Consider the following 55,971-nt stretch of genomic DNA (forward strand, 5'->3'; position numbering starts at 1 on the left):
GCCGCAATCGCGGCCGGCGTCCTCGTGAACACGGCCGGCTTCCTCCAAGCGACCGCGGAGGACGCTGGTCAAGAGAGCGTCGACAAGGTCACGAACCGTGTCGAAGTCATTAACCAACACGGCACGGTCGGACTGAACGATACGATCTCCAATATGACGCTGACGGTGCGGCTCGCCGCTGGATCGAGCGCTGTCGATATGGATCAAACCTCGATCAAATACCTCAGCGACGATCAGGTCACGACGCTGACCAACAGCTCAAGTAGTATGGAGTACGCTGCTGGGAATGCGTCGACATTCAACCTAACGGCAGTCGAAGGAACCGACAGCGACAATTCCTTCGGCGTGCTCAACAGCGGGGCCGACCGCTACGAGGTGACGATCAACGCCTCCGCGATCGAAGGGGGCGACCAGTACAATGGACTCGACACCGGTGACAAGATCCAACTCGACATCACGAGTCAGACTGGCGGCACCACGCAGGTCATCCTGACGATGCCCCAGCAGCTTGCAGGGAAGGACTCGGGCGAACCGGTCAAGCTCTAATCCGGTTCCACTTCCGCACCGACGCGATCCGCGATTCATTTTCTCTTGCTGCTACCTAGGTAGCGATAAGAACGCTGGCACAGTCAGATATCGTAATCGCGTCTGCTAACCATCTAACTATTCGCCGGGCTACAGATATCTCAGATAAGAGATGCCGATCGACGAATGGATCATCTCGGGAAGAGCGTCAGCTACTCCAGTCCGCCTGCGCCGCCGCCCTCGCCTTCGCTGAACATCGGCGGCGATTCGCCGACCATCGAGAACCCGGCGGCCTGTTCGTACACTTTGAGACCACCATCATCGATCTCGAGGGGAAACATCGAGTTCTTGATCGCCTGCTTCCGCATCTTCGCGACCCAAACGTAGCGGTTCGACGTCGAACCTGCGGGCGATTGGATCAGGTAGATGTTCCCGTCGGTCAGGAAGTTCTCAAGGCCGATCTCGGTCTCGGGGAAGACCGCCGACTGCTCCATCGTCAGGATCGACGTGAGGCCGCTGTCCTTCAGGATGTCGATGAACTTCAGCAGGTACTGCCGCTGTTCTTTCTCGTCCTCGAAAAAGAGCTGGAACATCGTCAGCGGATCGAGGACTAAGCGATCGTACTTCGTATCCTGTAGGTCCTCCAAGATCGTATCGAGTGTCTCCGAGAAGTCGCCACTCTTCAGCAGCGTGCGTTTGTCGTAGATTTTGATGCGGCCCTCCTCGACAAAGTCGTCCCACTTCTCGAAGCCGATGGACTGTGCGGCCTGGCTGATGTCGTCTTTGGACTCTTCGAAGGTGAGATAGATTCCCCCTTCGTCGAACATATCGACGCCGTTGTAGAGATACTGCAGCCCTAGCAGGCTCTTGCCGGTCCCGGGGTTGCCGCTTACGAGCACTGCTGCGTTCTCGACGATGCCGCCGTTGAGAATCGAATCGAGGCCCTCGATCCCTGTTTTGACAAATTCTGGCATACGTGTTGTCACTCCCTCGCGGAGGTTGGGTGGGTGGTCCGTCCCGCATCCGGATAATTCTTCGCACGGAGACAGGCCGCAAGAGAAACCATCTGCGAATCGACAGACCAATACGTGGCCGATCTGCGTATCTGGTTCTATCACGAGCGATAATTTGGAGCGAACCTTCTTGTACCGATACTGGGATAAATTAGCTAATGCTACCTGTTCCATCGAGACCGGGCGACCCAGTCGGCGGACCCGCCCCGTCGGCACGGACGCCAGAGGGAGACAGGCCTCAGCAGCGGTTGCGCCGAAAGGCGGCTGAGCGTCGTCGGGGGGGATTGGGATGGGCGTGATGAACTGGATCGACGGCGACAGCGACGACGAGGAGTCCGATACGCTCGCTACCGACGGGCTCGGGTTCGACGAGGACCTCGACGACCTCGACGGTGAGATGGGCGATCTCGACGGCGGAGGTGACGACAATCTCGGCGGCGGAATGGACGATTTCGACGACGGGATGGGTGACTTCGACGGCGAGATGGACGAGATGGGCGACCTCGACGGCGGTGGCGGCGACGACTTCGGGGGCGGTGGCGGCGACTTCGGTGGCGCGGAGGTCGATCCCGATACCATCGCGGAGATGGAGGACCGCATCTCCGAACTCGAGAACCAGGTCAGTTCGACCACGTCAGAGATGAACACGGTCCGCGAGGAGAACAAACAGATCGGCGAGACCGTCGAGGAGCTCGACGAGACCGTCCGAAAGCTGCTCGACATCTACGAGATGGTGACGCGTGGGATCAACCCCTTCGTCGACGACGCCCGGGAGATGGGCGGCCTCGAAGGCGACGGCGCGTTCGGCCTCTTCGAGATGGAAGAAGAGACCGAAGAGAGCCTCGATTCGGAAGTGGCGAGCGCCGACGCCGAATCGTTCTTCGACGAGGACTTCGGCGACCTCGACGCCGCGGAAGACGAAGCCGAACTCGCCGCCGAAGACGAACTCGCCGACGAAGAGCGGGTCGACCCCGCCGAAGCGCTCGACGAAGATGACGACGACGCGGCGGACGGCGACACCGGCGGCGGGGCCAGCTTCGACGATCTGAAGTCCGAATACGAGGAGAACGAAGGCTGGGACGAGATGGAAGAGGCCGACGCGGCGGCCGAGTCGGCGGACGAAGAGGCGGAGTTCGACGAGATGCAGGACCACGTCGGCGGTGACCTCGAGGGCGACGACGCTGACGCGGACGAGACGGAGGACGAGGAAATGACGGCCGAAGAGAAAATCGACGACGCGCTCGACGGGATGGACGCCGCCGAAGAGATCGAGGCCGACGAGTCGCTCTTCGAGGCCGAAGACATCGACGAGACCGAGGACGCGGTCGAGGACGCCGGAACGGAAGCCACGAACGGGACCGCCGAGTCCACGCACGCTCACTCCGCAGCGGACGCGGGCGACTCGGCAGCCGAACCCGGAAGCGCGTCGCGACAGGAGGCGCCGGCCGACACCGACGCGTACCTGACGGAACTGCCGGCCAGGTACACGGCGGAGTCGGTCGCCCTGGAGTGGACGCGGTTCCTCGTCGACGTCGGCGGCGCGATCGGCGCGGCTCGCGCTCTGCGCCAGTATCGCTCGCTCGGGTGGATCACTCGTAACGTCGAGCGAACGATGTGTGAGCACGTCCGCAACGCCGCTACGGCCGGCGAGACCGAACGGCCGGAGGATCTTCGGGCCGAACACCACAGAGAGAGCCTGACGTACATCAGTCGGCTTGCTGGCGACGTCAGCGAGGCGCGGCTCCTCGATGAGTTGTCAGCGCTCGGAGGTGGTGCTCGTGGGATTCGGCGTTAGCGGTTCGACGGCCGTCATCTTCCTGGGCGTCCTGATCGCGTCGGGAACGTTCTACACGGCTGCAGCCGGGAGCGCAGAGCAGATCACCGACGCGCACGACGGGGAGTCCGAGGATCTGCTTGACCGTCGGAACACCGCGATCGACGTGACGAGCGTGCTCTACAACGAGTCGAGTAGCAATCTCTCGATCGAGGTCAGCAACACCGGCACGACGGCGCTCTCAGTCGAGGATACCACCCTCCTCGTCAACAACTCCCACGTGGTCCCCGATACTACGTCGGTCGGCGGGGACTTCGAGACCGATGTCTGGGCGGCGGGACAGACGCTGACGCTGAACGTCACCAACACGTCCCCGCCCGAGGACGTCAAAGTCGTCGCGGAGAACGGTATCGCCGCCAGCAACGCAACGGTCGAGGTGGTGAACTAGATGGCCGACGTCTCCGTCCCGAGTCTGATCCTGTTCATCGCAAGCATCGTCGTCGCTGCGGGCGTCTCCGGTGTCCTGATCGACACGGTCACCGGCATCAGCGGCGCGCTCGACGATCAGGGTGCGGACGTGGCGGAGAACATCAGGACCGACATCGAAGTCATCAGCAGCTCGGACGGGAACGTCTACGATGGGGCCAACATCACGCTGTACGTCAAGAACACGGGGAGGCGAACGATCCCAGCGACGGCGGAAACGTTCGACGTCATCGTGGATGCACAGTACCGGACGAACGTCACAGTCACGACCGTCGACGGTAGCGATCCGGACTCGTGGGCACCGCACGACGTCGTGCGAATCGATATCGGCGACTCGGATCTCAACAGCGGTGACCACCAGGTCACACTGACCGTCGACGGCGACGAAGAGACCTTCCGATTCAATGTCTAATCTATGGGAACGAATCAATACTCGCTCGGACTGAAAGACCACGATCGCCTCGAAAAAGAACTCGGCGGCGGCATCCCCAAGGGATCGATCGTCCTCATCGAGGGCGATTACGGGGCCGGCAAGAGCGTGCTCTCGCAACGCTTCACCTACGGGATGACCCAGGAAGGCGTCGTCACCACGCTCGTCTCGACGGAACTCGGCGTCCGCGGCTTCCTGGATCAGATGCACTCGCTGACCTACGACGTGGTCAAGCCGCTGCTCGACGAGCAGATCCTCTTCATTCCGGCAGAGATCGACGCGTCGGGGGCCCTGACCGGCGGCGACGAGGACGACGAGCGCAAGCAACTCCTCCGGCGGATGATGGAGGCCGAGACGATGTGGGAGGGCGATGTCATCATCGTCGATACGTTCGACGCCATCCTCCGGAACGATCCCAAGTTCGAGGCGCTCGTCAGGCAGAACGAGGAGCGGCAGGCCGCACTCGAGATCATCTCGTTCTTCCGCGAACTCACCACGAAGGGGAAGACGATCGTCCTGACGGTCGACCCCTCGACGGTCGACGACGAGGCGATCGGCCCCTTCAGATCGATCGCTGACGTCTATCTCGAACTCGAGATGGTCGAGGTCGGCAACGACGTCCGTCGGAATATCTTCGTGAAGCGCTTTGCCGGGATGGGCCAGCAAGTCGGTGACCGCGTCGGCTTCTCCGTCCGTTCTGGCATCGGAATCGTCATCGAGTCCAGGAGTGTCGCCTGATGGCAACCGAACACGGCTCTGCGAGCATCGACAACGAACTGAAGCGCCACGCGCAGAAGTGGGGGCACCTCCGGGAGCACCTCAAGCGGTTTCGGCAGATCACCGGGGAGTTTCCGATGCTCGTCGACGAACCGGACGGCTACGAATCGCGGCGGCCGAACATCATCTACCACCTGGGCGGGCCGGTCTACTGCCAAGTGTACGGGAACTTCGGCGAGACGACGAAGTACTACACGATCGAGCCGGAACTCGACGACGAGGAACGCAACCTCTTCGGCCAAGTCAAAGACAAACTCCTCGAGCGGTCCGTCGAAAAGCCAGCCCCTGCTGAGGACACCGAGTACGAAGAGCGGATCAAAGAACTCCTCGAAGAGATCGTCACGCTCGAAGAGGCGAACACCGGCCGACTCAACGAACTGATCCAGCGGCTCGAACTCGGTCCACTCGAAGTGACCGAAGAGACCTACGAGAAGGTACAGTACCGGCTCGTCCGCGACATCGTCGGCCTCGGCCCGCTGGAACCGATTATGCGCGATCCGGCGAACGAGGACATTCACGTCATCGGGCCCCGTCAGGTCGACGTCGACCACGGGGAGTTCGGGCTCTTAGAGACCACCGTCGAGTTCGACTCCGCCGACCAGTTCGACAACTGGCTCCGGAATATGGGCGAACGGATCGGCGACCCCGTCTCTGACGCGCATCCGATCGTCGACTCGACGCTGCCGGACGGGTCGCGTATCAACATCATCTACTCAGACGACGTGTCGCTGAAGGGCTCCTCGCTCACGATCCGTCAGGGCGACGACGTGCCGCTCTCGGTCTTCCAGATCGCGAAGTGGGGAACGCTCTCGCCGGAGTTGGCGGCGTACCTCTGGATCGCCCTCGAAAACGAGCGGACGGTGTTCGTCGTCGGAGAGACCGCCTCGGGGAAGACCACGACGCTGAACGCGATCACGTCGTTCATTCCGCGGGACTCGAAGATCTACACCGCAGAGGACACCGCCGAGGTGCTGCCGCCGCACGACACCTGGCAGCAACTCCTGACCCGCGAGGGTCGCGGCGCGGACTCGTCGGTCGACATGTTCGACCTGGTCGCGGCAGCACTGCGGTCACGCCCCGACTACATCATCGTGGGGGAGGTCCGTGGCGAGGAGGGACGGATGGCCTTCCAGGCGGCCCAGACGGGTCACCCCGTGATGCTGACGTTCCACGCCTCGGACATCGTCTCGATGATCCAGCGGTTCACCGGTGACCCGATCAACGTCCCGGAGACGTTCATGTCGAACTGTGACATCGCGCTGTTCCAGAATCGGGTGAAGCGCGGCAACGAGACGCTCCGGCGGGTGACCTCCGTCCAGGAGATCGAGGGGTACTCGAAGGAGATGGGCGGGGTCGTCACCCGGGAGGCGTTCTACTGGGATCCCGTCGAGGACGAGGTCGTCTTCCAGGGCCGGAACAACTCCTTCATTATGGAGGAGAAGATCGCCACGCTGCTCGGGTACGACGACACCCGAAAGATCTACGAGGACATCGAATTCCGGACGGAGATCATTCGGCGGGCGATCCAAGAGAACATCGTCGGCTACCACGAGGTCAACGAACTCATCCAGGACTTCCAGCGCGACGGCACGGAAGGACTCCCGTTCGACATGACGAGGATCGAAGGATGACCCACCGCGAGCAGTCACGGCCGATGGAGGTGAGCCAATGAGCGAGACCAACGACTCCGCGCAGGGCCCCGAATCGAACGTCGGGATCGGCGCGCAGCGAGAGCAACTCAGGAACTTCGTCTCGTCGGTGCTCGACTCCTACGAGCGGATGCCGATGGAGAACCGAAAGTACGCGATCGTCGTACTCTTTCCGACGCTGTTCCTGTTCGTGCTCAGCGTCGTCGGGGCAATCGCGCTTCCGCTTCCGGTGTTGGTCCGGATCCCGATCTTCCTGCTCGGGCTCTTGATGCTACTCGCCGGATTGCTCTACCCGCGACTGCTCGTCGAACAACAGCGCCGTGGCCTCGAGAACCAACTGCACCTCGTGATCACCCACCTGACGGTGTTGTCGACGACGAACATCGATCGGGTCGCCGTGTTCAGACAACTCGGCCGCGAGGAGGAGTACGGCGAACTCGCCGTCGAGATACGGCGGATCACCGAACTCGTCGACACGTGGAACCAGTCGCTCGACGACGCCCTCCGTCGCCGGGCCCGGCTCGTTCCATCGAAGGAACTCGGTGACTTCCTCGATCGGCTGGCGTACTCGCTGAACGCCGGGCAGAGCCTCGACGACTTCCTCCTCGGCGAACAGGAGACGATGATCGACAAGTACGTCACCGTCTACGAGGGGGCGCTCGGCAACCTCGAGGTGATGAAGGACCTCTATCTCTCGATGATTCTGTCGATGACGTTCGCCATCATCAACGCGATCGTCCTACCGATCCTGACGGGGACCGACGCGACGATGACGATCGCGGCCGTCATCGTGCTCTTCATCTTCGTCCAGTTGGGGTTCTACTTCGTCATCCGGACGATGTCGCCGTACGACCCGCTGTGGTATCAGCAGGACGACTACCGGACGAAGAAAGACCGGCAGATCGACATCGCTCTCTACGGGGCGGTGGCGCTGAGTATGACCTTCATCGGCGTGCTGGGCCTCGGGACGATGGGCTGGACGCCGATCGGCCAGTCGGTCCAGCAGGTGATGCTCGATACGCCGATCCCACTGTTGATCGCCATTCCGGTGACGCCGCTCGCGGTGCCCGGACTGGTCGCCAGACACCACGAGAACGGCGTCAAAGAGCGCGACGAGGAGTACCCGGGGTTCATCCGTGCACTCGGGGCCTCCGAGAGCGCGAAGCAAGCCACGACGCGAGCCGTCTTGGAGACGCTCCGTGAGAAGGACTTCGGGGCGCTCTCCCGGGAGATCGACCGGCTGTACGTCCGACTTAATATGCGGGTGGCTCCCGACCGGTCGTGGTACTTTTTCAGTGCCGAGACCAGTTCTTACCTCATCCAGAAGTTCTCTGAGATGTATCTGGTCGGCCGGCAGATGGGGGGGACGCCGAAGCAACTCGGCGAACTCATTTCCAGCAATATGAACGAGGTCATCAAACTCCGTCGGCAGCGTCAGCAGGCGACGGTGACGCTGATCGGCGTCCTCTACGGCATCACCGCCTCGTCGGCGTTCGCCTTCTTCATCGGCCTCGAGGTCGTCGAGATCCTCGCAACGTTCTCGACGAACCTCAACCTCGAACAGCTCGAGTTCGGGAAGCTCATCTACGCCGGCGTCTACGACATCCCGCTCATCGAGTACCTCCTGACGCTCATTATCCTGTTCAACGGCGTGCTGTCGTCGCTGATGATCCGGATGGTCGACGGCGGTCACAAGACGAACGCGTACCTGCACTTCGTCGTGCTGGTCTGGATCGGCTGTGGCAGCGCGGTCCTGACCTCGTCGCTCGCCGGGGGGCTGATCAGCGTATGACGGCCGCTGGCTCCGGCGGCGAGAACGGCGGGGAGGAACGGCCCGACAGCGGCACCGAGCACGGAGACGTGGCCGAGCAGCGATCGGAACTGCTCGAAGCCTACCGGAAGCAGAACAGCAAGGACGGGCAGTCCGACGCCGGATCGGCGAAGGGTTCCGGGGGCTCGAAGTCGCGCTCGAACGGGAAGTCAAAGTCGAAGCAGCGCCCGAAGGCCGACGACGGCGAGTCGATCATCGTCGACTTCATCGCGAACTTCGTCGCCGGCGGCGATGCGGCGTTCGATCCGGTGAAGGGCCGGGTGCTGATGAGCGAGCGGCGCCTCGTGCTCGCGACCTCGGAGACGAGGACGACCGTCCCGATCGCGTCGATCTTCGACATCGCGGTCGGGCAGGTGCCCCCCGAAGTCGAGGAGTTCTTCGACTACACGGTGATGGTGGGATACATCGACGGCGACTACCGTCGGACGACCGTCATCGGCGGCGATCGGGAGCTGATCGAGAAGTTCTCCCTGTTGCTCTTCCGCGCCACTCTCAACGGATCGACCGCGCTCGTCACCCACCCCGCGAAGGTGGGCGGCCGGGTGATGGACACGCCAACGCGGAAGACCGGACTTCACCTCGATTACGAGTCGGTGACGTTCACCGGCGGCAACATCAAAACCGAGCAGGAAGAGCCGTTCTCGATCGACCTCGCGTCGGTCATCTTCTTCGAGGTGATGGAGCGGAGTACTGACGACGGCGAGACGCTGCTCGTGCTCTCGGTACAGCACGTCGAGAACGGCCAGACCGTCACCTCGGAGATCTCGATGACGTCGCGGCGGAAGATGAACATCCTGGGACGATACCTCCGCTTGATCTACCACTGGATCAAGAGCGACGTTCGCGACGTGGAGGTCGAAGAGCACGAACTGGAGGTCCTCGTCGGGCTGTATTCGACGGCCGAAGACATCGACCTCGCGTCGCTGCTCGACATCGACACCGCCGAACTCGAAGCGCGGTTAGAATCGCTTCACGAGGACGACCTCATCACCGACGAGGAGACGCCGGTCGACCTCACGCCGCAGGGGCGGTTCATCGTCAATGAGGAGTTCGAAGACATCAACGTCTGAGAGCGACCCGAGCACCCATCCGGGGTGAGCAGTTTTCCCGATCGCTATCGCAGCTCGTCGAGTGGGACGAAGGCGTCGGCGTCCGCTGCGAGCCACGCCTCGATTCGCTCACAGCAGCTCTCCCGACGAGGGTAAACCGTACACCGATCGGGCTGGTGCTCGTAGCGGACGACGACGCTCCGGAGGTCGAACCGACGGTCGGCCGCTCGGGCGTCGCGTTCCGTACTCGATCGCGAAGCGCGGTTTCCCGGATTGCTGAAGGTGTCGGACATCTCAGTCCACAGTGCAACCGACGTCGTCGACGATATTAAACGGCTCCTGTTGGGCCGACTGGGACTGCCCGGGGGGTGTTGCCGTCGGGTCGGCATCGACGCACCACGGCCGTTCGACAGTCTCAAGTGTGCCGGCGCGCCAACGACTCGGAGAGATGGTTGACCCGACTTCGGACCTTGGTGAAGACGTCGACGAAGCCGACGCCCCCGAGTGTGAGCACTGCGGAGCGAAGATCGTCCAGTCGCCGACGCACCGCGTCGTCACCTGGGTCGAAGGCGGAGCCGTCGAATCCACGCACTTCTGTTCTGCGGAGTGTCGCGACGCGTACGATCAATAACGGCCGCTACGCCGAATCGACGGTCGACCAGAACTGTTCGACGCCGTAGCCGAGCAGATCCGAACTGACCGGGTCGAACTCCTCGCGCTCGGTCTCCGGGAGGTACTCGCGGACGCTGTCCCACGAGGCGCGGGCGTACCGGGCGTCGACGAGCGCGCGGATCCCCACCTCGTCGGGGCCGCGGATGACGCGCCCGATGGCCTGCCGGGCTTTCCGGACTGCGGGCACCGTGAGCGCGGTTTCGAATCCGCTGCGGCCCGACTGTCCCTCGGAGCCGAACCGCCGATCGTAGGCCGTCCGCAGGGCTCTGGTCCGCGGACTGGACGTGTCGATGAGCGGGACTCCGCAGACGGCAGCCGCGGCGAGGCGATCGCCCCGGTAGTCGACGCCCTCCGTGAGGGTGCCCCGGAGGCTCGTCACCAGCACCTTGGGCTCGCCGCCGAAGAACTCGGCTTTGAGCGCTTCCGTCTCGTCGTCGCCTGAGGATTCGTCCAACAGGACCGGGCGATCGAGTTCGTCACGGAGCCCCTCGGCCATCCACGCCGCCTCCGCGTAGTTCGGCATCCCCACGAGGACGTTCCCCGGCGAGCGCGCGATCGCGACGACGGCGTCGACGTGCGCCTGGCGCGTCGGGTTCGACTCCCCGCGCCCGCCCCGGTTCTCGTGTGTGAACTTCGGGACGTCGACCGCGAACGACGCCCGATTCGTCTCCGGGAACGAGAGTCCGTACGTTCGCTCTTCGACCGGCCTTCCAGCGTCCGCGAGCGCGTCGAGGCCCGTCACTTCGCGGAAGACGTCCATCGGTTCCAGCGTCGCCGACATCAACACGCCGCCACCGAACTCCCCGAGTCGGTCGGCGATCGCTTCGCCGGGAACGCAGTTGTGCAGCGCCAGTCGGGCGTTGTACGCGCGCCGCCAGGCGTTTTCGCGCTCGGTCTCGTCCCAGGTGCGCGACAGTTCGATCTCGCGGAAGTACGACACGTGGTCGGTGCGGGCCCAGTTCGCCAGCGTGCGTCCGGCGGCAGGGGCAGCGCGGCGGACGTCCTCGTCTTCGGCCTCGTTCAGGATCCGGGCGACGACCGCGCCGACGGCTTCCGCACGTACCCAGGTCCCCTCGTCGTAGCCGGCATCTGCGGCCCACTCGGTCAGTTCGTCGACCGCGGGCTCCTCGGGGTCACGGAGCGGGAGTTCGTCGTCGTCCAGTCGCGTGAGATCCGCCCGCCAGTCCGGGAGCGTCCGGTCCAGGTGCGCCTTCACGCGCCGGTCGATCTCCGAGCGGAGGTCCGAGACGAACTCCCTGACCTCGCGGAGTTCCGAGAGCGTCACGTCCGCGTCGCCGAGTTCGCCCCGGATCAACGCCGCGTCGGCGTTCTCGGTCTGTGTCGACTCCGACCCCGACTCCTCGAATGCGACGGGTTGGATCACGCGCGTCAGTTCCTGTTCGGCGTCCCGAAGCGTCTCCATACCGACGCCATCGCTCACCAGATCGCGGACGCGCGGTTCGAGCATATGGGCCTCGTCGCAGACGACGAACGTCTCCTCGTCGACGAGCGCGCCGGTGAACGACCCGACCGTCTGGGGGTCGAAGGCGTGGTAGTAGTTTCCGAGGACGACTTCGACGTGCGGGAGGACTGCCCCCATCACCGAGTGGGGACAGGTGCCGTAGCCGGCGCTCAGTTGGACGAGTTCCTCCGTGTCGATGTGTCCGCGGTCGGTCAGGTCGAAGGGGACGGCCTCGATCGGCTCTCCGTCCTCGGGCAGATCGTCGAGGAAAGTGGCGTAAAACGGGCAGTACTCGGTGTCTTCGTAGTCGGCAGTCTCGGGCAGATAGGGCGTCGGTTCGCCGGCCGCAGAGAGGTACGCCGGGCCGTCGGTCGCCCCCGAATCGAGGAGGCCCGTCTGTGTGCTGCGGGCCTCAGAGACGAGAGCGCCGGCCGAGGTAGCGCCGTCCTCGCCGACGAGGTTCCGGGTTCGGTCGCGGAGCCCCTCACAGCGATCGTACACGGTTTCGTCGTCGATGCCGGCGACGTTCGCGCGACTGTAGGGACAGACGTCTGCCTTGCCCACGAGGGTCAGGCCCGAAACGGGCCGCCAGTCTTCGGGGAGGTTGCCGTTGATCGTCTGGAGATCAGCCTCGAACTGCCGGAGTTGCTGTTTGACGCTCGTCAGAACGACCACGCGCTCGTACGTCGAGTCGGGATCCCGAACGCGGTCGATTCCGGCGGTGAGCGCGAGCATCGTCTTGCCGGTGCCGCACGCGCCCTCGACGACCAGGAAGCCGTCGTCGGCGGCGGCTTCGATCGCGGCGTCGATGCCGTCGGCTTGTTCGGGGTACGGCTCGTCGTGGCCGAAGACCGCCTGCCAACTCACGTCATCGAGTCGCTGCGCCGCGTTCATATCGGTGTCGGTGAGTGGTCCCGCCTTCGGATATGAAGCTTCGGCTGTGAGAGATCGAACGCTCCCAGTGGCGGGCGGTGCCCAATACGGGAGAAGGCCGGCGGGTCAGCGGTCGTCCGGGCGGCCATCGGTCGTCGACGGGTCGCCCACACAGACGACGAGGGACTCCCGCGTGGGCGCGTACACGTTCATCTCCCGGCCCTTCACCGAGTAGCGTGTGCCGACCACGCGGACCAGGTCGGCGTCGCGGAGGTTCTGGAGGTGGTGTCGGACATTCTGCAGCGATGTGCCGACGGCGTCAGCGAGTTCCGAGGCGGTCGATGCGTCGTCGTGGAGGGCCGAGAGCGTCGAGCGGGCCGTGTCGGAGGAGAGACAGTTGAGCAGGCGCGCGGCCTCCTCGTCCTCGATCGGGAGGACCCGGACGTCGTCGACGTCCTCGGCGCCGTCGCGCTGTGTCTCGGACGGCAGTAACCCCGACATAGCCCTTCGTACCGGGTTCTCCGACCTAAACGTTTCGCATTTCTTACACACGTCCGATCACGCGTGATCGGACCGATCACGCCGCAGTGGCCGCCGGGTACCCGTCGCTTTTTAGGCCGTTTCGCTCCGACCTTTCGTCGATGATCACGAGCGAACGGATGGCCGCAGTGGATCGCAACGCCGAGGCGCTCGGCGTGCCCCGCAAGCAGTTGATGGAGTCGAGCGGGAACGCCGTGGCGCGGGCGATTCACCGACTGGCCGACCCAGAGGCGTCCGTCGCCGTCGTCGCGGGTCGCGGCAACAACGGCGGTGACGCGCTCGTCGCGGCCCGGTTCTTAGCCGAGTACGACGTGACCGTGCACCTGCTCGGGCGACCCGAAACGATCGCGACCGATATCGCTCGCGAGAACTGGGCCGCGCTCGAGGCCGCCGAGTACGACACAGAGACCGTGACCGACTCGGCTGATCTGGCCCTGGGCGACCCCGACGTTGTCGTCGACGCGATGCTCGGTACCGGTGTCACCGGCGCGCTCAGAGAACCCGAGGCGACCGCGGCGACTGCCATCAACCGCACCGACGCGACCGTCGTCGCGGTCGACGTCCCCTCGGGCGTCGACGCCGATACGGGCGACAGCACCGGCGTCGCAGTCGACGCCGACTCCGTCGTGACGTTTCACGACGACAAGCCCGGGCTGGCGTCCGTCGACGCCGACGTGACCGTCGCGGAGATCGGAATCCCCGAGGCCGCCGAACGGTTCACTGGCCCCGGCGACCTCCTCGCGCTCGGGCGGCCCGAGCAGAGCCACAAGGGCGACTTCGGGGAGGTACTCGTGGTTGGCGGCGGTCCCTACACGGGCGCGCCGGCACTGACCGCGCGGGCGGCACTCAGGGCGGGTGCGGATCTCGTCCGGGTAGCCTGCCCCGAATCCATCGCTCGGGAGGTCCAGAGCTACAGCGAGAGCCTCATACTCAGGCCCTATCACGGGGACCGCCTCGCGGCCGCGAACGTAGATCCCGTCTTAGACCTCGCGGCCGATCACGACACGGTCGTGATCGGTCCGGGACTCGGCAGTCACGAGGAGACGCTCGCCGCCGTGAGCGACATTCTGGAGGCGTACGAGGGCACGGCCGTCGTCGACGCGGACGCCCTCCAGGTCGTCCCGGCGGTCGAGACCGACGCCACGCTGATCTGTACGCCGCACCAGGGAGAGTTGCGGAAGATGGGCGGCGAGACCGACGAGGACTGGCGAACGCGGACCGACCTCGTCGTGGAGTTCGCCGCGGAGTTGGGACACGTCCTCCTCGTGAAGGGCGCCTACGACGTGATTGGCGACGGCGGCGAGCATCGGGTGAACCGGACCGGGAACCCGGGAATGACGGTCGGCGGCACGGGCGACGTCCTCGCCGGGGCGGCCGGCGCGCTGGCGTGCGTCCTCGCTCCCTTCGAGGCGGCGGCCGTGGCGGCGTACGCGAACGGACGCGCGGGCGACGCCGCGGTCGAAGACAGCGGACACGGACTGGTGGCACCGGACCTGATCGATCGGCTGCCTGCGGCGCTCTGGGAGGGAGATGAATGAGCGACGACGAGCAGGCGAGCGGCGGAGAGCAGGCGATCGAGGATGGGAGCGAACTGACGCACGTCGACGAGACCGGCGACGTCCAGATGGTCGACGTCGGCGCGAAACCCGATACGAACCGCCGGGCGGTCGCCCGGGGGACGATCCACCTCACCGAGTCGACGATCGATGCGATCCGCGACAGCGAGATCGGGAAGGGCGACGTCCTCGCGACCGCCCGGGTCGGTGCGGTGCAGGCGGTCAAGCACACCTGGGAGACGATCCCGATGTGTCACCAGATCCCGATCACGAACGTCGATACCGACTTCGACGTCCGCGCGGACCGGGTCGTGCTCACGGTCACCGTCGAGACGACCGGAAAGACCGGCTGCGAGATGGAGGCCCTGGAGGGCGTTACGACCGGACTGAACGTCGTCTGGGATATGGTCAAGGCCGCAGAGAAGACCGAATCGGGCCAGTATCCCGACACTCGGATCGACGACGTGCACGTGGTCCGAAAGGAGAAGCGGGCGATCGACGGTGACGACTGAGCACTAACTGACAGGGTCGGATTGAACGCTCGTCACGGTGGGCAGTGCACGAGTCAGAGCCAATTCATACTGTCGGACAGAAGTTCGTGAATCATTTTGGCACCCACGAGGTGCCGATGATTTTCACATAGTTCTGTCCGACAGTATCAGCGATGTGAACCGACCGGCGAGGCGCGCACGATTCGGTATCGGGTCATCAACTTCGCCTCCAGTCCGCTGGCAACCGCCGCCAGAGCGGCACAAAGATGCCGTAGAACGACCCAATGACGACAGCAACTGCGATCGCGGCGACCTCAACCCCTGATCGTTGTAGAACGTCCAACGCGATCCGGAGGACGATGAGAACGCTGAGCCCCCAGACAGCCGGGGCAATCCGGTGGGTGAGGGCCTGATTCGAGCACCACGGCCTGAGGTGTTCACCCGACAGGCCTGAATTTTGAGCGGGGAGTGCCGACGCGTTCCGAACGGGTCGCTCGGTCCGGGAGTTGTACTGGGCGGTTCGACTCGGAGGCGATTACCGGTCGACGCTCGGTTCCGACTCGACTGACTCCGACTCGACCGACTTCGAGTCGGCCGCGGCGGCGTGCGGCGATTCCGCCGAGGCGCGGACGTCGCCGGCTTTCGCCCGTGCGCGTTCGACGATCGCAGGGCGGGCGGTGAACTCGACGATGACCTCCTCGCCGGTGTACTCCTCGTCCCGGACGTTCCCGTGGTCGTAGACCCACGAGACCAGACTCATCGCCTCGTCCGACAGCGGGAGCAGGAGCCGCTCCTCGCGCCAGTCGGGGAGCTCCGCTTCGATCCGATCGGTGAGTTCGCCGACGTTCTCACCGGTGAGCCCTGAGACGCAGACGGGATTGGGTGCGAGCGCGTCCAGCGCGTCGCGTTTCGCGTCCAGTTCCGTGTCGTCGACGCGGTCGATCTTGTTGAGAACGGTGACGATCGGGGCCTCGTTGCGCTCGTAGAGCGTATCGTGGCTCGTGACGAGTTTCTCGCGCATCTCGGCGATCGGCTCCGACGCGTCGACGACGAGCAGCACGAGGTCTGCGCGATACACCGAGTCCAGCGTCGACTCGAAGGACTCGACGAGCCAGTGGGGGAGATCCGAGATGAACCCGACCGTGTCCGTCAAGAGCACGTCCCGCGTGCCGGTGTCGGCCCGGCGCGTCGTGGTCCCGAGCGTGGTGAACAGCCGGTCCTCGGATTCGGCAGTCGGATCCAGATCCGGATGCAGGTCCTCGTTCTCGCCGACGTCGAGGTCGTCAGCGAGTCGGCGCATCAGCGTCGACTTGCCCGCGTTGGTGTAGCCCGCGAGTGCGACCAGGTCGAATCCGGACTCCCGACGCTGTTCGCGGCGAGTCTCTTCTTTGTCCGCGATGGCGTCCAGTTCCTGCTTGATGCGGGAGATCTGGGCTTTGATGTCCTGTTCGCGGCTCTCGTCGTACTCGCCGAGGCCCATAAACCCGGGACGCTCGTCGCGCTTCGCCAGCGAGGTCTTGGCCTCCGCGCGCGGGAGTTCGTAGCGTAGCTCCGCGAGTTCGACCTGCAACTGGGCCTTGCGGGTGTTCGCCCGCTGGCCGAAGATCTCCAGGATGAGCGTGAACCGGTCGATGACCTCGACGCCCTCGGGGAGTTTGCCGCCGATGTTGTAGGTCTGATACGGACCGAGTCGGTTGTCGACGATGACCGCCTGCGCACCGGTTTCAGCGACCAGTGCGGCGAGTTCGTCGATTTTTCCCTCACCGAAATGGTAGGCGGCGTCCTCCGTGCGCGACTGTGAGAGCGTCGCGACGACGTCGTAGCCCGCCGCTGCAGCGAGGTCTGCGATCTCTGTCAGATCTGCGCTGTCGCCGCCGTCGACCCGCTTGGCGACGACAACGGGATCCTCGTCGGTCATATGTTCCCCGTGGGAGCCGCGATATCTGTCACCTGCACTGTCTCTCACCGAATAGGCGGCCGATGCACTTGAACGCTACCCGCCGAGCGCCGAAGCACCGGATTTGAACCAATGACCACAGAGCCGAGGGTATCTCACATCCAGTTCTACTTATTTCGTTTAATCCTGTATTGATAACGGTTAATACCCCTATTGTTAGAGATAAGTTTAAACAGGTCCGGCTTTTAGAAGAGATATCTTGATGATTCGACGCGATACGTCCCGATTTATCCCACCGGACGCGCTCCTGTTCGTCGCACTCGCGACCATCTGGGGGCTCTCGTTCGTGGCCATCGAAGCCGGACTCGAAACCGTCCCACCGCTGTTTTTCGCTGCGATTCGCTACGCCCTCGCCGGGGTCCTCGTGTTGGGGTACGCCGCAGCGACGACCGACCGCGTCCGCCCACGGGGGCGGACCGAGTGGCTGAACGTGGCTGTCGTCGGTGGCTTGCTGGTCGCCGGCTACCACGCGCTGCTGTACATCGGCCAGACGTTCGTCCCCGGACCCGTGGCGGCCGTCGTGGTCAGCCTCTCGCCGGTCCTGACCGCCGTCTTCGCCGCCACACTCTTAGAGGACGCGCTCGACGCGACGGCTGCCGGCGGCTTCTTGCTCGGACTCGTCGGCGTCGCCGTCGTCGCGGATCTCGATCCGGGGAACCTCCTAGGGGCGGACGCCACCGGGATCGCCGTGCTGTTCGGCGCGGCCGCGACCTTCGCGCTCGGGGCGGTCCTCTCGACGCCGCTCCGGACCACACTCGCCGACGTGTCGATGCAGGCCTGGGCGATGCTGTTCGGCGCGGGGATCCTCATCGGCGCCTCCCTCGCCCGCGGCGAACCGGTGAGGACTGTCGCCTGGACGCCGACTGCCGCCCTCGCGCTGGCCTATCTGACGCTGTTTTCCGGCGTCATCGGATTCCTCCTGTACTTCGCGCTCCACGAACGCATCGGGCCCAGCGAGACCAACCTCGTCGGCTACTTCCAGCCCGTCGTTGCCGCGCTCGCGGGATGGGCGCTGTTCGGACAGGCCGTTACCCCGGAGACGGTCGTCGGTTTCCTCGCCATCCTCGCGGGGTTCGTGATCGTCGAGCGCGAACTCCTCCGGCAGACGATCGGCCCGGTGCGCTTCCATCCGGACAGTCTGCGGTACCGACTCCGGAAGCGCTTCCCGAGACTGCTCGGTCGGACGTACGGCCGATCGGTCGCGGGTCGGGTCGCCCCCGACGCCGTGTACGAAGACGATGCGACCAGCGCGGAGTACGGATACGACGCGGACTGACCGGCGCCGATCGGAACTGACGGGGGCTCCTCGGTCGTCGCGGGGCCAGACGGTTCCTCTCGGTTGTAGCGGAGACTCGTTGCGCTACTCGATACATCGGACCTGCGCGGATCTCACTGGATCGGATCCCAGTCGAAACCGCGGCGGTCGAGTCTACTCCTCGATGAAGTCGGGTTCGATCCGCTTTTCCTCGTACTCGGACTCGAGGTGCGTCCGGAAGGTCTCGACGTCGACGTCACCGCGCTCGCGCTCCTTGCGGTCACGGACCGAGATGGTTCCCGCTTCCTCCTCGTCGCCACCGACGATGATCATGTACGGCACGCGATCCTCCTGCGCCTCACGGATCTTGCGGCCCAGCGTCCACGACCGGTCCTCGACGTCGACGCGGAAGTCGCCGAGTTGGTTCTTCACGCGGTGCGCGTAGCCGAGTTGATCGTCGCTGATCGGGAGGATCCGGACCTGTTCGGGGGCGAGCCACAGCGGGAACTTCCCGTCGAAGTGCTCGATGAGCACCATAAAGAACCGCTCGTAGGAGCCGTACAGCGCGCGGTGGATCATCACCGGGCGGTGGTCCTCGTTGTCCTCGCCGGTGTAGGTGAGCTCGAACCGCTCGGGCATATTGAAATCGAGTTGGACGGTCGGACCGTCCCACTTTCTACCCAGGGCGTCCTCGAAGGCGAAGTCGATCTTCGGGCCGTAGAACGCGCCGTCGCCGGGTTCGAGGTCGTAGTCGATGTTCTGGTTTTCGAGCACCGAGCGGAGCTGGGATTCGGCTTGCTCCCAGATTTCGTCGCCGCCGACGGACTTCTCCGGCCGCGTCGCGAGCGCGACGTGAGCGTCCAGACCGAAGGTGTCGAGCACCTCGTAGATGGCGTCCATCACCTGATTGACTTCCTGTTCGATCTGCTCGGGCCGGCAGAACAGGTGCCCGTCGTCGATGGTGAACGACCACACGCGCGAGAGCCCCGAGAGCTCGCCGCGCTGTTCTTTGCGGTAGACCTTGCCGTCCTCGAAGTACCGAACGGGTAACTCCCGGTAGGACCAGGACTTCTGATCGAAGATCGTCGCGTGTCCCGGACAGTTCATCGGCTTGAGGCCGTACTCCTCGTCGTTGACGTCCAGCAGGAACATGTCGTCGACGTAGTTGTCGTAGTGGCCCGACTTCTTCCACAGTTCCGTCCGGAACAGATGCGGCGTCTCGACGGGGTCGTATCCAGCGTCGACGTTGAGGTCGCGCGCGTACGCGGAGAGTTCGTCGAGGATCTTCTTGCCGTTCGGGTGATACAGCGGCAGCCCGGGCCCCGTGACGTCGGGAATCGAGAACAGGTCGAGTTCCTGCCCGAGTTTCCGATGATCACGCTCTTTGGCCTCCTCCCGCAGCGAGAGGTACTCTTCGAGGTCGGATTCGGACTCGAACGCGGTCCCATAGACCCGCGTCAGCGTCTCGTTGTCCTCGTCGCCGCGCCAGTACGCCGAGGAGATGTTGAGCAGTTTCACCGCACCGATATCGCCGGTCGACTCGACGTGGGGGCCCTGACAGAGGTCCTCGAAGTCGCCCTGGACGTAGAACGAGACGGGATCTTCGCCGGCGGCCTCGTTCTCGAGGATCTCCTGTTTGTACTCGTTGTCGTCGTAGGTTTCGAGCGCCTGCTCTCGCGGGCGGTGTTCCCGTTTGATCGGCAGGTCGTCTTCGAGGATCTCCTGCATCTCGGCTTCGATCGCGTCGAGGTCGTCGGCGTCGAGGTCAACGTTCGCGACGTCGTAGTAGAAGCCCTCGTCGGTCGGCGGCCCGATCGCCAGTTTCGCCTCGGGATACAGCCGCTGGAGCGCCTGTGCGAAGACGTGCGCCGCCGAGTGCCGCAGGACGCGGAGATACTCGTCGCTCTGGTCGGTCACGATGACGACCTCCGCGCCGTCGTGGACGGGGTCGGCCTTGTCGACGAGTTCACCGTCGACGACGCCCGCGACCGTGTCGCGTCCCAGTCCGGGCCCGATCTCGTAGGCGACGTCCGCCACGGTCGCGTCCTCCGCGACGGAGAGTTCCGATCCGTCGGGGAGGCTGACAACGATTTCGCTCATACGCGTTGGGAGTGCGAGCGCACGAATAAGTGTTTTCGAGTCGTGTGCGCCGCCGTTCAGTGGCGCCCGTGGACGATCAGCAGATGGCGTAATATGGGTAGAGTTCGCCCTCGTCGGTGACCTCGACGTAGGCGTTGCCGTAGCACGCGTTCGTCTCGAGTGTGACGCTCTCGGTCGTGTTGCGAGCGGTCGCGATCACGCGGAAGGACTCGATGCCGTCCGGATCGGCGTCGGCGAGCGAGTACACCTCGCGGTCCGCGCCCGGTTCGAACGTCGCCGTCTCGTCGTAGACGGTTTCGTTCGTGGCCTCGCGGACGACGCGGATCCGGATCTCAACGCTCCGGTTCCATCGGTTTTCGACGGAGACGACCTTGTCGGCGTCGGGGATCTCGGCGGCCCGTTCGGTCGACGTCCACTCGTCCGTGTCGGTCTCGCCCGGCGTCGGATCGGGCGTCGGCGTCGGGGACCCAGAAACGACGGTGGCCGTCGGGGTCGACGTCGCCGATCCGGGAGTCTCCGATTGCGTCCCGCCCAGACAGCCGGCTGTGAGCACCAGAATCACGAGGACGATGACGCCGATTCGGACTCGTCGCATCACGGACCGATAGACAGCAGTGGGCGATAAGGGCCTTGTGGAGACCAAAAGAAGCGCGTTAGGAGCCCGATTCGTCGGTCCCCTCGGGTGCCGCGGCGGACTCGGCTTTCACCTCGTCGGCGTACGCGTCGGCGAGTCGCGTCGGCTCCGGGAGTTTGTAGCCGTCACAGAGCCGTTCCACCAGATCGGTCGCGGTTCCAACGCCCACGCGGTGGCCGGGGCTGACGAAGACGGGGTTGATGATGGGCCGGGAATCGTACTGGCGCGACTGGAGCGCGTGACCGAGGACGGTTCCCGGATCTGCGTTCTCGACCTCGCTGTCGGCACGGATCGGGGTCCGCCAGCCCGCGGGTCGTTCCGCGAGGTCGTCCTCTGGCGTTCCACACAGGAGCCCCTTGGCGACGCCGACGCTCGGCACGTCGAGCGTCGCGCCGATGTGCGTCGCCAGGCCGGCCTGTCGGTAGTGGATGCGACCGCTCCCGTCGAAGACGACGAGGTCCGGTTCACAGGACAGGTCCGCAACGGCCGCGAGGATCGGGCCGCCCTCGCGAAACGCCAGCAGGCCGGGGATGTAGGGAATCTCGAGGGCGGTGACGGCGTGGGCGCGCTCGACGACCGCGTCGCCGCGGCGGACGACGACGACGCTCACCGCTCGGTCGTCGAGGAACGCCTGGTCGACGCCGGCGACGAGTGGGGGCTCGCGCGTGCGACGACCCGTGTCGTCGAGCGTCCGCTCGGAACGGGTCGAGACCGCTTCGGGATCGAACGCGAACGCGTCGTCCCATATCGCGGCCGCAGCGACCTCGTGCTGGAGCGACTCCATCTCCTCGCGCGTGGCCGACGCATCGGGGACGAACTCGGGACGAGCGGGGTCCATCGGATCGGTTCAGCGGCGGCCGGGACCGCCGGGGCCACCGGGACCGCCGGGACCGCCCATCCCGCCGCCGCCACGACCGAACTGCAGCGAGTTGGGGACGCCGACGCGCCCTTTCACGCGAGCGCCGTAGGCGAGTCCGATCACCAGGCCGGCGAGGTGCGCGAGGTGCGCGACGTTGCCGCCCATAAGGCCGCCGCCGGCGGCACCGAATCCGGCCACGATGCTGAAGGCCGCGAAGCCGAAGGTGAGCAGCCACAGCGGCATCGGGATGATGAAGTAGAGGTAGACCTTCAGGCTGGGGTTCAGCACGGTGAGTACGCCGAGAATGCCCATAATCGCCCCGGACGCGCCGACGACGCCCGCGCCGAACGGCCCGACGGTGAAGAGCGTCGACAGGACCTGAGCGAGTCCCGCGATGATCCCGGCGCCGAAGAAGAGCGCCGTGAATCGTTTCGTGTCGAGGTACTGCTCCACTACGGGACCGAAGAAGTACAGCGCGATGCTGTTGAACGCGATGTGAGTGAAGCCGCCGTGCGCGAAGATAGACGTGATCCACGTCCAGACGAACTCGATCTGTCCGGGCGAGAGGACGAACACGCTCCGCCAGAGGAGGCTTCGCGGTCCCGCGCCCAGGAGGAAGGGGAAGATGAAGTACTGGAGCGCGAAGGTGATCCACATCGCGCCGAGGAAGACGTAGCTCATATTCCCGCGGAAGTAGCCGAGCGGGCCGCCGGTCCCGAAGAGGCGGTCCGTCAGACTCTGTGCGGACTGTCGGCCGGGGTTTTGCACGGAGTCGTCGAACCCGCTGTCGAAGACGCCGGAGGGATCGTTCCACTCGTTGAGCCCCGGACAGTCGTGATTTTCCGGGAGCCGATGTTCAGCACAGAAGGTATCTCCGCACCGTCGGCACTGGTACGGCATATTTTCGTGCTTCCCGCACTCATCGCAGGTAGCCATCACTCTCCGTAGTCGCGGCGTGAGTAAAAGCGGTTCCCCTCGTGTCTCCAGTCTGTCGGAAGCGAGACACCGTTCGACGCGAACGGGCCCGCCGCGCAGTCCAGTTCCGGTCGGGACAGCGAGTGAGCCACCGGCCGAAGCCGTTCGCGATAACGACTTTATCCGGTGCGCACCGACGGCGGATCGTGACGGGACTCGAATCACACGACGTGCCCGCAGCGGTCGATCCCGCGAACTGGGAACTCCGGGTAACCGGAGCGGTCGCCGATCCGCTCCGGATCGACCGATCGTGGTTGAGCACGTTCCCCGCGGAGACGTTCACACAGGACTTCGAGTGCGTCGAGGGGTGGACGGCGGCCGGATTGACCTGGCGAGGGTTCCGCGTCGGACACCTCCTCGAGCGGGCGAAGCCGACGGTCCAGAGCGGTCACGCGCTCGTCCGCGCGATGGACGGCGAGTACGCGTGCGCCTTCCCCATCGAACGCCTCGCGTCGGCCGTCCTCGCGACCGAACTGGACGGGGAGCCGCTCGGCGTCGACCACGGCGGACCGGCCCGGTTGATTCCGACCGAATCCGAGTCGGACTGCTGGGAGAGTGTCAAGTGGGTGGCCGAGATCGAGATCTTGGAGTCAGAGCCGACCGATGCAGACACCGCTGAGGCGCTCGCGCTGTCGCGGATCGAATGAACCGAGCGGCGCAACGGGCAGTGTTTCGCAACTCGCTTCGGACGTCCGGGAGCGGCGCAGCGGACGGCGTTTCGTGACTGTCCTTCGACGTCCGGGAGCGAACGCCCCACTGGAAGAGCGGCGTAGCTACGACGAGCGTTCCGTGCGGTGATCCGGGTCGTCGCCGGTCGGGGCCTCGTCAGCGTCACCCATCCCCGGGTGGTTGCCGGGGACGACAGTCGGATGCGCAACGGCGAGGCGCGGCGTATTGGCTGACATCACAACTGACGATTCGTGCCCTGGGCGCAAAAGATTACCCATACGCATAACGAATGCCGTGAGCCGAGGCGTATTCACCGAGGTTATATGCCGGACTATCCGGTCGAGAGAAACGCGAGAGAACGAGAGCGGCGTTACGCGAAGTGCTCGTCGTAGAGGTCCATCGCGTGTTCGATGGCGTCTTTCGCGGCGTCGGCGTCCTCCCAGCCGAGCGTCTCCGTCTCCTTGCCCGCTTCGAGGTTCTTGTACGTCTCGAAGAACTCTGCAATCTCGGCTTTCTGCTGGTCGGTGAGGTCGTCGACGTCCTCGACGTGGTCGTAGCGGGGATCCTCGTCGGGGACCGCGATGACCTTGTCGTCTTTCTCGCCGTCGTCGTCCATCCGCATCAGCGCGACTGGGCGGGCCTCGATGACGCAGCCCGGGAACGTCTGGTCCTCGACGAGGACGAGGATGTCGAAGGGGTCCTCGTCGTCGTAGTACGTCTGCGGCAGGAAGCCGTAGTCCGAGGGGTAGTGGACGTTCGAGTGGAGGACGCGGTCGAGGACGACGCCCGGAACGTCCTTGTCGTATTCGTATTTGTTCCGTTCGCCTTTTAGGCACTCGACGACCGCGTACACGACGTCCGGCGCGTCCGGACCCGTCTCGAGGTCTTCCCAGAGGTTGGTCATATTGGCTCTGTCTCCGAACGTGCAAAAAGTCCTTTCGCATCGCGGCGGTGGCCGCATATCGGCACTGCTGCCACGGGGTGATGTGTTGATGAACCCCTCGCCTCGAGCGGTAGTATTCTAAGATTCTTCGGCGAATCTTTCAAGCAACCAACCATCGTATCCCGCTCGCCGTCAAGCGGTGTCGAATCGTTGTATAACGGCTACTGAGGGCCCCTAGACCGGATAATTCGCGATGTTCTCATATCAGGTAATAAGGGTTAAATATCCCGCCTACCTCTCACGAGGTATGTCAGAGGCACAAACAGTTACTGACACCGGCAGCGTGGTGCGCGACCTCACCGCATTTCAGCAGAACATCCTCGTCATTCTGGCTGAGGAACCGATGTACGGCCTCGCGATCAAGCGGCAACTCGAGACGTATTACGGAACCGAAGTGAATCACGGGCGACTCTATCCCAACCTCGACGACCTCGTCGAGATGGGTCTCGTCGAGAAGAGCGAACTCGACAAGCGGACGAACCAGTACGAACTCACGTCCGAGGGTCACGACGCACTGCTCGATCAGTTCGAGTGGATGGTCAAGAAGTTCGTCACCGGCGAAGAACGGGCCGCCGAACTCACCGACCTCATCAGCGCGCACCAGTAACGACGACTGGACTTCAGGTTCCGGGCACTTCGTCGTCGAGACCACCGACGACTAGGTCGACGCTCTCGGCGACGATAGATTCCTGTTCGCGTGACGGCCAGGCGTTCCGTGGGTAATACTCCGTGAGGAACTCCTCTTGCTCCGCCAGCGTTGCGTCGGTGACCGGTTTCAGGTAGTGGTTGCCCATGAAGTCTGCAAACGCGCGGACGTTCGCCGCGTGCGCCTGCCCGTACGCGTCAGCGACGGCGTCGACGATCGCTCGGTTCTGTTCCTCGACAGCCTCCCACTCGGCCCCGTGATCGGGCCCCGACAGCGACACCTCCACCGCGCGGTCGGTGTCCTCGATCGCCTCGAACTGGACGACGCCGTCTTCGACCCACTCATCGGGGTAGAGGACGAGCGTATCGTCTTCCTCGCGCACCCGCGCGGTGAAGTCGTGTTCGGCCACGACGTCCGCACGGCGCTCCCGATACGCCTCGGCGGCGTCTGTCACCGCGGCTTCCTCGGCGAGTCGCGTCAGCCGTTCGGCCTCCTCGATCGCGTCGCTGGGGATCTCGGGGTCAGCAGCCGCCTCGTCGACGGCGCGGTCGGGCTGTCGCCCCGCCGACGACTCCGCTGATCGCGCGCCGCTGTCGGTGCCTCGTTCCATCGACCGGTCGCTATCGTCAGCCATCGTCGAGCGCCTCGTTCGCTAGTGAATCGGCGCGGTCGTTTACCGCTCTCGGTACGTGCTCGATCGACCACCGGTCGAACTCCGCAAGTAGTTCGCGCACGCGGACGCGCCGCTTCTGCAGTTCCGGATTGTTGGTGTCGTACTCGCCGGTGACCTGCCGGACGATCAACTGCGCGTCCCCGCGCACGTCGACCTCGTCGAAGCCGTGGTCGCGCGCCGCCTCCAGCGCGCGCTCGAGGGCCTCGTACTCGGCGCGGTTGTTCGTGGTCTCACCGATGCGCTGGCCCCCCTCGGCGACGATGCCGTCGCCCGTGACGATGACCCAGCCGATCGCTGCGGGGCCCGGGTTCCCCCGGCTCGCCCCGTCGAAATAGACGTGCGCGCGACCGCCCTGTTCGCCGCGGAGCAGCGCCAGCAAGTCTGTCGGGCGGGATCCCTGGACGACGACCGTCTCGTCGTACGCGACGGCGTTCGCGTCGCCGCGCTCGGCGCGCCACCGCTCGTGGTCGGTGTTGCCCGGTTCGATCGCGACGCCCGCGGCCTCCAGACGCTCGCGAGCGGTCTCCGGGTCCAGCTCTACGCTTGGCATACCAGAGGGAGTTGGAGCGGCGGAAAGAAGGGTTCGGTCCGTCGATCGATCGCCGATAGCGGTACGGAGCCAGATCGGCAGAGGGTTTAACCGTATCGAGATAACGAATATAAAAATGCGATGACACGGCCCACCCGCCAGCGGGAACAGGACGTCGACAGGACGCGATGGCAGGGCGAACGCGAAGACGAGGCGGACGAAGCGGAAGACGACATCGACATCGAGGATATGGACGAGGAAGACCTCGTCCGCACGGGAGACGGGGAACTCATCCACGAGCCGACGGGGATCGTGGTCGAGGAAGAACAGATCGACCCCGGCCCGGAGTGGCGGGCGTTCAACCACTCCGAGCGACAGTCGAAGTCCCGCGTCGGCGCGCCGACGACGCAGACGATGCACGACAAGGGGCTGACGACGACGATCGACTGGAAGGACAAAGACGCCTACGGACGCTCGATCTCCTCGCGAAAGCGCTCGCAGATGCATCGCCTGCGAAAGTGGCAAGAGCGCATTCGAACGAAGGACGCGGGCGAGCGCAACCTCCAGTTCGCGCTCTCGGAGATCGATCGGATGGCCTCCGCACTCGGCGTCCCGCGGTCGGTACGGGAGGTCGCCTCCGTGATCTACCGACGCGCGCTCAACGAGGACCTCATCCGCGGCCGCTCGATCGAGGGCGTCGCCACCTCCGCGCTGTACGCGGCGTGTCGGAAGGAAGGGATCCCTCGCTCGCTCGAGGAGATTTCCGAGGTTTCGCGCGTCGAGCGCAAGGAGATCGGCCGGACGTACCGCTACATCTCACAGGAGCTCGGCCTGGAGATGAAGCCGGTCGACCCGAAGAAGTACGTCCCGCGGTTCTGCTCGGAACTCGGCCTCTCGAAAGAGGTGCAATCGAAGGCCGACGAGATCATCGAGACGACTTCGGAGAAAGGCCTGCTCTCGGGGAAGTCACCGACGGGCTTCGCGGCGGCGGCGATCTACGCGGCCTCGTTGCTCTGCAACGAAAAGAAGACCCAGCGCGAGGTCGCCGACGTCGCCCAGGTGACTGAAGTCACCATCCGCAACCGGTACCAAGAGCAGATCGAAGCGATGGGCATCCACAGTTAACGGCCCGACGCCACGGGCGCAGCGGCCGGGGCCGCTTGTCTCCGGTCGCCGACGGACGCACTCGGTCGCTCGCGACCGACTCCGACTCGGGCGCGAGCGGTTCGTGCGCTCCGAACCCCGGGTGCGTCTCCGCCATCCTGCGGACGACGACCGCACCCGAGAGAACCATCTCTGCATCGCCCGGAACGGCCAGCAGATTCGGATAGCGAAGCGCCATCCTGAACCCCGAACCCCTGCAAGGGCGGCCCAGGAGACCAGGCCGTCAACGAACCCCGTCACGAGCACGAGGAGGACGTGCAGCGAGAACTGTCCCGGAGCCTCGCGGAGAATCTGTGTGGGATCGTCAGGAGAGCCGATATTGTCGCTATTCGAACTCCACACGGTGTCGTTTCCAGGTCGGTCACGAGGACGCGCCGTCGACGCCGAAGGTTCATATCCGTTGCCGACCCACGCTTCGGTGATGGACTTAGACGAGTACGTCGACATCGAACGCAACGAGCGGGCAGAGCGTCGACGGCTCGCCGAGAAGAAATCCTACGACATCCTCGATCACCTCGAGACCTTCCAGGACCGGTTCGAGGAGACCGTGCAGGGCGACTCCCTGTACGGCGGCGTCTCGCCGTCGATCTTCGTCGGGACCGCGAACTATCCGCGCGTCTCGACGGGACTGCTCTCGCCCGTCGGTCACGACGAGGACGCCGAGCGCTTCGAGACGTCCGGTGCGTGGTACGACGAGGGCGTCTCGATCGACGACGTCTTCGCGCGGCGCACGTCGCTGTTGAACTCCAACCGAACCCAGGAGGTCACGAACGTCGCCGACTCGTGGAACGGCTTTCTGGGGGCACAGCGCGAGGTCGCCATCGCCGATCGCCCCGTGACCGTCGAGATCGGTCTCGACGAGCGACCGGACGTCGATCTCGACGTCGGCGTCGAGGACGTCGCGACGCCGGTCGGTCCTCGCGCCCGGGCCGAATCGGCCGAACTGGCGGAGAACCCCCACGTCCCCCGACTCGTCGAGAAGACACTCGAAGACGACGACTGGAACGCGCAGGGCGCGATGACCTACCTCTATCGCCGCGGCTTCGACGTCTACGACATCAACACGATCCTCTCGGCGGGCGCGCTCGGACAGACCCAGCAACGGAGACTCGTTCCGACGCGGTGGTCGATCACCGCCGTCGACGACACCGTCGGGCAGTACCTCCGGGGACGCATCCGCACGAACGCCGAGATCGGGCGTGTCGAGGTCCACCGCAACGAGTTCCTCGGCAACGCCTTCTGGGTGATCCTCGCGCCCGGGAAGTGGGAGTACGAACTCGTCGAGATGAAAGCCCCCGGCAGCGTCTGGAACCCCGATCCGGAGGCGGGGATGTACCTCGCCGCCGACAGCGAGGGCAGAGAGGGCCGTACGGGCTACGTCGAGGAGACGGCCGGCGCGTATCACGCCGCCCGGTTGGCGGTCCTCGAACACCTCGACGACCGCGGGCGACAGGGGAAGGCGCTCGTCCTCCGGCACGTCTCCGACGACTACTGGGGGCCAGTCGGCGTCTGGCAAGTCCGCGAGGCCGTCCGCGACGCCTTCGCCGCCGAGCACGGGAGCGCCGAGACGTTTGCCGAGGCGGTCCGTGGCGTCGCCGACCACCTGCCCGTGTCGCTGGGGACGCTCCGTCGGAAGTCGACGATGGCGGCCGGCCTTCAGACGACGTTCGGCGACTTCGGATAGGGAGCGGATGATTCGCCGACAACCCCAGAACCGGCACACCGAGGGCCGCAACGGGCGGTACTACTTTAACAATCCGCAGCGAACTACCCGTGGAGGTCTACACGGTGGAAATCTCAGATAAACTCCTGTGTCTGTTCAACGCTGACGTTCGCGCCGAAGAGGACCGATACGTGGTCGAGGTGCCGAAGCGCGAAGTCGACACCGGCTCGATCGAGCCGGACGAAACCTACCGCGTCGCTCTCATCTCTCGTGGCACCGACTCCTCGTCGGAATCGACCGAAACCGAGCGGCCGTCCTCGGAGCCGCAGCCACCGGTCGAACCCGGCGAGCTACGCTACGTCGAGATCGAAGACATCGGGAAACAGGGAGACGGTATCGCTCGCGTCGAGCGCGGCTACGTCATCATCGTCCCCGACACGGAGGTCGGTGACCGCGTGAAGATCGAAGTCTCGGAAGTCAAATCGAACTTCGCGGTCGGCGAAGTCATCGAAGAAGAGCTCTGAGGGAGCGGACTCGTTTCAGTCCGCACTCGGTTTCTCGTCTGTCGGATATCCACCGGTGAACGTCGCGAAATCGACTTCCGGCGACGGCACGGCCGCCGGGGAGTCGTACGGTCGGTTGACGACGATGTCGCCCGCCGTCCGATCGCCGATACCCGGAATCGCCGTGAGTTCGGCCAGCGACGCCGCGTTCGGATCGAGGGGGTACGGAACGCCAGTCAACGAGCGGTAGCCGTGGTCGACGACCGCGACGTCGATCGTCTGTCCCAATTGGCGCTCGCCCGGGATCCCCACGAGAAGAGGGTACGTCCCGAGCTGTCGGCCGAACGTCCGTCCGTCCTGGTGGTACTCGAGGTGCACGTCGGGCAGGACGGTTCCGATGGGTGCGAGCCGCCGCAGCATCGGCTGGTCGATCTCCTCGCGGATCTCGCGTTTGTACTCCTTGAACCGCTTCTTGTGCTCCTTGGCGATGGCGGCACCCTCGTCGGCCATCTCGGTCCCCTCGAAGGCCATCACCTGGCGGATGTTGATGCGCCGGACCATCAGCCCCGCATCGTAGACCCGCTCGAGGAACTGCCGGTTGTGCTCGAACGTCTCCGCGCGCTCGCCCTTCAGCCCGTGGAGGAGGTTGATACCGGGCAGGAGCTTCGGGAGGCGGTTCGCGGCGTCCGCGCCGTGGGTCGGCGCGTTCGCGGGGTCGTCGCCCGGCCGCCAGCCGGCCTCCTCGTTGACGATCTCGATCGCGCGGAAGCACTCGTCGGCAGTGACATTCAGTTGGTTCTCTTCCTGGACGAGCGGGTCGGCGGATTCGAGGCCGAACGCGGCGGTGTCTCCGGGCGTGTTGTGTTCGGCGATGATCCGGATCCCCTCTCTGGCCTGCTCGGGCCACTTCACGACCGTGATGGGATTCATGTTGTCGAGGTGCAGCGTCTCCAGATCGGGAGCGACCTCGCGGATTCCGCCGTAGAGCTCGCGGAGCGCGTCGGGATTCGGCGCCTCGCCGTCGCCGCCGTACGCGAGGATGTCGGCCTGGCGGCCAAGGCGGAAGTGGCGGACCCCCCGATCGGAGAGAGAGCCGACCTCGCCGACGACCGACTCGGGATCCCGGAATCCGGGATCGCCGTACATCGGTTCCGTGCAGAACGAACACCGGTAGGCGCAGCCGCGAGACGTTTCGAGTTCGCAGATCAGGTAGTCGGGGTGGTTCGGGTGCTGTTCGACGACGAAGGCGCCCTTGGCCGCCCAGCGATCGAGTTCGTCGTTGTCCCGGTAGCGGTTCTCGAAGCCCTCCAACTCGTTGCTGACGAGGTCGTAGGCCGCGGCTTCGACGTCGCCCATCGCGAGGAAGTCGTAATCGAGGTCCTGTCGCTCCATCTCCTGCGCACCGGCGTTCTCCTCGCCGACGCCGAACCGGATGGGGCCGCCCATCACCGACATCCCGTCGGCGGTCCAGGCGAGTTCCCGGACCTCGTCGGGCTCGGCGGGCGTACCGCCGACGTACTTGCCCGGGACGGTCATCCCGCCGAGATAGATGAAGAGGTCGGCGTCGGCCACGTCGGCCCACTTGTTTCGCTCGTCGCGGAGTTCGTCGATCGTGTGGTAGGTGACGTTCGACTCGGGGACGCCGGCGTCGACGATCGCACCGGCCGTGAACCGCGGGTACGTCGAGATGTACGGCGGCACACCGAAGTGCGCCGGCTCGTCGACGTAGCCGTCGACGAGCGTCACCGAGAGATCGGCCGGATCAATCATAGCGTAGCAAAGACGGCCGAGCGGTAAAACGCTCACTCTCTGGAGGTGACCGTCCTGGGCTCCAGCGGCGGGCCGACACGGCGACGAGCGGGAGCACGAGGAATCACCACTTTCACCATCACAGCGGGCACAACACACCCCGAATGGCTCGATCGTTCACCGCCCTGTCTGGCATCTCGCGGAATCGGCTCGCGGAGACGGTGACCCCGCTCGAACCGATCGGTGGCGCGTGGGCCCTCGCCGCGGTCGCACCGCTCGGAGTGACGCTGCTCGTCATCACGGCTGGCTACGCCGTGGGCGGCGGGACCGATCCGGGGTTCCCGCCGCACTTCCCGACGCTCTGCTACGGTGTGGCGAACGTCGCGGTCGTCGCCGCGCTGTTCGCGGCATGGGAGCGAGAGCGATTCGAGGTCGTCGCCCGCTTTCGACGCCCCTCGCGCCGGGAGGTGGCTACGGGGCTGGTCGCGACGGTCGTCGGCGTCGTCGTCGGGTGGCCCGCGACGACGGTGCTCGCGGACGGACTGGGCGTCGCCCGATACACGCCGCCGACGCTGACGACGACGGCCGGGATCCTCGCCGTGGGGTTCGGTGCGGTCGTCGTCGCGCCCGTCGCCGAGGAGATCCTCTATCGAGGGTTGCTCGTCGGCCTCGGTCTCGAACGCGGCCACGGCCCGCTCGCAGTCGGCGTCGCGTCGCTGATCGTCTTCGCCGTGGCGCACGTGTTCACCGGCGGCGTCGCCGGGGTCCTCAACGCCCTCCTCCTCGGTTCGTTGCTCACGTGGCTCCGCCTCCGCTTCGACAACCTCGTCGGCGCCTGGCTGTTGCACGCGCTGAACAACCTCCTCGAACTGTTGGTGGGTCTCGCACTCGTCCCGTCGCTGTACGCGCTCTGAACCCCGTGGGGCCCGCATCGAATCAGAAAAGCAGTAACCGTCGAACGGCCTCGACACGGTATGGACGACAGCGTCGATGCCGACGTCAGACTCCGCGTCGCGACACCCGAGGACGCGGCCGCCGTCCGGCGGATCTACGCACCGTACGTCCGCGACTCGCCGGCGACGTTCCGAACCGAGGTGCCGGCCGTCGAACGGATGCGACGAAAAATTCGCGAAAAGCGTGCGGCCGACGAGTACCCGTGGTACGTGGCCGTCGCCGACGATCCCGACGCCTCGGACGGGGCCAAACCGAAAGTCGTGGGCTACGCCTACGGCAGCCAACTCCGCGAGCGGCCGGCGTACCGCTGGGCGGTGGAGACGTCGATCTACGTCGACGCCGCGGCCCAGCGTGACGGGATCGGGACGCGCCTGTACGAGCGCCTGCTCGGGACGCTCCGACGGCAGGGGTACTGCTCGGCGTACGCCGCCCTGGGGATGCCGAACCCCGAGAGCGAGGCGTTTCACGAACGGCACGGGTTCGAGCGCGTCGGAACGTTCCCCGCCGCGGGCTTCAAACTCGGTGACTGGCACGACGTCGTCTGGTACCACCGCCGGCTCCGGGAGCCCGACGGCGACCCCGACGAGCCGGCACCGGTCTCGCGCGTCGAGGAAGCGTCGGCGTAACGCGCACCGCGGCAATCCTCCGCAGAGTCGCCACGTTCAAGCGCGCCGCCCGAGTTGCACCGACAACGATGACACGAAGCGTCTGGCTCAAGGCCGACGACGAGGTCGGCGACTGGGAGACACGCAAGCGACGGATCACGGCCGGTCTGGAGGCCGGCGTGGACTGGGTGCTCGTCGACGAGGCCGACGTCGACCGCGTCCGCTCGCTGGGCGACGTGTCGGTCGCGGCCTTCCGCACCGACTCGGGGACCGCGCTGATCGACGACGTCGACGCGGGCGGGGGCGACGACGGGGAGAACGACGCCGGGTCCGGCGATGAGGCGGACACGTACATCGTCGGCAAGAACGGCGAGGGCGACGGGACCGCCGATCTGCCGCCGGACTTCTCCGGGTCTGCGGACCTCACGACGCTCCGCCGCGAAGACGACCGGGCGGGCGGTGCCTACGTCCGCATCTTCTCCGAGGAGTACGAGGCCTTCGCGGAGGAGGCCGCCGCGGACGCCGACTACACCATCGTCGTCGGCGAGGACTGGACGATCATTCCCCTGGAGAATCTGATCGCACGGATCGGCGACGAGACCGACCTGATCGCCGGCGTCACGACCGCTGAAGAGGCGCGGACGGCGTTCGAGACCCTCGAGATCGGGGCCGACGGCGTCCTGCTCGACACCGACGACCCAGACGAGATCAGAGAGACCGTCGAGGTCCGCGACGAGGCCGAGCGCGAGACGCTCGACCTCCAGTGGGCCACGGTGACCGCCGTCGAGCGCACCGGGATGGCCGACCGCGTCTGCGTCGACACGGGGAATCTGATGGAACACGACGAGGGGATGCTCGTCGGTAGTATGAGTCGCGGGCTCTTCTTCGTCCACGCGGAGACGGCGGAGTCGCCCTACGTCGCCTCACGGCCCTTCCGCGTCAACGCGGGCGCGGTCCACGCTTACGTCCGGACGCCGGACGGCGGCACGAAGTACCTCTCGGAGTTGAAGAGCGGCGACGAGGTCCAGGTCGTCGACAGCGAGGGGAAGACCCGCGAGGCCGTCGTCGGGCGCGTGAAGATCGAGAAGCGGCCGATGTTCCGCGTCGAGGCCGAGGTGGACGGCGACCGCGTCGAGACCTTACTCCAGAACGCGGAGACCATCAAGGTCCACACCCGCGAGGGGCGGACGGCGATCACCGACCTGGAGGCGGGCGACGAGGTCCGCCTGTTCTACGAACAGACGGCTCGACACTTCGGCGAGGCCGTCGAAGAGAGTATCATCGAGAAGTGACGAAAGCGGCCCGCTCAACGGCCGTCCGCACTCCGGCCCGAGTCGACCTCGCCGCGGTCTGCGTCGCGCAGTTCCGTCGTACACCAGGGACAGAACGAGATCTCCGGATCGAGTTCACCACCGCAGTGCGGACACGTCGCTTCGTCGGGCGTGCGGCTGTCCTGTGTTGCCAACCGGTAGGCGTCGAGCGCGTTCAGAAACAGGAGTCCGAACACGGGCACGGTGACCGCCGTCGGCAGCGTTTCGGGATCGACGCTCGCAATCGCCGTGGGGTCGGCGAGGCTGAGCGTCGTGGGATCGGCGAACACCGACAGCAGCACGATCGTCGCGCCCACGACGAACGAAAACCAGGCGGCTGCACGACGCCACTTCCGGAGATAGAGGTGGCCGGCCCCGGCGACACCGACGCTGGCACCGAGCACAGCCACCAGCGCCGCAATCATCGCACGGCGACGGGTGTCGGTCATATCCGTGACCGATGCGGTGGGGACGGTTAAAAGGTCCGGGAATCGTGGGGCCGCGGCGCGGCCGCTCAGATCCGAGCGCTCCGCAGCAGGGCCGCGACCGTCTCGGATTACGCCAGTCCGATGCTCTCCTCGGCTTCGAGGAGTTCGTGGTACCGGTTGCGGATCGTGACCTCAGAGATGTCGGCGACCTCGCTGACGGCGGCCTGCGTCGTCTTCTCGTTGGTGAGCAGTGCTGCCGCGTAGACCGCGGCCGCGGCGAGTCCGACCGGCGACTTCCCGGAGTGGACGCCTTTCTCCTTGGCGTTCTTCAGCAGCTGTCGCGCACGGAGTTTCGCCTCGTCGGAGAGGCCGAGTTCGGACGCGAACCGCGGGACGTACTGCTCGGGGTCCGCGGGCTTGACCTCGAGCGAGAGTTCCCGGGCGATGTACCGGTAGGTGCGAGCGACCTCGCTCTTGGGGACTCGGGAGACCTCCGCGATCTCGTCGAGCGAGCGGGGGACGCCGGCCATCCGGGCTGCAGCGTAGACACACGAGGTGGCGACGCCTTCGATAGAGCGGCCGGGGAGGAGATCTTCGTCGAGGGCGCGGCGGTAGATGACAGAGGCGGTCTCGCGGACGTTCTCCGGGAGGCCGAGCGCGGAGGCCATCCGGTCGATCTCGCCGAGCGCCTGCTTGAGATTGCGCTCTTTCGAGTCGCGGGTGCGGAACCGTTCGTTCCACTTGCGGAGGCGCTGCATCTTCTGTCGCTGATTCGACGACAGGGAGTTGCCGTAGGCGTCGCGGTCGCGCCAGTCGATGTTGGTCGACAGCCCCTTGTCGTGCATCGTGTTCGTCGTCGGCGCGCCGACGCGGGACTTCTGGTCTTTCTCCTTGGCGTCGAACGCCCGCCACTCGGGCCCGCGGTCGACGGAGTCCTCGGTGATGACGAGGCCACAGTCGTCACACACGGTCTCGCCGTGTTCGTCGTCGACGACGACGTTGCCGCTGCACTCCGGGCACACCAGTTCCTCGTCGGTAGATTCGGATTCGGTTTCCTCTTGGTCCTCGCCGGGTCGGACCCAGCGCTGACCGGCCGAGTTGTCGTCTCGGCCTTCGTTCGTTTGCGATTCGTCTCTCGTTCTCGCGTTCGTGCGAGTGTACGTACTCTTCTCGCTCATCGGTATCGCGACGAATGCCCCGTGCCGGGGATCAGTACGAAGGCCCGGAGCGGTCCGTATCACTTCCACCGACGGAGATTACAAAAAGCGTTCGGAATCGCCTTCCCGAACGGAACGCACAGCCTCTCCGACGGCTTTCCAGCAAATCGACCGTTACAATTTATATGTGTGAGAGAGCCCGGGCAAATCCGTCCGCAACGCCCTTGCCCGTTGGCGTCCGCTACTCCCGTATGAACGCCGCTCCCGCGAGCGACCAGTACGACGACGTCGAGCGGATCGTCTCGCTCGCGCCCAGTACCACAGCGACGCTGGCGGCGATGGGCAGCGCGGACCGTGTCGTCGGCGTCACCGCCCATTGCGACCTCGACCGCCCGGTTGTCGGCGGCTGGTTGAACCCCGACTACGACCGCCTCGCCGACCTGGATCCCGACGTGGTCTGCACTGCCGACGGACTCCAGCACGAGATCCGCGACGAACTCCGGGAACGGGGGTACGAGGTCTGCCACGTCGAACCGGATCGACTCGATGCCGTACTCGGCTCCATCGAGCGGATCGGGCGCGCCGTGGGTCGACCCGCGGCCGGCGACGCGCTCGCCGCGGACCTCCGCGATCGGATCGATGCCGTTCGGGACGAGACCCCCGACGCCGCCGCGGATCGACCGATCGTCTACTGCGAGGAGTGGGGAGAGCCGCCGATGGCCGCGGGTAACTGGGTCCCGGATGCCATCGAGGCCGCGGGCGGTCGGTATCCGTTCTGCGAGGCCGGCGAGCGCTCCCAGGAGGTCTCAGTGGAGGGCGTCACGGCGGCTGACCCCGACCACGTGGTGCTTCACCACTGCGGACACGGTGACCGCATCGATCCGGCCCTTCTCGACGACCGCGGCTGGGACCTCGACGCGACCGTGCACGTCCTCGACGACGACCTCCTGAACCAACCGAGCCCCGCGCTCGTCGACGGGATCGAAACGCTCGCAGCGAGGCTCCACGGCGAGGACGGCGACTGAGACGGCGGAACCGACACACGTATTGTTCGAGCGGCGGGACACCGGCGTATGCGAATCGGAGTCGGCAGCGGGAACCCCGTGAAACGCGATGCGACCACGCGCGTCTTTCCGGACGCGACCGTCGTCGCCGAACCGGTCCCCTCCGGCGTCTCTGAGCAGCCGATCGGGCACGCTGAGACGCGGACGGGCGCGCTTAACAGAGCCGAAGCGGTGCTCGACGCGGACGACGAGTACGACCTCGGGGTGGGGATCGAGGGCGGCGTCGTCGACGTCGACGACGGCTCCGCCACGGCAGGCCTGCACCTCGTGATGTGGGGCGCGGTCAGCGACGGCGAACGCCACGGCGTCGGCGGCGGACCGAGCCTTCCCGTCCCGCCCTCGATCGCGACACGGGTCCGCGACGGGGAGGAACTGGGGCCGGTGATGGACGACGTCCTCGGCGAGTCCGACGTCGCGAAGAAGCAGGGCGCGGCGGGCGCGTTCACCGGCGGCGAGATGACCCGGACGGACGCGCTCGCGGCGGCGGTGACGGCCGCGGCGTCGCCGTTTCTGAGCGATCTCTACTAGCGCACCGTCGCTCAGTCGAGTTCGGGCGCTTCGTCTCTGGCGTCACGCACGTCTCGGGTCTCCTCGACAGCGGTCGTCAGCGAGACGTTGAGCCCGAGCATCGCGGCGTAGCCGCCGACGACCGTGACGATATTCTTCACCGCGTGATCGAGCACCGCCGCACCGAGTGCCAGTTCCGGCGAGAGCGGCGTGAGGCCGACCACGAGCAGCGTGAACGCGCCCTCGTAGAGTCCGACGCCCCCCGGCGAGAGCGGGAGCACCTTCGCGAGGTTGCCGACGCTGACCGCGAAGAAACTCACCGCGACCAGTTCGACGGCCGCGAGCCCCGGCGTGAACGCGGCGAGCACCAGGAGTGCGGTCACGACATCCAGCGTCCACACGGCGACGCTCGAGGTGCCGACGCGGGTGAAGCCGCGACGCGTGCCCGCGACCGTCTGGAGGTCGTCGACGAATCGCCCGATGACGCCGGCAACGAAGTCGGCGTACGAGTCGGTGCTGATCCGATAGACGACCGCAGCGACGAAGTTGCGGTCGCTCCGCGCCGAGAGCGCGATGCCGACGACGGCCGCGAGCGCGACGAGGCCGACGCCGAGCGCGACGATGACGGCCACCCGGCCGGCACCCGCCGCGCCCGTGACTGTCCGGGCGAGTTCGGCCGTCTGCCCGGTCGCCGTGTAACCGATGAGGACCACCCCGGCCATCGAGGCGATGGTCAACAGGTCGAAGACGCGTTCGGCCGCCAGCGACGCGAACCCGGACGGGTACGGGATGCCGCGCCGTGCCTTGACGACGTAGGCGCGGATCAGATCACCCGCTCGGGCGGGAAAGACCAGGTTTCCGGTCTGACTGATGAAGACGGCCCCGGTGAGGAACGGCACGGTCTCGCGGTACCCCAACTCTTCGAGGATGTCGCGGTAGCGCACGCCGCGAATCGGCCACGAGAGCAGGTAGACGACGGCCGCCGCGGCGACGAACAGCGGGTCGGCGTCGCCCATCTCCGAGAGGACGGTGCCGAAGTCGATATACTGCGTCATCAACACTAACGCGAATACCGCCAGGAACGCGCCGGCGACGAGGCCGACGCGGCGAGAGAGCCGCGGCCGGACGGAGAGCTGCCAGAACGTCCGCAAGATCTGACTGCCCATCCCGAACACGTCACGGACGAGGTCCACCTTGGTGTCGCCTTTCGGCGTCCACTCGACAGGGAACTCCGCGACGGTGAAGCCGGCCCGTTGCGCCCGCACGAGCATCTCGGTGTCCCAGAACCAGTGTTCGTCCTCGACGTCCTCGGCGAGCGTCTCGAACGCCTCGCGGCTGAAGGCCTTGAATCCGCACTGGTGGTCGCGGAGGTCCGAGCGGAGGAGCGTCCGGACGAGGCCGTTGTACACCCGGCTGGGGACGCCGCGCTTGGCCGGCCGGTCCGCGACGTTGCCGGGGAGCCAGCGGGAGCCCGTGGCGACGTCGGCCTCGCCGATACGGATCCGATCGATCAGCTCTTCGAGATGGCTGATGTCGGTCGCCAGATCCGTATCGAAGTACGCGAGGACGTCGCCGCGGGCCGCCTCGAACGCGCGTTCGAGCGCACCGCCGCGGCCCAGTCGCGCGTCGCTGTGGACGTGTCGCACGCGCTCGTCCGCGGCCGCGAGTCGGGCGGCGATCTCCGGGGTCCGGTCCTCACAGCCGTCCTCGGCGACGAGCACCTCGAACGATTCCGCCGGAAGGAATCCCGCGAGCGTCCGCAGCGTCGTCGCCACAGTCGATTCGATCGTCTCGGCCTCGTTGTAGGCCGGGAGGACGACGCTGACCGAGACGGACGACGCATCGGCGGTGTCGCTGTCGGCCTCGATCGCGCCGTTCGCTGACTCGCCGGCGGGCGTTCCGGGAGCGGTACTGTCGCGGGGACTGCCCATTGGTGTGTCCTGGCTCTGCGGCGGGTATGAACTTTCTGCCTCGGGGCGGCCCGATTAGGCGACCGTACCCCCCAGCGGTCGACGGAGGGTCGAAACGCCCCGATCGGACCAGTAAACCGCATCACAGCGCGGTGTTAGCCGTATGTACCAAATCGCTCATAGGGGGAAGTACCGTGGTACCGGATATGAGCGCCACAGTCGCTTCGGCACCCGCCGCGGACCTCAGCGAGAAACAGGACCGGATCCTCGAGTACCTGCGGACGAACGTCGAGGAGCGGACCTACTTCAAGTCGCGGCTGATCGCCCAGGACCTGGATCTCTCCGCGAAGGAGGTCGGCTCGAATATGCGCGCCATTCTCGAGGCGGACGTCGGCCTCACCGTCGAGAAGTGGGGGTACTCCTCGGGGACGACGTGGAAAGTCACTGCGTAATCGGGCGCGCAGCGGGGTGAAAAGTCAGAACTCGTATCGCACGAGCGAGTCGGCTTCGGCGGCCAGTTCGACCGCTTCCGGGCCGAACGAGTCGGCGAACCTGACGACCAAGAGGAGCAGCGTCTCGGGGCGCTGGACGGTGTAGCCGCCGTCGCGCGAGAGCACACCGGCTTCGTCGAGTTCGCGGGCGTAGCCGCTCACGGTCGCCCGGGAGACGTCGAGATGGGCGGCGAGATCGGCGCCGGAGGATCCCGGCTGCCGGAGGAGTTCGACGAGCATCCCGCGCGGCGTCCGGCGACGGAGGTAGCCGAGCGCGACCTGCTCGAACGCGGAGAATCGGCCGGCCGAAAAGAACCGCTTGTAGTCGCCGTCGCGACGCGAGACCAGCACGTCGTCGTCGACGAGCGTCTGGAGGTGGTGCTGGGTCTCCCCGGTTCCCAGTTCCAGATCGTCACGGATCTTCGAGAAGTGCGCACCGGGCGTCGAAGAGACGTACCCGACGATCGCGTCACGGGCGTCGCTCGTCGTCTCGGTGTCGGCAGCCGCCGTGTCACTGGCTCCGAGTCCAGCGAGCGGCGAGGCTGCGCCGAGCGCGGCAAAGCGCCGGAGCGTCGCCCGCTTCTCTTCGTCGACCTGTCGGTCTGGCATTCGGTTCGGTTAGAGAACGGGTGATAGCGACAAAAGCGCTTCGTTCGTGGCTACGAGTCGGTTCTGTGTCCGCTGAACGGGGGGTGACTGCTGGGGGTCCTCCCGACGACGCGGAATTATTCGGTCTCTTTCTCGACGGCGGGCTCCTCGTCTGCGTCCCCGGCGGTCTCGGTGTCCTCATCGCTCGCGGCGTCGGGGACCGTCGAAGCGGCCTGATCCGGCTCCGCTGCCGCAACGTCCGGGTCAGAGACTACCTCGTCGGGGTCTTTGATCGAGTTCTCTCCGGGCACGCCCGCCTCCTCGATGACGGCGTCGGAGTCTTTGAATTCCGTGTCCGCACCCTGCTTGATCGCCTCGGCCTCCTGTTCGAGTTCTTCGACGTCCATCTCGGTGGCCTGGTCGATCTGTCCGAGGATCTCCTCGATGTCGTCGAGGCCGAGCAGTTCGCGGGTCTCCGAGTCGAAGTCGAGGCTGTCGAGACCGGCCTGCTCTTGGACGTCGGAGTCGGTGAGCTGTCGGCCGTAGCGGCCGAGGAGGCTCGTGAGTTCCTGCGGGAGGACGAACGTCGTCGACTCGCCCTGACCGATCGTTTCGAGGCTCTCCATCCCCTTCTCGATGATCGCGCGCTCGCCCATCGACTCGGCGGACTTCGCACGCAGCACCGTCGAGATGGCGTCACCCTGTGCCTCGAGGATCTGGCTCTGCTTCTCACCCTGGGCGCGGATGATGTTGGACTGCTTCTCGCCCTCGGCTTCCTCGACCGCAGAGCGCCGTTCACCCTGCGCTTCGAGGATCATCGCACGCCGGCGACGCTCCGCGGACGTCTGCTGCTCCATCGCCTGCTGGACGTCCTTGGAGGGGTTGACTTCCCTGACCTCGACGCTCTCGACGCGGACGCCCCACTCGTCGGTGGGTTCGTCGAGTTCGCGCCGGATCCGACCGTTGATTTCCTGCCGCTTGTTGAGCGTATCGTCGAGTTCCATATCGCCGATGACCGCCCGGAGCGTGGTCTGTGCGAGGTTCGAGACGGCGCGCTTGTAGTCGTCGACTTCGAGGAAGGCCTTCTTCGCGTCCATCACCTTGATGTAGACGACGGCGTCGGCGGTGACGGGGGAGTTGTCCCGCGTGATCGCTTCCTGGCGAGGGACGTCGAGCGTCTGGGTCCGCATATCGAACGGGTAGGTTCGCGCGACGAACGGCGGGATGAAGTTGATACCCGGTTCGAGCAGCTTCCGGTACTCGCCGAACACCGTCAGCGCCTCCTTCTCGTAGGCGTCGACGATCTCCACCATCTGGTAGACGGTGACGATCGCGAGGAGAAGCACGAGTAGCCCGATCGCCGGGAGACCGATGCCTGTCTGGAGTACAACGGGGCCAACTACCATAGCTGAACTTAGTGTGTGCGTCTGATAAGCGTTGGCCCGCACCGTTCGGGTGCGGTCCCGGAGATCCGTCAGGTGCGCTCGGTCTCGAACTCCGGGTCGTCGTCGGCCGTCGTTTCGGACGGGTCGGTCTGGTCGTCGTCGGGGGATGCGTCGGCGGAAGATGTGTCGGTGGCGGCGGCATCGCCGGTGCTCTCCTCCCCGGTTTCGCCGTTGCTCGCGGCGCGACCGCGTTCCAGTTCACGGTCGATCTCGTCGTACTCCGTCGACAGCGACGCCACGGTCACGACGTTGCCCCCGCCGGGATCGACGACGACGACTTCGGTCCCCTCTTCGAGTTCGCCGTCGACCGAGCGGGCGGCGTAGTAGGGGTTGAACCCACCCTCGTCGAGTTTGACCTCTCCGTCGGTCGGGCTGACGGTCTCGGTGACGCGGCCGGTGCGGCCCCGGAGGCTCGCCGAGTCGCTGGTCTGCTCGGTTCCCTTCCCGCCGTAGAGGTCGAATTCGCGGTAGCCATACAGCGTCAGTGCCCCGAAGACGAGCACCAGGCCGGCGAGGATGACCGGCGAGGCGATCGAGCCCAGCACGAGGCCGACGAGTCCGGCGGCGAGAAGTGAGACCCCGAGCACGATGAAGTGCGCCCCCGGCGCGAGCGCTTCGAGGAAGCTGACGCCCAGTCCCGCAGCGACGAGGAGGAGCGGCAGCGTCTCGGGTGGGACGGAGAGTTGCAGGGCGACCCAGAGCGCTCGTAGGAGCATACTCGGAATTAGTCTGGCGAGGGATTAAGGGTTGTCACAGCCCGGACGCCGGTTCAGCCGCTGTCGGCCGTCGTCGCCTCGGGCGTCAGTCCGGTGTCGCGGACGAACGTGATCTTCAGGTCGCCGTCGTAGACCAGGGTCGCGCTCGCCGCCGACTCGGGGACGCTGAAGACGAGCCACACCTCGCGGCTCTCACCCGGTTCGAAGAGCCCGGCGCTCGGGAACCCGGTGACCCCGTCGAGCGGCTGGTGGCCGTACCGCTGTCCCGCGACTTCGACGGCGAACGCCGACTGGCTGAGCTGCGTGGGGCTCCCCGCGCCGTTAGTGACGTTCAGCCGAACGAGCACGAAGGTCTGGTTCGCTGGCGGGTCGTAGGCGGTCCCATTCACCGACAGCGATCCCGCGGTCTTGGCGTTCCACCGGGCCTCGACCGTCGCGTTAGCCCCCGCGGTCGACATCGCCGAGACGGCCACATCGTCGCCCCCGCCGCCGGCAAACAGCCCGCCGCCGAGGCCGACCGCGGGGCCGACGGTCGCGCCGAGTAAGAAGGCGACGACGAGTACCACCGGGAGGAGTCCGGTCGGGACGGACCCGCCGGTCAGTCCACCGACCCGGGACCTGATGCCGTCCAACCGGGAGCCGTCACCACTCCCCGCGGCCCCGTCGCTCCCACCGCTCCCGCCGCCGGACTGGCCGCCGGAATCACCCGACTCGCTGCCGCCGTCGCCACGGTCGAGTTTGGCCCGGAGTGACGCGATCGTCGCGCTCGGGTCAGGGAGTTGCGCCGCCAGCCCCTCGGGCACCGGGACGCCGGCCTCGCGGAGGCGCTCGAAGAGAACCGCGAGACTGTCGGTCGCTGTGTACTGCGCCAGAAGATCCTCGAAGCCGCCCTGTTCGACGGTGTTCGCGAGCTTCGCGCGGTTGAGGAGGTGGACGCTGCGCTGAGTGGCGAGCCGCTGGGCCTCCTTGGCGAACGCCCCCTGGGTGGCGACGACCGCCACGTCGATCCCGCGCTTCCGACAGAACCCCACGAACTGCTTGATGTGTCGCTCGGTGACGGTCGCGGTCGTCGTAGGGAACACGTAGATGACGCCGCGCTTGCCGTCGCCGCGTTTGCCGATCACGAAGTGCGTCTCGTCGGCGCGTTCGTTGGCCGAAACCTCCCAGCCTCGCTCGCGCCAGAGGTCACTCAGGAACGAGACGAAGTCGTCGGGTTCCATCTCGGGGATCACGACGCATCACCCCGGCGGGCTAAGAACGCACCCAGCGCGAGCACTGCCGCAATCGCCACCGCGGGCGACAGCGGGACGCTGGACTGCGTCGCCCCCGACGGCGGCAGCGGCGTCCGCGTCACTACGGGGTACGGCGTCGCGGTGGGCGTCGGCGTCGCCGTCTGCGTTGCTGTCTGCGTCGGCGCTGGCGTCTCGGTGGGGGCTGGCGGGAAGTCGACGACTGCGGTGTCGTTGACGACGTAGCCGTCGGTGGTGTAGGGCTCGACGTTCGCCCGGTACGACTCGTCTTCGTCGGCCGGTACCAGTTCGGCACGGAGGCGCTGCGCCTCGAACAGCGGCGTGCTTAGCTCTGCGGTGGCGTTCGCGTGTCGCCCCGGTTCGAGGTAGTCGCTGCGACCCACTGGTTCGCCCGCGGCGTCTTCCAGCCGGACGAATCCACCGTTGGGGATCTCGGCGGCACCGACCTCGATTGCCGTCCCGTTGGCAGTCTGGTTGTCGATCCGAACCGACGGGTCGGGTGCGACCAGGTGCACCTTCTGTTTCGTCTGCAGGAAGTACTCTTGCACCCACAGCGTCGCGTTCGTCCCGCGCGAGACCGAGCCGAGATCGAAGGCGGCCTCGAAGGTGCCGCTCTGGTCGACGGTGGCATCCTGCAGTTGGAGGAACGCGTTCGGGTCGGGCGAGCGGAGGCGGACCTCCAGTTCGGTGCCGGGCGCGCGGTTCGTCTTCCCGGTGACCGGGAACGTCGCGTTATCCCACGGATAGTGCGTCGCGTCTTCGACGGGCGACAGTGACATCGACGGCTCTTCGAGCGTGAACGTCGTCGTCGCGAGCGTGGTCTCGGATTCGACCAAGCCGCTCTCGTCGGTGAGTGCGAACGTCGCCTGGTACTGATTGCGTCCCGACTGCGTCTCGATCGGGACTGCACTCGTGTTCCAGAGGACGTAGAGACGGTCGTTCGAGAACGACGGGAGAACCGACACGTTCCCACCGTCGGTCGCCACGTACTCGCGTGCCGCGTGGTTGGGACCGGGGTCGGTCTGGGTGAAGTTGAGTTTGAGTCCGTTGGCGGCGGCACTGCCGGTGAGATCGCTCTCGTTCAACGCGGTTTCGAGGCCGCTCTCCTCGAACCGGATGACGGCGTAATCACCCCGGGCGACGGTCGAGCCCTCGCTCATCGCCGCCTCGAGCGGCCCGACGTCGGCGTCGCCGTCCTCGCCGCCGCCGGTGTACTCCGCGGGGGCGAACGACTCCGGCGCGCGGAAGGACGCCGCTGTGGTCTCGCCACGGGGTTCGACAGTGAGCGTGCTGAGGTCCTGTTCGACGCCGTCGACCTCGAGGCGGAGGAGGTACCGCTCAGGTTCGAGTGCCTCGTCGAGCGGTGGAGAGTGCATCGTCGCCGACCCGCCGTCGATGAACTCCGCGGGGTCCGACGCGGTCGTCGCGCGCGTGTCGAGGACGACCTCGGTGGTCCCGCTGCCACCCAGGTCGACAGTCACGTTGAATCCGTACTCCGAACCGCCGATCGTGAGTGTCCCGCTCCCCGAGTGAGAGACCGCGATCGTCACCTCGTTGCCGCGGGTGACAGTCAGATTGCCTTCCGTGAACGATCCCGACGCCTCCTCCGTCTGTGCGCTGACGGGCGAGTCGAGCGCGCCAGCCGTCGACCCCGCCGTCCCGGCGGCGGTCAGTCCCGCGACGGGAGCGACGCCACTGAGCAGGAGGGCGGCGACGACAGCGAGAGTGACGGTGGCGTGGGACATCTGGGGACAGCCGTTTCCCTACGCTACCCAGTACGCGGCATAAAGCACTACGGTCGAAGCATCAGATGTGATAACCAAACGGGCGACGGAGGCGGCGCTCAGAGCGCGCCGGGCACGATCGCAGTCGCGAGCAGCCCAACCGTTCCGAGTACTCCTAAGACGACGAAGAGGGCGTTCTCCGCGGTTGGGTCCTCGGGTTCGATCGGCGGCCGCTCGAACGGGAGTCCCGTTTCGAGTTGCCCGCCCGCCACGTCGTCCTCGGTCGCCTCGTCGTGGCCCGGATCGGTTCCGTCTGGGCTGTCGGGTCCCGCAGGTGAATCGGAGACAGAAGTTCGGGCGCTGTCGTCGTCTGCCCGGTCGGCGTCTATGTCGGGGCCGCTCATCATCGGAGGAACGGTCGCCGAGAAGAAAGGCCTACCGCTCGGGGAGGCCCGCGCCCTCGCCGCTGCGGTTCCGGTGGCGGATCACGTCGCCCTCGTAGACGATGCCTCGCTCGGCGTGGAGCGTCAGCGTCGTCCCGGGCGACACCGCGTTCGGGAGGGGGGCCCCCGAAATCATCGGGAGTCCGAGTTCGCGCGCGACCAGCGCCGGATAGCCCGTCATTCCCGGGCGCGCGTCGACGATCCCGCCCAGTTTGGCCGCATCACCGTCGAACTCGCCGTCGAAGTTCGCCGGCAGCGAGAGGATCGCGCCGTCCGGAACGTCGGTCAGATCGCCGTCCACAGAGACGGCCAGCGGGCCGGAAACCCGACCGCCGACGACCTTGCGCCCGGTGGCGACGGCCTCGGCCGCGACGTGGAGTTTCAGCATGTTCGTCGTGTTCGTCCCCTCCAGTTCGGTCATCATACCGGAGAGGACGACGAGGGTGTCGCCGGAGGACGCGACGCCGGCTTCGAGCGCGGCGTCGACGGCGTCGTCCATCATCTGATCGATGTCGTCGCGATAGGAGGAGTATTCGGAGATCACGCCCCACGAGAGCGCGAGTTGCCGGCGGACGCGGTCGGTCGGTGTGGTCGCGACCACCGGGACCGCGGGGCGGAACTTCGCCGTCTTCCGGGCGGTGTACCCCGACTCGGAGGCCGCGACGATGGCGCTCGCTCCGACGTCGCGCGCGAGGTACCGCGCCGAGCGGGCGAGGGCTTCGGTCCGAGAGTCCTCCTCGGAGTTTGGAATTCGTCGTTCTCTCCCCTCGGCGTACTCGTCGCTGGATTCGACCTGCCGGACGATGCGATCCATCGTCTCGACGACCCGGACGGGATCGTCCCCGATGGCGGTCTCACCGGACAGCATCACGGCGTCCGTGCCGTCGAGCACCGCGTTCGCGACGTCGGAGGCTTCCGCGCGCGTCGGCCGCCGGGCGCGGACCATCGAGTCCAGCATCTCGGTCGCGGTGATCACGGGCGTCCCCGTCTCGTGACACCGACGGATGATCCGCTTTTGAATGATCGGGACGTCTTCCAGCGGCATCTCGACGCCGAGGTCGCCGCGGGCGACCATCACGCCGTAGGCGGCGTCGATGATCTCCTCGAGATTCTCGACCGCGCCGGCGCGCTCGATCTTCGCGACGATCGGGATGTCCGCCCCGAGGTCGTCGAGCGCGTCGTTGATCGTGTATATATCCGACGCCGAGCGGACGAACGAGGCCGCGACGAAGTCGGCCTCGGTCTCGGCGGCGACGCGGAGTTCCTCGCGGTCGGTCTCGGTGATCAGATCGATGTCGAGGTCGACGCCGGGGAGATTTACCCCTTTCCGTCCGGCGAGTTCGCCGCCGGAGTTGATCCGCGCGACGACGGTGTCGCCGTCGACGCGGCGAACGGTCGCTTCGATCCGCCCGTCGTCAAGGAGAATCCTGTCGTCGGGTTCGGCGGCCGCGATGGAGTACGAGAGACCCACGGTCTCCGGTGTCGCCTCCTCGCTCTGAACGAACTGAACGTCCGAACCGGTTTCGAGATAGATCGGCTCGTCTAACGGCGCGGTCCGGACCTCTGGCCCCTGGAGGTCGACCATCGCCGCGACCGGACGCTCGGTGACCTCGTCGGCCGCGCGGATCCGCCGGATGACCTCCCGGCGGTGCGCTGGCGTCCCGTGGCTCGCGTTGAGCCGTGCGACGCTCATCCCCGCGTCCGCGAGTGCCCGGATCGTCGACTTCTCGTCGGACGCCGGGCCGAGCGTACAGACGATCTTCGCGTTTCGCATAGCAGGGTATACTCGGTAGTGAGTTAAAAAGACCGCCGGTGACGGATCGACAGTAAACAATTGTGCCCGGCACGCTGCGATCGCTCCAGTCCTTCGCGAGTGCGACCGGCCGGTGGACTACTTGATCTTCGTGCCCGGTTCGGCGTCCTCGTGCGTGGTCAACAGGTCGGCCTGTTCGCCCGCGGCGAGGAGCATCCCGTTGGACTCGACGCCGAACAGTTCGGCCTTCTCGAGGTTGGCGACGACGACGATCCGCGTGCCGGGGAGCGAATCGAGGTCGTGAAGTTGCTTGATGCCGGCGACGATCTGGCGCTCTTCGACGCCGATGTCGACGGTGAGTTTCGCGAGTTTGTCCGCGCCGTCGACGCCCTCGGCCGCGAGAATCTCGCCGACTCTGATGTCGAGGTCCTGGAAATCCTCGAAGCCGATCCGCTCGTCGGCGATCGGTTCGAGGTCGGCGGCCGCGTCGTCGGATTCGGCTGCCTCGTCGTCTTCGTGTTCCGTCTCGGCCTCGTCGTCAGCCGTGGCCTCGGCGACGCGCGCCTCCAGTTTCTCGTTCAGTTCCTCGACGCGCTCTTCGGGGATCTTCTCGAAGAGTTCGTCGGGTTCGTCGAACTCGTCGCCGGGCGCGTCGAGCGCGGCGTCGACCTCGACCGCGTGGACGTCGCCGTCGGCGTCGAGGTCCGCCCAGAGTCGCGCCGCCGTCTCGGGAACCACGGGCTCGAAGAGGACGGCGACCGCCGTCGCGATCTGGACGCAGTCGCGGATGACCTGCGCCTTCTCGGGGTCGTCGTCGTCGAGTTTCCAGGGCTCGTTCCGCTGGATGTACTCGTTGCCGAACTGCGCGAGGCGAACCGCGCTCTCGCCGACGTCCCGGACGGAGTAGTCGTTGACGCCCGCCTCGAACTCGGCGATGGCCTCCTCGATCCGCTCGCGGACCTGCGGCGAGAGGTCCGCGTCGGGCGTGCCGCCGAACTCCCGGGCGGCGAAGAGCAGCGAGCGGTAGGCGAAGTTGCCGACAGTACCGACCAGTTCGTTGTTCACGCGCTCGCGGAACCGCGCCCACGAGAAGTCGACGTCCTGCTGGAAGCCGCCGTTGGTCGCGAGGTAGTACCGAAGCAGGTCGGGACGGAAGCCCTCCTCGAGATACTCGTCGGCCCAGACGGCGCGGTTCCGCGACGTCGAGAACCCCTTGCCCTCGAGCGTGATGAAGCCGGACGCCATCACGGCTCTGGGCTCGGTGTAGCCGGCCGCGTGGAGCATCGCCGGCCAGAAGACGGTGTGGTGCTGGATGATGTCCCGCCCGATGATGTGGACGATGTCACCGTCTTCGCGCCAGACCTGCTCCCAGTCGAAGGCGTCGCGTCCGACGCGGTCGGTGTACTGCTTCGTCGAGGAGATGTACTCGATCGGCGCGTCGACCCAGACGTAGAGGACCAGGTCCTCGTCGTCGGGGTGGTCGACCCCCCAGTCCATGTCGCGGGTGATACACCAGTCCTGGAGTTCGCCTTCGACCCACTCGCGGGGCTGGTTCTGGGCGTTCGAGGTTCCCTCCAGGCGGTCGAGGAATCCCGAGAGGTACTCCTGGAGGTCGGAGACGGCGAAGAACTTGTGTTCGCGCTCGTGGTACTCCGCGGGGTTGCCCGTGATGGTCGAGACGGGATCTTCGATCTCGCCGGGTTCGAGATGGCGGCCACACCCTTCGTCGCACTCGTCGCCGCGGGCGTGTTCGCCGCAGTACGGGCAGGCGCCCTCGACGAAGCGGTCGGGGAGCCACTGATCGGCGTCAGGGTCGTAAGCGACGGGGATCTCCTTCTCGTAGACGTAGCCTTCCGACTCCAGCGTGCGGACGATCTCCTGGGTCGTCTCGACGTTCGTCTCGTCGTGCGTGTGTCCGTAATTGTCGAACTCGACGTCGAACTTCGGGAACGTCTCCTCGTAGGCCTCGTGGTGCCGCAGGGCGAACTCCTCGGGCGTGACGCCCTCCTGTTCGGCGTTGACCGCGACGGGCGTCCCGTGCATATCCGATCCCGAGACGAAGGCGGTCTCTTGGCCGAGTCGCTTCAGCGCGCGGCTGTAGATATCGCCACCGACGTAGGTGCGAAGGTGACCGATGTGGAGGTCGCCGTTGGCGTACGGCAGCCCACAGGTCACCACCGCCGGCTCGTTGGTGGGGAAGTCCTCGTGGCTCATACTGGGTGATGGAGACGGCGACACCAAAATCCCGCTGGTTCGAAGTCGCCGACGCCGGTGTGTCGGCGGCCGGCGTCACACGATCGACAGCACGGTGCCGACGCCGACGAGCGTCACGAGCAGGCGACCGACGCTGCCGGCGAACGTCGCGGCCGCGAACTTCGGATAGTCCTCTTCGAGGACGGCGAACGCGTAGATCGACAGCGTGTCCGGGAAGAAGGGGACCGAGAGCGCCACCGCGAGCCCGGCGTATCCCCACCGCTGGGCGATCTCGACGGTCCGACGCTCGGACCACTCGACCACGTCGAAGCGGGAGTTGCGCAGGAAGCGGATGACCGGCCCGGATTCTTTGACCTCCTGACCGATGTGAAACGCGAAGACGCTGCCGGCTGCCTTCCCGATCGCACTCGACAGGATGATGACTGTGAGTCGCCCGGCCTCGCCCAACCCGAGATTGAGCGGCGCGAGGAGCACGACCTCGCTGACGCCGGGCAGCGCGAACGCGATCAGGAACGAGTAGACGACGATGATCCCCACGCCGGGCCAGCCGGTCGCGGTCTCGACCGCAGCGGAGAGCCAGCCGAAGTCCGGCCACAGATCGCTCGCGACGGCGAGACCGGCGGGGCCGGCCGTCTCTGCGAGCGGTTCGAGCACAGCGACCACGGCGGGGACTGACACGTGTGAGAGGCACTGAGACACACGGGGAGGTAAGTCTTGAGATTCGTGGACGGACGCCGGGTGCGCCCGGTTCGAAACGGACGGCAGCGGTCGGGGGCCACCGTCGGGAGCGGGAGGGCCCTGCGGGTGTCGGCAGCACTCCGTCCGCCAGACGCGGCTACCGGACGTCGTCGAGGTCAGCGAGGAAGGACCGCAGTCCGTTCTCTGTGACGTGGGGCATAACGACGATCCGCGCGAGGCCGGAGCCGGTCCGCGAGAGCCGCCAGCCGCGGTCGCGAAGCGCCTCGAAGGTTCCTGGGGCGACGTCGGCGACGACGATCGGGAGTTCCACCGCGGGGACGTCGTAGTCGCGGCTGCGGAGTTCGTCGGCGAGCCAGCCTGCCAGTCGGTCCGTCCGCTCGTACTCCCGACGGTAGCCGTCGGGCCACAGCTCCTCGATGGCGGCCGCGGCGCTCGCAACGCCCGCACCGCTCCGCGTGCCCGTGAGCGACGCCTGCGACGTGGACTCCAGATACGGGGTGTCCACCGCGAGCGCGTCCATGCCCTCGGGGTCGCGAAAGAGCAGGCCGCCCGCGGGGATGGCCGCTCGGCCGCACTTGTGTGGATCGATCGTCAGCGAGTCGATGCCCGCGTGAGCGAAGTTCCAGGCGTGGTCGGTGAACGGGAGGAGAAAGCCCCCCCAGGCGGCGTCGACGTGGCAGTACGCCCCCTCGTCGTGAGCGATGGCCGCCAGTTCCGGGATCGGATCGACGCGACCGTACTCGGTGCTGCCGGCGACGCCCACGACAAGGACCGTCTCTTCGTCGACGGCGGCCGCGACGCCGTCGAGGTCCGCGCGGTGATCTGCGTCGGTCGGGACCGATCGGAGTTCGACATTGAGGAGGTCGGCCGCCTTGGTGAACGAGAAGTGCGCACTCTCGGGGACGACGACGTTCGGCTCCGCGACGGCGCAGCGTTCCCGCGCCGAGCGGACGGCCTGGATGTTCGCCTCGGTGCCGCCGCTCGTCACGTAGCCGTGCGGTTCGGCACCCGCATCGCGGACGCCCTCGCTGTCGACGCCGACCGCGCGTCCGCCCAGCGACTCGGACTCGTCGGGACCGCGATCTACGGTCTGGGAGTCGTCGGGGTCGGACGCACCCTCCGGCGGGGCGGACTGTGGCGGGACGTCGAGGCCGGCCAATCGCCCGAGTTCGGTGACGACGCGCGCCTCGAGTCGGGCGATCTCGGTGTAGGTCGCCGGATCGCCCGGGTTCGTCGCGAGAAATCGCTCTGCGGCCTCTCTCGCGGCAGGATGTGGTTCGGTACACATCGACGAGAGAACACGGTCGAACTCCTGCGGGGCCGCCCGCTGCATAGCACTGTGTACCATCCCGTCGCGTTTAGGTATTCTGTTCCGGGAAAAGCAGGAAGCAAAGCGAGAGGAGCGAGACGAACAGTGGCTGGTAGCTGTCCGCGACGGCTCCTCGTGGACCGGTGCAGTCCCGGAGATCGCAGATCCGGCGGCCCGATCACCGAGATGGGGTTACGCCGAGCGCCTCACCGAACGGAGTCCAGCAGGAGCCGCTGTTCGACCCGCTTGACTTCGTGTTGGACGTCGCGGACGGCGTCGATGTTGGCCGATACCGACGAGACGCCCTTCTCGACGAGGAACTGGACCATCTGCGGCTTCGAGCCGGCCTGCCCACAGATGCTCGTCTTCACGTCCAGTTCGCGGCACGTCTCGATGGTGTCGCCGATGAGCTTCAGGACCGCGGGGTGGAGTTCGTCGAAGCGGTTGGCGACCCGCTCGTTGTTGCGGTCGACCGCGAGCGTGTACTGCGTGAGGTCGTTCGTCCCGAAAGAGACGAAGTCGATTCCCTCGGCGGCCATCGACTCGACTTCGAGCGCGGCCGCGGGCGTCTCGACCATCACGCCCCACGTTCGCTTGGTGGGATCAACGCCGGCCTGTTGCATCAGGTTCCGGGCCTGAGCGACGTCCTCGGCGTCGTTGACGAGCGGGAACATCACCTCGACGTTGTCGTAGCCCATATCGAAGATCCGCTTGAACGCCTTGAGTTCGTGCGTGAACAGGTCGGGGCTCTCGAGCGAGCGACGGATGCCGCGATAGCCGAGCATCGGATTGTGCTCTTTCGGCTCGTCGCCGCCGCCCTCCAGTTGCCGGAACTCGTCCGTCGGCGCGTCGAGCGTCCGGACCCGCACTGGGCGGGGGTAGAACTCCTCGGCCGCCGTCCGAATCCCGTCGACGAGTTCGTCGACGTACGCGCGCTCGCCGTTCTCCTCGATGTACTTCGTCGGCGTCTGCCCGAGCGACAGGACCATGTGTTCGGTCCGCAGGAGTCCGACGCCGTCTGCGCCGGTCGCTGCGGCGCGCTCGGCCGCCTCGGGGATCGAGACGTTGACTTTCACTTCCGTCGCCGTCATCGGTTTGACCGGCGTCTTCGGGCGCGCCTCCTCGATGGGCTCGAACTCGTCTTCCGGCGGTTCGGCCCCCTTGCGAACGGTTCCCTTGTCGCCGTCGATGGTGATCGGCTGGCCGTCTTCGAGCTGGCGCGTCGCCGATCCCGCGCCGACGACGGCCGGAACCCCGAGTTCGCGGGAGACAATGGCGGCGTGGGAGGTCATTCCGCCCTCGTCGGTGACGATCCCCGCCGCGCGCTTCATCGCGGGCACCATATCGGGCATCGTCATCTCGGTCACGATGATGTCGCCGTCGCCGACCTGATCGAGGTGATCGAGCTTGGTGACGATCCGGGCCTCACCGGAGACGATGCCGGGGCTGGAGCCGAGCCCGCGGAAGAGCACGTCGTCAGACTCACTGTCGTCGGCACCGTTGGCCGATCCGCCGTCTGCATCCGCGGCCGCCGTCGCGTCCGCTTCAGCGGATGCCTCGTCCTCCTCGTCGATGGTGGTGATCGGGCGCGACTGCAGCATATACATCTCGCCCTCGTGGACGGCCCACTCGACGTCCTGTGGCGTCTCGTAGTGGTCTTCGACGCGCTCGCCGAGTTCGACGAGTTCCTCGATCTCCTCGTCGGAGAGCACGCGGATGCTCCGCTTGTCGTCGGGAACCGGCTGCTCGATCGTCTCGCCGGTCGCCTCGTCTTTGAGCATCATCGTCTTCTTGTCCGCGACGGTGATCGTCTCCACCGCACCGCTCTCACGGTCGATGACGTAGTTGTCCGGCGAGACCGACCCGGAGACGACCGCTTCTCCGAGACCCCACGCGGCCTCGATGATGATCTGTGATTCGCCCGTCGAGGGGTGTGAGGTGAACATGACGCCCGACTTCTCGGCGTCGACCATCTCCTGGACGACGACCGCGATGTCGACCTTCTCGTGGGGGAAGCCCTGGCGGTTGCGGTAGTAGATCGCGCGCTGGGAGAACAGCGACGCCCAGCACTCCTTGACGCGCTCGACGAGGGCGTCCGCCTGAACGTTCAGGAAGGTCTCCTGCTGGCCCGCGAACGACGCGTCGGGGAGGTCCTCCGCCGTCGCCGACGAGCGGACGGCGACGAACCGTTCCCCGTCTCCGAGATTTCGGTACGCCGAGAGGATACCCTCTCTGACGTCGTCGGGGACCGGCGTCTCCATAATGAGTTCGTGAGCGCGCTCGTGCGCCTCGCGCAGTGCCTCGGTGTCCTCGTGGTCGACATCGACAGCCGCGAACAGTTCCTCGTCGATGCCGGCGTCCTCGATGAACTCGCGATATGTCCCGGCGGTCACTACGAACCCCGACGGGACGGGGAGCCCCGCGGCGGTGAGCTCGCCCAGCGAAGCCCCCTTCCCGCCGACGTTGTCGATGTCGGTGGACCGCACGTCGTCCAGCCAAGCTACAGCCATTAACGTCTGTACGTCCTCAGATATCCCTAAAGTACTTTCCGAAGATTGCAACGATGAATTAAACATACTCGGATCCGAGTTTTCTTTTCCGGCCACCGACGCTCGGTGACCGACCGCGCCGGCGACCCGTCTGGCCGCGGGCGAGAAGTTCTTTAGTGACCCACCCTTCTGTTCGCCTGTGCTTCCGGAGTGGGTCTCGCTGTTGCCGCCGTGGCTCGTCTTCGGACTCCTCGGCGGCGGTGCTGCCTCCGCTGTCGCGGCCGGCGTCTTCCTGATCGGCGGCCGTCTGTTCCCCGGCAAGCCGACGGCGTCTGGACAGCGAATCGACGGTCCGACGCGGCGACGCACCGAGATCCGTCGGTATCTCCGCACCGTCGGCGAACCCTTCACCGAGGACTACGAGCGACACGGTGAGACCGTCGAGTTCTACCTCCCCGAACGGGACGTCGCGCTCACGTTCGACGCGCAGGCGTACTTCCGGTTAGAGCGGAACGGTACCTACACCGTGCTGTGCGAGCACGAGATGCCGGTCCACGCGCTCGGCCGACGGTTGCCGTTCGAGGTCCCGACGCGAGAGACTGCGTCCACCGCGGGCGAGAACCCGGTCGACGAAGCGTTCGCGTATCTGGGGCTCTCACGGCCGGCGACGACCGAGGAGGTCAGAGACGCCTACCGGGACCGGGTCCTGTCGGTTCACCCCGATCACGGCGGCTCGCAAGCGGAGTTCAAGCGGCTGCAAGAGGCGTACGCGACCGCTCGCGAACACGCCGCCGGATGAGGCGAGGGTTCTTACACGGGCGCGCGGCCAGACCCCGCGTGACCTGACTGAAACCACGGCGCGTGCAGCGGGAGTGCGGTGCGCCGCGCCGTTGGAGCCGACACTGAGGGGCGAGCGTCGGCCGAGCACCGCCTGTCAGCCACGACCGGACGAGCTGAGCGCCAGTCAGTGCGATACTCTCGGTGCTCGATCCGATGCGTCGAATAAACACTCTCCGTGCGGCGTCCGACCAGCACTCTCCGTGCAGCGTCCACACCGAGACTGTCCACACGCACGGGCCGCACCGAGGCTGTCCACGCACAGGCGACACCGAACCGCGTCGACAGCGACGAGCCACCGCGGCAGCGGGCTACGAGTCCGTTTCAACCGGCATCGGGGGAGCCCGAGCGCAGCATCTCACTGGGCCGATCGAGTCGACTCCTCGCCACCGCGATCCGAGAGCGGGGCATCGGCCACCTCGTAGAGGACGTCGCCGTCGCGGAGCGCGTCGGTCACGCGACCGACCGAATCAGGGGTCGCGACGACGACGCTGTCGACCCCGCGGGCGGCTGCGTCGGCAGCGACGTCGCCGGCGGCGAAGGCGGTCTCGACGTCGACGTCGGCATCACGGAGCGCGACCACGGCCTCAACGCCCGCCGCGACGACGACCGCAGCGTCGGCACAGCGGTC

Annotated in this window: 53 protein-coding genes (1 of these 53 only partly in view); 24 read left to right on the forward strand and 29 right to left on the reverse strand. The window is 66.4% G+C overall.

Features of this window, described 5'->3' with window-relative positions; all coding sequences use genetic code 11:
* On the forward strand, positions 1-546 hold a 546-nt coding region (locus BLU74_RS00005; protein WP_139175560.1), incomplete at its 5' end, for a flagellin.
* Positions 547-737: 191 nt separating this feature from the next.
* On the opposite strand, the gene BLU74_RS00010 is transcribed toward BLU74_RS00005, so the two are convergent.
* Positions 738-1,499, reverse strand: a complete 762-nt coding sequence (locus BLU74_RS00010; RefSeq protein ID WP_089763782.1) for an RAD55 family ATPase — start codon at positions 1,497-1,499, stop codon at positions 738-740.
* A 328-nt stretch (positions 1,500-1,827) separates the two neighbouring features.
* Here BLU74_RS00010 and BLU74_RS00015 point away from each other — a divergent pair, with 328 nt between their 5' ends.
* The 7 genes from BLU74_RS00015 to BLU74_RS00045 are packed head-to-tail and all read left to right on the forward strand — an operon-like array spanning position 1,828 to position 9,555.
* Positions 1,828-3,333: a FlaD/FlaE family flagellar protein gene (locus tag BLU74_RS00015; protein ID WP_089763784.1), complete on the forward strand. Its 1,506-nt coding sequence runs from the start codon at positions 1,828-1,830 to the stop codon at positions 3,331-3,333.
* Positions 3,317-3,760, forward strand: a complete 444-nt coding sequence (locus tag BLU74_RS00020) for an archaellum stator protein ArlF (RefSeq protein WP_089765177.1) — start codon at positions 3,317-3,319, stop codon at positions 3,758-3,760. Before BLU74_RS00015 ends, BLU74_RS00020 begins: the two co-directional genes overlap by 17 nt.
* Entirely contained in the window at positions 3,761-4,210 is a 450-nt protein-coding gene (locus BLU74_RS00025; protein ID WP_089763787.1) for an archaellum stator protein ArlG, read from the forward strand. It abuts the gene before it with no gap.
* 3 nt (positions 4,211-4,213) lie between these two features.
* Entirely contained in the window at positions 4,214-4,966 is a 753-nt protein-coding gene (locus BLU74_RS00030; protein ID WP_089763789.1) for an archaellum protein ArlH, read from the forward strand.
* Positions 4,966-6,636 carry a type II/IV secretion system ATPase subunit gene (locus BLU74_RS00035; protein ID WP_089763790.1) on the forward strand — a complete coding sequence of 557 codons (1,671 nt, stop codon included), beginning with the start codon at positions 4,966-4,968 and terminating at the stop codon, positions 6,634-6,636. The genes BLU74_RS00030 and BLU74_RS00035 overlap by 1 nt, the downstream gene beginning before the upstream one ends.
* Before the next feature lie 37 nt (positions 6,637-6,673).
* Complete coding sequence (flaJ, locus tag BLU74_RS00040; RefSeq protein ID WP_089763792.1) at positions 6,674-8,446, forward strand: archaellar assembly protein FlaJ; 1,773 nt, start codon at positions 6,674-6,676, stop codon at positions 8,444-8,446.
* Positions 8,443-9,555, forward strand: a complete 1,113-nt coding sequence (locus BLU74_RS00045; protein WP_089763794.1) for a CheF family chemotaxis protein — start codon at positions 8,443-8,445, stop codon at positions 9,553-9,555. The genes flaJ and BLU74_RS00045 overlap by 4 nt, the downstream gene beginning before the upstream one ends.
* Before the next feature lie 44 nt (positions 9,556-9,599).
* Here BLU74_RS00045 and BLU74_RS00050 read toward each other — a convergent pair whose 3' ends face one another.
* A complete protein-coding gene (locus BLU74_RS00050) occupies positions 9,600-9,827 on the reverse strand; it encodes a DUF7511 domain-containing protein (RefSeq protein ID WP_089763796.1) in 228 nt (75 codons plus the stop codon).
* A gap of 155 nt (positions 9,828-9,982) precedes the next feature.
* Between BLU74_RS00050 and BLU74_RS00055 the strand changes: the two genes are divergently transcribed.
* Positions 9,983-10,165, forward strand: coding sequence for a DUF7576 family protein (locus BLU74_RS00055; RefSeq protein WP_089763798.1), 183 nt, complete (start codon positions 9,983-9,985; stop codon positions 10,163-10,165).
* A 6-nt stretch (positions 10,166-10,171) separates the two neighbouring features.
* Here BLU74_RS00055 and BLU74_RS00060 read toward each other — a convergent pair whose 3' ends face one another.
* A complete protein-coding gene (locus tag BLU74_RS00060; protein WP_089763801.1) occupies positions 10,172-12,562 on the reverse strand; it encodes an ATP-dependent DNA helicase in 2,391 nt (796 codons plus the stop codon).
* Positions 12,563-12,667: 105 nt separating this feature from the next.
* Complete coding sequence (locus tag BLU74_RS00065; protein WP_089763803.1) at positions 12,668-13,042, reverse strand: ArsR/SmtB family transcription factor; 375 nt, start codon at positions 13,040-13,042, stop codon at positions 12,668-12,670.
* A 140-nt stretch (positions 13,043-13,182) separates the two neighbouring features.
* Between BLU74_RS00065 and BLU74_RS00070 the strand changes: the two genes are divergently transcribed.
* Positions 13,183-14,619, forward strand: coding sequence for an NAD(P)H-hydrate dehydratase (locus BLU74_RS00070; RefSeq protein ID WP_089763804.1), 1,437 nt, complete (start codon positions 13,183-13,185; stop codon positions 14,617-14,619).
* Positions 14,616-15,149, forward strand: coding sequence for a cyclic pyranopterin monophosphate synthase MoaC (gene moaC / locus BLU74_RS00075; protein WP_089763806.1), 534 nt, complete (start codon positions 14,616-14,618; stop codon positions 15,147-15,149). The genes BLU74_RS00070 and moaC overlap by 4 nt, the downstream gene beginning before the upstream one ends.
* 514 nt (positions 15,150-15,663) lie before the next feature.
* On the opposite strand, the gene hflX is transcribed toward moaC, so the two are convergent.
* Positions 15,664-17,046, reverse strand: coding sequence for a GTPase HflX (gene hflX, locus BLU74_RS00085; protein ID WP_089763810.1), 1,383 nt, complete (start codon positions 17,044-17,046; stop codon positions 15,664-15,666).
* A gap of 241 nt (positions 17,047-17,287) precedes the next feature.
* Here hflX and BLU74_RS00090 point away from each other — a divergent pair, with 241 nt between their 5' ends.
* Entirely contained in the window at positions 17,288-18,361 is a 1,074-nt protein-coding gene (locus BLU74_RS00090; protein WP_089763812.1) for a DMT family transporter, read from the forward strand.
* 153 nt (positions 18,362-18,514) lie between these two features.
* Here the strand turns inward: BLU74_RS00090 and thrS are convergent, their stop codons facing one another.
* The 4 genes from thrS to BLU74_RS00110 all read right to left on the reverse strand — a co-directional run bounded on the left by thrS (position 18,515) and on the right by BLU74_RS00110 (position 22,869).
* Entirely contained in the window at positions 18,515-20,440 is a 1,926-nt protein-coding gene (thrS, locus tag BLU74_RS00095; RefSeq protein ID WP_089763814.1) for a threonine--tRNA ligase, read from the reverse strand.
* A 76-nt stretch (positions 20,441-20,516) separates the two neighbouring features.
* Positions 20,517-21,035 (reverse strand): hypothetical protein, encoded by a 519-nt coding sequence (locus BLU74_RS00100; protein WP_089763816.1) that lies wholly within the window; start codon positions 21,033-21,035, stop codon positions 20,517-20,519.
* A gap of 58 nt (positions 21,036-21,093) precedes the next feature.
* Entirely contained in the window at positions 21,094-21,912 is an 819-nt protein-coding gene (locus tag BLU74_RS00105; RefSeq protein WP_089763818.1) for an endonuclease V, read from the reverse strand.
* Positions 21,913-21,921: 9 nt separating this feature from the next.
* Positions 21,922-22,869 carry a rhomboid family intramembrane serine protease gene (locus tag BLU74_RS00110; RefSeq protein WP_089763820.1) on the reverse strand — a complete coding sequence of 316 codons (948 nt, stop codon included), beginning with the start codon at positions 22,867-22,869 and terminating at the stop codon, positions 21,922-21,924.
* 185 nt (positions 22,870-23,054) lie between these two features.
* Here BLU74_RS00110 and BLU74_RS00115 point away from each other — a divergent pair, with 185 nt between their 5' ends.
* Positions 23,055-23,555 carry a molybdopterin-dependent oxidoreductase gene (locus BLU74_RS00115; protein ID WP_089763822.1) on the forward strand — a complete coding sequence of 167 codons (501 nt, stop codon included), beginning with the start codon at positions 23,055-23,057 and terminating at the stop codon, positions 23,553-23,555.
* Between the two features lie 126 nt (positions 23,556-23,681).
* Here the strand turns inward: BLU74_RS00115 and BLU74_RS19435 are convergent, their stop codons facing one another.
* Both BLU74_RS19435 and BLU74_RS00120 read right to left on the reverse strand, forming a co-directional pair.
* On the reverse strand, positions 23,682-23,813 hold the full coding sequence (locus BLU74_RS19435) for a hypothetical protein (protein ID WP_281241793.1): 132 nt from the start codon (positions 23,811-23,813) through the stop codon (positions 23,682-23,684).
* A 134-nt stretch (positions 23,814-23,947) separates the two neighbouring features.
* Positions 23,948-24,481, reverse strand: a complete 534-nt coding sequence (locus BLU74_RS00120) for an inorganic diphosphatase (protein ID WP_089763825.1) — start codon at positions 24,479-24,481, stop codon at positions 23,948-23,950.
* 286 nt (positions 24,482-24,767) lie between these two features.
* Here BLU74_RS00120 and BLU74_RS00125 point away from each other — a divergent pair, with 286 nt between their 5' ends.
* Positions 24,768-25,127 (forward strand): PadR family transcriptional regulator, encoded by a 360-nt coding sequence (locus tag BLU74_RS00125; RefSeq protein ID WP_089763827.1) that lies wholly within the window; start codon positions 24,768-24,770, stop codon positions 25,125-25,127.
* 13 nt (positions 25,128-25,140) lie between these two features.
* On the opposite strand, the gene BLU74_RS00130 is transcribed toward BLU74_RS00125, so the two are convergent.
* Positions 25,141-25,800 carry a DUF7108 family protein gene (locus BLU74_RS00130; protein ID WP_245705692.1) on the reverse strand — a complete coding sequence of 220 codons (660 nt, stop codon included), beginning with the start codon at positions 25,798-25,800 and terminating at the stop codon, positions 25,141-25,143.
* The gene (rnhA, locus tag BLU74_RS00135) at positions 25,793-26,389 is read right to left on the reverse strand and encodes a ribonuclease HI (protein WP_089763829.1); all 597 of its coding nucleotides are present in this window, start codon (positions 26,387-26,389) and stop codon (positions 25,793-25,795) included. The genes BLU74_RS00130 and rnhA overlap by 8 nt, the downstream gene beginning before the upstream one ends.
* A 120-nt stretch (positions 26,390-26,509) precedes the next feature.
* On the opposite strand from rnhA, the gene BLU74_RS00140 reads away from it, so the two are divergent.
* From BLU74_RS00140 to BLU74_RS00150, 3 genes are all read left to right on the forward strand, one after another.
* Positions 26,510-27,493 carry a transcription initiation factor IIB gene (locus tag BLU74_RS00140; RefSeq protein WP_089763831.1) on the forward strand — a complete coding sequence of 328 codons (984 nt, stop codon included), beginning with the start codon at positions 26,510-26,512 and terminating at the stop codon, positions 27,491-27,493.
* Between the two features lie 460 nt (positions 27,494-27,953).
* The gene (gene nreA, locus BLU74_RS00145) at positions 27,954-29,216 is read left to right on the forward strand and encodes a DNA repair protein NreA (RefSeq protein WP_089763833.1); all 1,263 of its coding nucleotides are present in this window, start codon (positions 27,954-27,956) and stop codon (positions 29,214-29,216) included.
* Positions 29,217-29,320: 104 nt separating this feature from the next.
* Complete coding sequence (locus tag BLU74_RS00150) at positions 29,321-29,719, forward strand: TRAM domain-containing protein (protein WP_089765181.1); 399 nt, start codon at positions 29,321-29,323, stop codon at positions 29,717-29,719.
* Positions 29,720-29,734: 15 nt separating this feature from the next.
* Here BLU74_RS00150 and BLU74_RS00155 read toward each other — a convergent pair whose 3' ends face one another.
* The gene (locus BLU74_RS00155) at positions 29,735-31,468 is read right to left on the reverse strand and encodes a radical SAM protein (RefSeq protein WP_089763835.1); all 1,734 of its coding nucleotides are present in this window, start codon (positions 31,466-31,468) and stop codon (positions 29,735-29,737) included.
* Between the two features lie 143 nt (positions 31,469-31,611).
* Here BLU74_RS00155 and BLU74_RS00160 point away from each other — a divergent pair, with 143 nt between their 5' ends.
* The 3 genes from BLU74_RS00160 to BLU74_RS00170 all read left to right on the forward strand — a co-directional run bounded on the left by BLU74_RS00160 (position 31,612) and on the right by BLU74_RS00170 (position 34,298).
* A complete protein-coding gene (locus BLU74_RS00160; RefSeq protein ID WP_089763838.1) occupies positions 31,612-32,361 on the forward strand; it encodes a CPBP family intramembrane glutamic endopeptidase in 750 nt (249 codons plus the stop codon).
* A gap of 60 nt (positions 32,362-32,421) precedes the next feature.
* On the forward strand, positions 32,422-33,027 hold the full coding sequence (locus tag BLU74_RS00165; RefSeq protein ID WP_089763840.1) for a GNAT family N-acetyltransferase: 606 nt from the start codon (positions 32,422-32,424) through the stop codon (positions 33,025-33,027).
* A 68-nt stretch (positions 33,028-33,095) separates the two neighbouring features.
* Positions 33,096-34,298, forward strand: coding sequence for a 3-dehydroquinate synthase II (locus BLU74_RS00170; RefSeq protein WP_089763841.1), 1,203 nt, complete (start codon positions 33,096-33,098; stop codon positions 34,296-34,298).
* A 14-nt stretch (positions 34,299-34,312) separates the two neighbouring features.
* Here the strand turns inward: BLU74_RS00170 and BLU74_RS00175 are convergent, their stop codons facing one another.
* Positions 34,313-34,765 carry a zinc ribbon domain-containing protein gene (locus tag BLU74_RS00175; protein WP_089763843.1) on the reverse strand — a complete coding sequence of 151 codons (453 nt, stop codon included), beginning with the start codon at positions 34,763-34,765 and terminating at the stop codon, positions 34,313-34,315.
* 107 nt (positions 34,766-34,872) lie between these two features.
* A complete protein-coding gene (locus BLU74_RS00180) occupies positions 34,873-35,922 on the reverse strand; it encodes a transcription initiation factor IIB (protein WP_089763845.1) in 1,050 nt (349 codons plus the stop codon).
* A gap of 230 nt (positions 35,923-36,152) precedes the next feature.
* Here BLU74_RS00180 and BLU74_RS00185 point away from each other — a divergent pair, with 230 nt between their 5' ends.
* Together BLU74_RS00185 and yjjX are read left to right on the forward strand one after the other, a co-directional pair.
* The gene (locus BLU74_RS00185) at positions 36,153-36,926 is read left to right on the forward strand and encodes a helical backbone metal receptor (protein WP_089763847.1); all 774 of its coding nucleotides are present in this window, start codon (positions 36,153-36,155) and stop codon (positions 36,924-36,926) included.
* 48 nt (positions 36,927-36,974) lie between these two features.
* The gene (yjjX, locus tag BLU74_RS00190; RefSeq protein WP_089763849.1) at positions 36,975-37,493 is read left to right on the forward strand and encodes an inosine/xanthosine triphosphatase; all 519 of its coding nucleotides are present in this window, start codon (positions 36,975-36,977) and stop codon (positions 37,491-37,493) included.
* 11 nt (positions 37,494-37,504) lie between these two features.
* On the opposite strand, the gene BLU74_RS00195 is transcribed toward yjjX, so the two are convergent.
* Positions 37,505-39,403 carry a flippase-like domain-containing protein gene (locus BLU74_RS00195; RefSeq protein ID WP_089763851.1) on the reverse strand — a complete coding sequence of 633 codons (1,899 nt, stop codon included), beginning with the start codon at positions 39,401-39,403 and terminating at the stop codon, positions 37,505-37,507.
* 185 nt (positions 39,404-39,588) lie between these two features.
* On the opposite strand from BLU74_RS00195, the gene BLU74_RS00200 reads away from it, so the two are divergent.
* Complete coding sequence (locus BLU74_RS00200) at positions 39,589-39,834, forward strand: DUF7123 family protein (RefSeq protein ID WP_089763853.1); 246 nt, start codon at positions 39,589-39,591, stop codon at positions 39,832-39,834.
* Between the two features lie 24 nt (positions 39,835-39,858).
* Here the strand turns inward: BLU74_RS00200 and BLU74_RS00205 are convergent, their stop codons facing one another.
* The 11 genes from BLU74_RS00205 to ppsA form a co-directional block, all read right to left on the reverse strand.
* Entirely contained in the window at positions 39,859-40,482 is a 624-nt protein-coding gene (locus BLU74_RS00205; protein ID WP_089763855.1) for a winged helix-turn-helix transcriptional regulator, read from the reverse strand.
* Between the two features lie 116 nt (positions 40,483-40,598).
* A complete protein-coding gene (locus tag BLU74_RS00210) occupies positions 40,599-41,867 on the reverse strand; it encodes an SPFH domain-containing protein (protein WP_089763857.1) in 1,269 nt (422 codons plus the stop codon).
* A gap of 68 nt (positions 41,868-41,935) precedes the next feature.
* Positions 41,936-42,622 carry an NfeD family protein gene (locus tag BLU74_RS00215; RefSeq protein WP_089763859.1) on the reverse strand — a complete coding sequence of 229 codons (687 nt, stop codon included), beginning with the start codon at positions 42,620-42,622 and terminating at the stop codon, positions 41,936-41,938.
* Positions 42,623-42,675: 53 nt separating this feature from the next.
* Complete coding sequence (locus tag BLU74_RS00220) at positions 42,676-43,842, reverse strand: restriction endonuclease (RefSeq protein WP_089765184.1); 1,167 nt, start codon at positions 43,840-43,842, stop codon at positions 42,676-42,678.
* Between the two features lie 8 nt (positions 43,843-43,850).
* The gene (locus BLU74_RS00225) at positions 43,851-45,617 is read right to left on the reverse strand and encodes a DUF7282 domain-containing protein (RefSeq protein ID WP_089763861.1); all 1,767 of its coding nucleotides are present in this window, start codon (positions 45,615-45,617) and stop codon (positions 43,851-43,853) included.
* 98 nt (positions 45,618-45,715) lie between these two features.
* Positions 45,716-46,000, reverse strand: a complete 285-nt coding sequence (locus BLU74_RS00230) for a DUF7312 domain-containing protein (protein ID WP_089763863.1) — start codon at positions 45,998-46,000, stop codon at positions 45,716-45,718.
* A 31-nt stretch (positions 46,001-46,031) separates the two neighbouring features.
* A complete protein-coding gene (gene pyk / locus BLU74_RS00235; RefSeq protein WP_089763865.1) occupies positions 46,032-47,813 on the reverse strand; it encodes a pyruvate kinase in 1,782 nt (593 codons plus the stop codon).
* A 117-nt stretch (positions 47,814-47,930) separates the two neighbouring features.
* Complete coding sequence (gene metG, locus BLU74_RS00240) at positions 47,931-50,006, reverse strand: methionine--tRNA ligase (RefSeq protein ID WP_089763866.1); 2,076 nt, start codon at positions 50,004-50,006, stop codon at positions 47,931-47,933.
* 75 nt (positions 50,007-50,081) lie between these two features.
* Positions 50,082-50,603 carry a YqaA family protein gene (locus BLU74_RS00245; RefSeq protein WP_175454552.1) on the reverse strand — a complete coding sequence of 174 codons (522 nt, stop codon included), beginning with the start codon at positions 50,601-50,603 and terminating at the stop codon, positions 50,082-50,084.
* A gap of 238 nt (positions 50,604-50,841) precedes the next feature.
* Positions 50,842-52,038: a tyrosine decarboxylase MfnA gene (gene mfnA / locus BLU74_RS00250; RefSeq protein ID WP_089763869.1), complete on the reverse strand. Its 1,197-nt coding sequence runs from the start codon at positions 52,036-52,038 to the stop codon at positions 50,842-50,844.
* A 182-nt stretch (positions 52,039-52,220) separates the two neighbouring features.
* Positions 52,221-54,524: a phosphoenolpyruvate synthase gene (ppsA, locus tag BLU74_RS00255; RefSeq protein ID WP_089763871.1), complete on the reverse strand. Its 2,304-nt coding sequence runs from the start codon at positions 54,522-54,524 to the stop codon at positions 52,221-52,223.
* 178 nt (positions 54,525-54,702) lie between these two features.
* Between ppsA and BLU74_RS00260 the strand changes: the two genes are divergently transcribed.
* On the forward strand, positions 54,703-55,302 hold the full coding sequence (locus BLU74_RS00260) for a J domain-containing protein (RefSeq protein ID WP_089763873.1): 600 nt from the start codon (positions 54,703-54,705) through the stop codon (positions 55,300-55,302).
* A gap of 396 nt (positions 55,303-55,698) precedes the next feature.
* On the opposite strand, the gene BLU74_RS00265 is transcribed toward BLU74_RS00260, so the two are convergent.
* Positions 55,699-55,971, reverse strand: the final stretch of a protein-coding gene (locus tag BLU74_RS00265) for a DUF7839 domain-containing protein (RefSeq protein WP_089763875.1). The gene runs 552 nt beyond the window's last position; the window shows 273 of its 825 coding nt (coding positions 553-825); its start codon lies off the right edge, out of view; its stop codon occupies positions 55,699-55,701.

Origin of the sequence: Halobellus clavatus (genome assembly GCF_900107195.1) — an archaeon.
Taxonomy (GTDB): Archaea; Halobacteriota; Halobacteria; order Halobacteriales; family Haloferacaceae; genus Haloquadratum; species Haloquadratum clavatum.

What these genes read in the sequence shown, in the direction of transcription:
- BLU74_RS00010 (WP_089763782.1), bottom strand. Translation starts at nt 1,499, where the DNA reads ATGCCAGAATTTGTCAAAACAGGGATCGAGGGCCTCGATTCGATTCTC.
- BLU74_RS00015 (WP_089763784.1), top strand. Translation starts at nt 1,828, where the DNA reads ATGGGCGTGATGAACTGGATCGACGGCGACAGCGACGACGAGGAGTCC.
- BLU74_RS00025 (WP_089763787.1), top strand. Translation starts at nt 3,761, where the DNA reads ATGGCCGACGTCTCCGTCCCGAGTCTGATCCTGTTCATCGCAAGCATC.
- BLU74_RS00030 (WP_089763789.1), top strand. Translation starts at nt 4,214, where the DNA reads ATGGGAACGAATCAATACTCGCTCGGACTGAAAGACCACGATCGCCTC.
- BLU74_RS00035 (WP_089763790.1), top strand. Translation starts at nt 4,966, where the DNA reads ATGGCAACCGAACACGGCTCTGCGAGCATCGACAACGAACTGAAGCGC.
- flaJ (WP_089763792.1), top strand. Translation starts at nt 6,674, where the DNA reads ATGAGCGAGACCAACGACTCCGCGCAGGGCCCCGAATCGAACGTCGGG.
- BLU74_RS00045 (WP_089763794.1), top strand. Translation starts at nt 8,443, where the DNA reads ATGACGGCCGCTGGCTCCGGCGGCGAGAACGGCGGGGAGGAACGGCCC.
- BLU74_RS00050 (WP_089763796.1), bottom strand. Translation starts at nt 9,827, where the DNA reads ATGTCCGACACCTTCAGCAATCCGGGAAACCGCGCTTCGCGATCGAGT.
- BLU74_RS00055 (WP_089763798.1), top strand. Translation starts at nt 9,983, where the DNA reads ATGGTTGACCCGACTTCGGACCTTGGTGAAGACGTCGACGAAGCCGAC.
- BLU74_RS00060 (WP_089763801.1), bottom strand. Translation starts at nt 12,562, where the DNA reads ATGAACGCGGCGCAGCGACTCGATGACGTGAGTTGGCAGGCGGTCTTC.
- BLU74_RS00065 (WP_089763803.1), bottom strand. Translation starts at nt 13,042, where the DNA reads ATGTCGGGGTTACTGCCGTCCGAGACACAGCGCGACGGCGCCGAGGAC.
- BLU74_RS00070 (WP_089763804.1), top strand. Translation starts at nt 13,183, where the DNA reads ATGATCACGAGCGAACGGATGGCCGCAGTGGATCGCAACGCCGAGGCG.
- moaC (WP_089763806.1), top strand. Translation starts at nt 14,616, where the DNA reads ATGAGCGACGACGAGCAGGCGAGCGGCGGAGAGCAGGCGATCGAGGAT.
- hflX (WP_089763810.1), bottom strand. Translation starts at nt 17,046, where the DNA reads ATGACCGACGAGGATCCCGTTGTCGTCGCCAAGCGGGTCGACGGCGGC.
- BLU74_RS00090 (WP_089763812.1), top strand. Translation starts at nt 17,288, where the DNA reads ATGATTCGACGCGATACGTCCCGATTTATCCCACCGGACGCGCTCCTG.
- thrS (WP_089763814.1), bottom strand. Translation starts at nt 20,440, where the DNA reads ATGAGCGAAATCGTTGTCAGCCTCCCCGACGGATCGGAACTCTCCGTC.
- BLU74_RS00100 (WP_089763816.1), bottom strand. Translation starts at nt 21,035, where the DNA reads ATGCGACGAGTCCGAATCGGCGTCATCGTCCTCGTGATTCTGGTGCTC.
- BLU74_RS00105 (WP_089763818.1), bottom strand. Translation starts at nt 21,912, where the DNA reads ATGGACCCCGCTCGTCCCGAGTTCGTCCCCGATGCGTCGGCCACGCGC.
- BLU74_RS00110 (WP_089763820.1), bottom strand. Translation starts at nt 22,869, where the DNA reads ATGGCTACCTGCGATGAGTGCGGGAAGCACGAAAATATGCCGTACCAG.
- BLU74_RS19435 (WP_281241793.1), bottom strand. Translation starts at nt 23,813, where the DNA reads ATGTCAGCCAATACGCCGCGCCTCGCCGTTGCGCATCCGACTGTCGTC.
- BLU74_RS00120 (WP_089763825.1), bottom strand. Translation starts at nt 24,481, where the DNA reads ATGACCAACCTCTGGGAAGACCTCGAGACGGGTCCGGACGCGCCGGAC.
- BLU74_RS00125 (WP_089763827.1), top strand. Translation starts at nt 24,768, where the DNA reads ATGTCAGAGGCACAAACAGTTACTGACACCGGCAGCGTGGTGCGCGAC.
- BLU74_RS00130 (WP_245705692.1), bottom strand. Translation starts at nt 25,800, where the DNA reads ATGGCTGACGATAGCGACCGGTCGATGGAACGAGGCACCGACAGCGGC.
- rnhA (WP_089763829.1), bottom strand. Translation starts at nt 26,389, where the DNA reads ATGCCAAGCGTAGAGCTGGACCCGGAGACCGCTCGCGAGCGTCTGGAG.
- BLU74_RS00140 (WP_089763831.1), top strand. Translation starts at nt 26,510, where the DNA reads ATGACACGGCCCACCCGCCAGCGGGAACAGGACGTCGACAGGACGCGA.
- nreA (WP_089763833.1), top strand. Translation starts at nt 27,954, where the DNA reads ATGGACTTAGACGAGTACGTCGACATCGAACGCAACGAGCGGGCAGAG.
- BLU74_RS00155 (WP_089763835.1), bottom strand. Translation starts at nt 31,468, where the DNA reads ATGATTGATCCGGCCGATCTCTCGGTGACGCTCGTCGACGGCTACGTC.
- BLU74_RS00160 (WP_089763838.1), top strand. Translation starts at nt 31,612, where the DNA reads ATGGCTCGATCGTTCACCGCCCTGTCTGGCATCTCGCGGAATCGGCTC.
- BLU74_RS00165 (WP_089763840.1), top strand. Translation starts at nt 32,422, where the DNA reads ATGGACGACAGCGTCGATGCCGACGTCAGACTCCGCGTCGCGACACCC.
- BLU74_RS00170 (WP_089763841.1), top strand. Translation starts at nt 33,096, where the DNA reads ATGACACGAAGCGTCTGGCTCAAGGCCGACGACGAGGTCGGCGACTGG.
- BLU74_RS00175 (WP_089763843.1), bottom strand. Translation starts at nt 34,765, where the DNA reads ATGACCGACACCCGTCGCCGTGCGATGATTGCGGCGCTGGTGGCTGTG.
- BLU74_RS00180 (WP_089763845.1), bottom strand. Translation starts at nt 35,922, where the DNA reads ATGAGCGAGAAGAGTACGTACACTCGCACGAACGCGAGAACGAGAGAC.
- BLU74_RS00185 (WP_089763847.1), top strand. Translation starts at nt 36,153, where the DNA reads ATGAACGCCGCTCCCGCGAGCGACCAGTACGACGACGTCGAGCGGATC.
- yjjX (WP_089763849.1), top strand. Translation starts at nt 36,975, where the DNA reads ATGCGAATCGGAGTCGGCAGCGGGAACCCCGTGAAACGCGATGCGACC.
- BLU74_RS00195 (WP_089763851.1), bottom strand. Translation starts at nt 39,403, where the DNA reads ATGGGCAGTCCCCGCGACAGTACCGCTCCCGGAACGCCCGCCGGCGAG.
- BLU74_RS00200 (WP_089763853.1), top strand. Translation starts at nt 39,589, where the DNA reads ATGAGCGCCACAGTCGCTTCGGCACCCGCCGCGGACCTCAGCGAGAAA.
- BLU74_RS00205 (WP_089763855.1), bottom strand. Translation starts at nt 40,482, where the DNA reads ATGCCAGACCGACAGGTCGACGAAGAGAAGCGGGCGACGCTCCGGCGC.
- BLU74_RS00210 (WP_089763857.1), bottom strand. Translation starts at nt 41,867, where the DNA reads ATGGTAGTTGGCCCCGTTGTACTCCAGACAGGCATCGGTCTCCCGGCG.
- BLU74_RS00215 (WP_089763859.1), bottom strand. Translation starts at nt 42,622, where the DNA reads ATGCTCCTACGAGCGCTCTGGGTCGCCCTGCAACTCTCCGTCCCACCC.
- BLU74_RS00220 (WP_089765184.1), bottom strand. Translation starts at nt 43,842, where the DNA reads ATGGAACCCGACGACTTCGTCTCGTTCCTGAGTGACCTCTGGCGCGAG.
- BLU74_RS00225 (WP_089763861.1), bottom strand. Translation starts at nt 45,617, where the DNA reads ATGTCCCACGCCACCGTCACTCTCGCTGTCGTCGCCGCCCTCCTGCTC.
- BLU74_RS00230 (WP_089763863.1), bottom strand. Translation starts at nt 46,000, where the DNA reads ATGAGCGGCCCCGACATAGACGCCGACCGGGCAGACGACGACAGCGCC.
- pyk (WP_089763865.1), bottom strand. Translation starts at nt 47,813, where the DNA reads ATGCGAAACGCGAAGATCGTCTGTACGCTCGGCCCGGCGTCCGACGAG.
- metG (WP_089763866.1), bottom strand. Translation starts at nt 50,006, where the DNA reads ATGAGCCACGAGGACTTCCCCACCAACGAGCCGGCGGTGGTGACCTGT.
- mfnA (WP_089763869.1), bottom strand. Translation starts at nt 52,038, where the DNA reads ATGCAGCGGGCGGCCCCGCAGGAGTTCGACCGTGTTCTCTCGTCGATG.
- ppsA (WP_089763871.1), bottom strand. Translation starts at nt 54,524, where the DNA reads ATGGCTGTAGCTTGGCTGGACGACGTGCGGTCCACCGACATCGACAAC.